The organism is Ruegeria sp. YKSF57 (assembly GCF_059612585.1).
This window is the reverse complement of record NZ_JBXWQW010000008.1, coordinates 57672-112836: the sequence shown is the minus strand read 5'-3', so window position 1 is coordinate 112836 and position 55165 is coordinate 57672. Positions and strand designations below refer to the sequence as shown.

The window sequence follows — 55165 nt, the reverse complement described above, 5'->3', positions numbered from 1 at the left end:
TTTCTCGAACTGGTGGGGGATTGATGGGCTTCTGGGCATGCACCAGACTTGCAACCCTTGGAAACCAGACGCCGATAACAACCTCAAATATCTACTTTTTAGATAACAGATTTCATCCGCTAGCGACGTCACAAAAGGTATGTGACGCGTGTCGAAAACAATCTGGAGTACCGGGCATCTGGCCCTTTGTCAGTCTTTGGTCGAGGCCCGAAAACACGCGGGTCTGGGGCAGAAAGACTTGGCGGACAGGCTCGACTGTCATCAGTCTCTCGTCGCGCGCATTGAAAGTGGCCAGCGACGGATCGACGTTGTCGAGTTCATCGTATTGTCCCGAGCGCTTGGCTTCGACCTATCGGAGGTTCTGGCGATCGTCGAAGCCGCCACGGAGCCCGACCACAAGATTTGAAAGCAATTCAATTTTGGGGCGTTCCGCTTTGGATGTCCCCGCGTGAGATCAGCTACCTCAATGAAGAGCAGTTAGCCAACATCCACCACGTGCGGCCTACGGCGCGAGTGAGCGCCTTATGACACCATGCCGCAAATTCAGCGCCAGAGTGCAGGAAGTCAGTAAACAGTGAACGATGATAAAGGTGAGGGCGTCGCGATCGCCAATCTGATCGGGACCGATGGGTGCAGCGTGGTTGGTTGGGTGTATCGCTGGAGTACAGGCGGGCATGCGGTGATGTGGGACGTCCACGGGCCACAGCCGGTGTCGGAAATCCGGCCGGATCTTACTGCGGAACAAAAGCAGGAAATTGACTTCGACGGATTGACGCGGATCGGGATAGACGAGGGCGGCTGAGGAGGGTGTTCTCGCGGCGTTTGCCGAAGTGCCAATCTGCTCTTCGACGACCAGGCGCGCGAGGTGTCATTTCACATGACGGCGAAACAGGTCTCACGGACCCAGCCAATTGCCGTTGGCTTAGTAGTTTACCTGTTCAAAGCCGTAGTTGCCCTCGTAGTCACGCCAATCGACGAAGACGGATCGATGATAAATACCAGGACAATTCTGGCCCCATCGTTCAAGTCCCACATGGGCTTCGGGCAGGGCGGTAATGGAAGATCTCTGCCAAGCGAAATCGCCTTGGGTTCCGTATGTGCCGAGGACCACGGTGGCGCTACGATTGCAGTCGCCGTCACGTCCGGATTCGTGCTGTCGCGCATACCGGACATCAAAGACGCGGATGGACCGCACGAAGTTGAATTCAGGTCCGCTGATATCTATGTCCGCGCGATCTTGAACGAGCCGGAGGGCCTGATCGGCGGGAACAAGGTAGTCTGGGGCTTCCGGGGTGCGCCAAGCAGCCGCAATTGGGTCAGCGGCGCCGCGCGCTGGAAAGGATTGTCGCGGTCCAGTGCTGTTGTTCTGGAAGAACGCTTCAAAGATGCGGTCTACACTGTTTGCTGCTGGAGCTGTCTCAAAGGACGCGCCCATAGGACAGCGCCAGATTTGAAGCGGGGGTTCCACCGGCCACGGCGTAATGCGTCGGATGAATTCGGCGCGCGCTCGTGCGCAAGGGACGGAAGCAGGCCAGCCGCCAGACAGGCACAGGAGGATCGCGCAATCGATCGGGTATGTCTGCGCGCGGGCGGGCATCGGCAACGAAGAAATAGTCACAGTCAAAGCGACTGCGACTGAGGGGAGGAGCTTCTTGAGTAGATGACGCATGCTGAGGACCCTCTGTGACAGGCTTCAACATACATACGAAAATGTACTATCGCAACATTAAGTATATTTGCGCATAATGAAGTTTATGTTAAGTAATTTGTGGTGCCAGTATCCGCACAAGGTTTGCTGAGCCAGATCTGCTAACCAGAAGAAGCATAGAGCAAATCCATCCGATCTTCCATCGGCGCCAGAAGCGACTGAGTCTCAGAAAGACCTTAGCAAAGACGTTGCGACGATTATGCGACAAGAAAAACCATTCTTCTTTGATGGGGCAGGCGCTGCGTGACCCGCATGCCAACGTCGGCGCCGGGAACAGGCGTAGCGTTTTGTTGGACGTAGGAACACCGCTTCTCGGTCCCGCTGGAATTCCGCTCAAGGCCTTTTCATTTCCGCCATGATCCGGGCCTGCAGTTCGGCCGGCAGGGCGGCTATCACGCGTGCCATGGTCGCGAGATCCTGCCGCGCGGTGTGCAATTGGTCGATGAGCGAGATCACGATGCCCAGGCCGGTCTCATCCAGATCGAGATCTTGGGATAGATCGCACAAAAGCTCCAGCCGCGCGAGATCGATGCGGCGAAAGACATACGCGCCCGCTTCGCGCTCTGGCCTGACGAAATCACATTCGATGAAGGTGACAAGCTGGCTGCGGGTCAGCCGCGTCACGCTGGCAACGACGTCGTCTTCGGAATAGCGGTCTGTCATGTCCCTGCCCCTTTCTTCAGATCGGCGCGCGGGTCGTAGGCATGGGTCTTGCGCCATTCCGCAAGGAACTCGCGCAGTCCAACGTCCACGTCAGGCGGCGCGACGATCTTCAGCTCGACCCGCTGGTCGCCCTTTGTCTGGCGCCCTGCCCGTGCGACCCCGCGCGCCCGCAGACGCAGAACCTGGCCCGAGCTTGTCCCCGGGGGAATGGTGAGACCTACGGGGCCGTCGATGGTCGGTGCCGTGACCTTGCCGCCGAGAACAGCCTCGTCGATGGTGATCGGGAGCGTCAGGAGAATGTCGTCGCCGTCACGACGGAACACCGGGTGGGGCCGCACCAGAACGGTGACGAGCGCATCCCCTGCCGGACCACCACCGAAGCCGGGCGCGCCTTTTCCGCGCAACCGGAGCGTCTGGCCGTCCTCGGTGCCCCTTGGGATCTTGACGGCGAGGCTCTGGCCATCCGGCAGTGTGATACGGGTCTCGGCACCTCGTGCTGCATCCAGAAACGGCACCTCAAGCGTATAGCGCACATCCGGGCCATGGGCTGAAAACCCACGGTCAGAAAAGTCGCCACCGGACGACCGCGAACGATTGCGCAGGATCTCCGCGAAGATGTCAGCCGGATCGGCATTCTGCCCGTACCCGCGCGTTTGCTGGTAGGCGTTATCCGACGCGTCTGCAAAATCACGATAGTACTGCCGCTGTGGGCGCTCTGCGCCGCGCCCGTCGATCTCTCCCGCATCATATCGGGCGCGGGTCTCGGGATCTTTCAGGATCTCATAGGCAGCAGAGATTGCCTTGAACCGCGCCTCGGCCCCGGCATCGTCGGGATGCAAGTCAGGATGGCTTGTCCGCACCAGTTTCCGATACGCCTTCTTGATGTCGTCGGCCAATGCGGCCTTGGTCAGGCCAAGCACCTCATATGGATCGTCGGGCATCGGGGCCTCCCATTGGACAACCGGCTCAAGGCCGGGCGACGCGCGCGCAGGTGGCCTCTTCCCTTTCTAAATGCCATGGCGATGCCGGTGGCGTCCCTGATCCATGTCAGGGCGCGGTCGCGCTGGCCGGATATCTTGTCCCGGCCGCTGTCTGATCGGAGCCATCACTCCGCCCATGCGGAATGACGTTCGGAAAGGATCCAGCTTGGCCTCGGCAAACACCATGGAGACACGGGATAACCCCCGCGCCGCAACGGAAAACGAGGCTGCATCCGCGCCGCGCGTGCCAGCCCTGCGCCCGGTCGCGCCCGCGCCTGTCAAAAGGCGTCGCCGATGGCTTTGGGGGGTTGCGGGCCTGCTGGCCCTTGCGGTTGGCGGCCTGGTCTGGTCGCAGGTCTGGATGGCACGGCCGACCGTTGTCACGGTCGAGATCGCGACCCTCGCCCCGGTCACGCGTGTGCTTGCCGTCAACGGCCGGATCGCGGCGGTTCGGTCCGTCGATGTCAGATCGGTGGTTTCCGGCACCCTCGCGCAGCTTCCGGTGGCAGAGGGTGACATGGTCGAGGCAGAACAGATCCTCGCGCAGCTCGATGCGGGCGCGCAGACCGCCGCCGTCCGGCAGGCCATGGCCGCGCTCGACGCTGCGCTCGTGACGCAGCAACAAGTGTCGGCGGCCTATGATCGCGCTGTCGTGCTGGGCGACAACGTCGCTCGGACCGTGCTTGAGGCAGATGCCTTCGCCCTGCGATCCGCGGCACAGGAGGTGGCGCGCCTGACCGCGCTGCTCGACCAGGCGCAGATCGTGCTTGGCACCTACACGATCCGGGCGCCCGTTGCGGGTACCGTCCTTGAGCTTGACGCCGAGGCGGGGCAGATCGTGGGCCCGTCGGCACGTTTGCTGACCCTGGCCGATCTCACGGAACTGGTCGTCGAAGCGGATGTGGACGAGGCCTATGCGACGCAGATCGAGGTCGATCTGCCCGCCATCGTGCAACTGGCCGGGGAATCCACCACGCGCGAGGGTCACGTCAGCTTCGTGTCGAACCGCGTGGACGAGGCCACCGGGGGCCTTGCCATTAAGATCGCCTTCGACAGCCCGGTTTCGGCCCCCATCGGCCTTACCGTGGCGACGAATATCATCGTCGAGCAGCGCGAGGCCGCGATGACCGTGCCGCGCACCGCCCTGCTGAACGGCGACGGGGTTTTCGTGGTGTCGGACGACGTGGCGGAGTTGCGGCCCGTGACGGTGGTGGACTGGCCAGCCGCGCGCCTGATCGTGACCGGGGGCCTTGAGGCGGGCGAGGCGGTGATCGTGGACGCCACAGGCATCGCGGATGGGCAGACGGTCGCGGTGGATCAACCCTGATGCTCTATGTCCTGAAGATCGCGACCCGGTACCTGACGGCGAGCAAGGCCCAGACGGCCCTGTTGGTCACAGGCGTGGCGGTGGGCGTGTTCATCTTCATCTTCATGTCGGCCCTGATCGGGGGGCTGGCCGAATTCATCTTGTCGCGCACCGTCGGCGACATCAGCCATATCACCATCGAGGCCGAGACCGACGACCCGTCCGTGCTGATCTCGCCCGAGGGCCATGTGCTGGTCGTGGCCGAACGGGGGCGCACGCGTACCGCGACGCTGTCCGAGGCCGCGACCTGGCTGCCCCTGATCGAAGGGGTTCCGGGGGTCAGGGCCGTCTCGCCGCAGATCAGCGGCGCGGGGTTCGTCACGCGCGGGGCGCAGGTCGCACAGGTCAGCGTGACCGGGGTGGAGTCGGGTCGCGAATCCGCCATCCTCGATCTGGCGGGCTACATGGTCGAGGGGGATGTGCGGCTTGGGTCGGGCCTGATCGTGCTGGGTCGCGATCTGGCCGATGATCTGGCGCTGTCGATCGGCCAGACGCTGCGGCTTGAAAGCTCGAACGGTGTCACGGCGGCGCTGACGCTCAGCGGTATCTTCAAGACCGGCAATGGCGGCATGGACAGCGCGCGGGCCTTCGTCAGCCTGGCGACCGCCCGGACGCTCTATGCCATGCCGCAAGGCATCACGCGGATCGAGATCAAGCTGGACGATCTGAACGCGGCCGATGCCACGGCCCTGCGGATCCGCGCCCTGACGGGCCTTGACGCGGTGCCCTGGACGGACGGGGCGGAGCAACTGATGGAGGCGCTGAACGCACAGGCGCAGACCGGGTATTTCCTCAAAACCTTCGCGCTCATCACCATCGTGATCGGCGTCGCCTCGGCGCTCTTGCTGTCGACCTACCGCCGCCGCCCCGAGATCGGGATCATGCGCGCGATGGGAGCCGGGCGCGGGTTCGTCATCTTCGTCTTCGTCACGCAGGGCGCGCTGATCGGGCTGATGGGAGGTATCATGGGCGCGGCGCTGGGATACCTTGCCCTTCTGCCGTTTCCGTCGCGCGACGCGTTTGAGCCGGGAACCCTGCCGATGGACATCACGCAAGGATCCTATGGCCTGGCCATCACGCTGACCGTGATCGGCGCGATCCTCGCCTCGATCCTGCCCGCACGTTCGGCCGCCCGCGTGGATCCCGTCACGGCGATAGGCCAATGAGCGCGCTTCTGGAGGTAACCGACCTGTTCAAGACCTACGGGACGGGAGAGGCCGCGACACGGGTCCTGCGCGGCCTTTCCTTGCGCCTGGACACCGGCGAGATGGCGGCACTGCTGGGGCCGTCGGGGTCGGGCAAGAGCACGCTCTTGACGATACTGGGCACCTTGATGAAGCCGACATCGGGCAGCTATGTCATGCTGGGCGAGGACATGATTTCCGCCGATGACTGGGCCCTGACTGAGTTTCGCAATGCCCACATCGGCTTCGTTTTCCAGTTCCACAACCTTTTGCCGGATTTCACCGCGCTCGAAAACGTGGTCTTCCCCACGGCCGTACGTGAAGGGCGCGAGACGCCTGCCGCCCGTGCGCGTGGCCGCGATCTCTTGTCCCGCATGGGGCTCGCCGACCGCATCGAATTCCCCTCGGCCAACCTTTCGGGCGGGCAAAAGCAACGAGTCGCTGTTGCCCGTGCCTTGATGAACAGCCCGGAACTGGTGCTGGCGGACGAGCCGACCGGGAACCTCGACCGAGACTCGGCAAACCAGGTGATGGACCTGATCGGACAAATCAACCGCGAGGAAGGCACGACCTTCCTTATCTCGACCCATGACGAAAAGATTGCCGGTTTCTGTCGGCGACAGATCGTCGTGGGCGATGGGGTTGTTACCGGTTAGGCCCACGCAGCGGGTGCTTACTGCGCGGTATAGCCCCCGTCGACGAGGTGGTAGCTTCCAGTGATGAAACTGGCCTGATCCGAGAGCAGGAAACAGGTCATCGCCGACACCTCCGCAGCCTCACCGAGCCGCCCGATTGGGTGCAGGGCGGCGATGCCGTCCAGCGCCGCTGCGTCGAGGTTCTTTTCCAGAAGCGGCGTCGCGATGAAGCCCGGACCAACCGCGTTTACCCGAACCCCGGCCTTCGCGCATTCGATGGCCGCGACCTTTGTCAGGCCAACGACCCCATGTTTCGCGGCGACATAGGCACCGGCCGTCGCAAAACCGACCGACCCGAGGATAGACGCCATATTGACGATCGCGCCGCCGCCCGCCTTGACCATTTCGGGAAGGCCAAAGCGCATGCCATGAAACACACCGGTCAGGTTGACGTCGATGACCTGCTGCCATCCATCCAGAGGATATTCCCCAACCGGGTGCGCAGGGCCACCAATACCAGCATTGTTGACAAGCAGGTGCAGTCCACCCGTCTGCGCTACAGCAAAAGCCACAGGAGCCTCCACATCAGCGGCAGCACTTGTGTCGGTCTTGTGGATGAAAGCGGTGCCACCGGATGCCTCGATCTTTTTGACCACGGCGGCCATCCCCGCCTCGTCCATATCCACCAAGATAACCCTAGCCCCAGAGCCTGCCAGATCCTGCGCAATTGCGGCACCAATTCCCGACGCCGCACCAGTCACGATGGCTGTCTCGTCGTTGAAATCAAAGGTCATTATGAGTCTCCTGCAAATGGATAATTCTGGGAGAGGCTGCACAGATTGAATCGTGGCGCGCCAACTTGGGTGAACCGGGCCAATTTCAGTCCCGCCTGCCCTCGCCCAGGGATCGCGCCAGAACAAATGCTGCCGTGAACGCAATCTGAGAGGCTAATCCGGTTTCGCCGGTTGCAGGTGCCGCCGGTTGGGAGACCGGTGGGTCGGTCAGAGCCCTTTTCGCAAATCGACTTCTGGCGAAGACCAGAAGGACCGCAGCCAAAATTGTTAATCCGAGGCCGATCAAGAGGGACGCCGGACCTTGCCCTACCGCGATACTGAGCGTGAGATACGCCCAGGCCGTCAGGAACGCCACTCCTGCGGCTGCGGTCAGTCCCCCGGCCAGAGCAAGCAAGATCGGCAATACCCATCAGCGCCGCGACAGGGCGCCAACCAAAAAACCCGCACCCGCGGCGAGGCCAATTGTCATGAAAGGGTGGGCCGCAACGGACTCCTCCAGTTGCGCCTCTGCAGAGCGGCCCTTGCTTGCTGCATAATGCTTCGCTTCGTCAAAGCCTTCCGCGATGTCCGCGGCCATGCGGCTGCCGCGCCGTCCCGCGATCCCGCTGACAGTCTCGCTGAGTCGCGACAAATCCTCTCGCAGGGCGGCCAATTGACGGCTGACCGCCTCGATATCAGTTGCGGCGGTAGCTTGAGGGTTCGTCTTGCTATCAAGTGACATTTTGATTTCCTTTGTTTGTTGGGGAGTGGGGTATTGTGCCGCCTGACCTTCTGTCCGAGAGCGGCCTGAATGCATCGCGCATCATGTTTGGGCCGATACCCGGACCACCTCTGCCGTCTGCTCGGTGGCTTCTCCCGAGAAAGCCTCGTCGGATGCATCCGCCTCGGCCTTGGTCTTTTGAACCAGTTGGTCCTCGTGATGCGGTGGACCGTAAAGGGTATAAAGCTTGAGCGCCTCATGGCCCGTGCAGATCACGTTGTGATGGGCACCTGCGGGCACAACCACACCATCGCCGGGGCCAACCTTGTGCGGCGTGCCGTCGATCACGACACGTCCCTTGCCGTCTTCGATGCGAAAGAACTGGTCCGTGTCAGCGTGTATCTCGCCACCGATTTCAGTCCCCGGCTCGAGTGACATCAGAACCAGTTGCAGCTTTGTTCCTGAATAAAGAACACGCCGAAAGTCGGTGTTTTCTTCCGTCAGTTCCTCGATATTCGCAACATATCCGATCATGACGCCTCTCCGTTCATTTCATCGTCTGGCTGGACGACACGAACGTGTGTGCCGCAGATAAATCTTCACCGCACTGATCGGCGTTAGCTGCGTGCTACGTTTATCTTCACTGCGGTGCGGTTGGCCATTATCCGCCTTAGGTCGAAAGTCCCCACCACGGGGTTCATGAATCGCGCCGCTTCGTTTCATGGCCCGATGACGCGTCCACTCACTGCGGCCTACCACCGTCAAAAGTGGGCGTGGTATCAGGTTTGGTGAACGTAGGCGCCAGGTGCCGACACGAGTGGGACCAAGCCCTTATCTGGCACACCGACGGAGGGTGCCGGCGTGACACCGCTGCTATTCTCTTCCAGCCAGGTCGTCCACGCGGGCCACCAAGAGCCTGGTTGCGGCGTATTTTGCGCAACCCAAGCTTCGGGACCCACGTAAAGAGACCCGGCAGTACGACGCGAGATCCGATGGTGACCGCGCGCCAGCTTTGGCTCGTTTATGATCCCGCTGTTGTGGCCGCCGCTCGTCAAAACAAAAGTCATATCGCTGTCGGTAAACAGTTGGGTTTTGTAGACGGACTTCCACGGCGCGATGTGGTCGGTTTCTGTGCCCACGGCGAATATCGGAGCCGAGATGTCCTTGAGCGCGATCACTCGTCCGTTGACGGCAAACCGGCCTGCCGTCAGCCGGTTTTCAAGGAACAGGCCGCGCAGATACTCTGAATGCATTCGGGCTGGCATCCGGGTCGTGTCCGAAACCCAGACTCCCATGTCGGTCGGCAGGTCCTCTTTCCCAAGGTAATAGCGCCGCACGGCACGGGAATAGATAAGGTCTTCCGACCTGATAGCAGAAAAGGCGCGCGCCATTTGGGGCCGGTCAAGATAGCCTTTCTCCCACATCATGTCCTCGAGGAATGCGATCTGGCTTTCATCCAGAAACAACAGCAACTCGCCCGCCTCGGCAAAGTCGACCTGTGCTGCCATGAGCGAGATCGACGCAAGCCGTTCGTCGTTTTCACGCGCCATCGTGGCCGCCGCGATCGCGAGGATTGTGCCACCCAAGCAATAGCCGACCGCATGAACCTTGCGCTCCGGCACGATGGCATTCACCGCATCGAGAGCCGCGATCACGCCGCGTTCGCGGTAGTCCTCCAGCGACAGGTCTGCTTGATCAGCGGTCGGGTTGCACCACGAAATCATGAAGACGGTAAATCCCTGATCCACAAGGTGTTTGACCATTGAATTATGCGGCGAGAGATCAAGAATATAGTACTTCATGATCCAGGCCGGAACGATCAGGATCGGCTCGGCCTGCACTTTATCGGTCTGTGGCGCATACTGGATCAACTCGAAAAGATCATTGCGGAACACCACCTCGCCGGGTGTACAGGCCAGATCCTTACCGATCTGAAAGCCCTCTGGTGCGGGTTCATGGACCTGAGCAACGGTGTTTACAAAATCATGCATGAAGTTGCGCGCACCCTCCACCAAATTCTTGCCGCTGCTCTTGCGCGTTTCCTCGATGATCTCGGGATTAAGGGCGGGGAAATTGGACGGAGACAACAGGTCCAACACCTGGCGCGCCATGAAGCGGGTCCTGTCTGCATCCTCAGGACGCAATCCGCGCAGATGGTCGGTTGCATAATCCCACCAGTCCTGCACCGCGAGAAACCCCTGCTGCATGTTTCTGAACGGCGGCTTTTCCCATCCGGGATGCCGGAAACGATGATCGTAGGCCTTTGGCACAAAGGCCGGTTCCGCGTCGCTGTTTGGCAAAAGCGACTGCCCTAACAGCCTTGTCATGTTTTCCTGCGCGCGCTCGGCCAGTTCAAGCTGGCGACCCGGAGCCTTGGCCAGATGCTGTGCCCAATCGCTCCAGGCTTCGATGAACGCATGCGGCGACACGCCGGCCGACATATAGGCGACCGCTGCCCGTGACGCGCGATCAAGGTTTTCATGCGAATGCGCCTCTTTTGACTCGGCTTTCTGCTGTGACGCAGCGGCGATCTTGGCGGGAAGTTGGACCTGCTGTGCGTCTGGCGTAGGTGCTTGGGGCTGCGGCGTGCGCTTGGTCATCTTTGCGGTCCTATGCTTATGCGTTTTGTGTCTGACCGCCTCTTCTGGATTGATCTGTTCGTGCTGACCAAAGCCGGAGCGGCGCATACGCCCTGTGTGGCAAACGACCGTGGTGGACGCATTGATGCAGGTTAGCGCCCACCGACGCTGAAAATTCTATGCTGCTTTCAAGTGTTCCCCGCAGGCTGTTGTTTTCTGACTGGCTGCCCGCGACAGGCAAACTAAGAGGCCCCGTTTGACACCCAAAAGCTCAGATCAGACACCGAACATGGACACTACCCGGGTCGGGAACGGCGCACAGGTGGATGATTGCGGCTTGCCTCTCGACGGTGTTGTGCATGCCGTCAGAGGGGCGGTTGTAGATGTTGTCTTTGCCGGGGCCGAGCTGCCACCGATCAATTCTGCCCTGGTCGTGAAATGGGACCGCCCGACCGTCCTTACTCTCGAAGTCCACAGCCACCTCGATCAAAAGACAATACGCGCGGTGGCGTTCCAATCCACCGCGGGCCTTGCCCGTGGCGTTTTGGTTCATTCCAGCGGCGGGTCGGTTACCGTGCCCGTGGGCGAAGCCGTTCTTGGAAGGCTTCTGGATGTCGTGGGCAACGTGCAGGACGACGGGCCTGCCCTTCCTGACGATACACCGCGACGGTCGATCCACGCCCTGCCACCGCTTCTGAAATCCCAGACTGGCGCCACCGATGTGTTCGAGACGGGGATCAAGGTGATCGACCTGCTGACGCCGATGGCTCAGGGCGGCAAGGCCGCGATGTTCGGCGGCGCAGGCGTGGGCAAGACCGTTTTGGTGATGGAACTGATCAGCGCCATGGTCGAGAAATACGAAGGTATCTCGGTCTTCGCGGGCGTCGGTGAGAGATCACGCGAAGGGCATGAGCTACTGACTGAAATGCAGGACTCGGGCGTGCTGGAGCGCACCGTGCTGGTCTACGGCCAAATGAACGAGCCACCCGGAGCGCGCTGGCGGGCTCCGCTGACAGCCTTGACGATTTCGGAATACTTCCGCGACCAGAAGCACAAGAACGTCCTTCTTCTAATGGATAACGTATTCCGCTTTGTTCAGGCCGGGGCCGAGGTATCGAGCCTTTTGGGCCGCCTTCCCTCGCGCGTGGGCTACCAGCCGACGCTTGCGACCGAAGTGGCGGGCCTGCAAGAGCGTATTGCCTCTGTGGCAGGCTCTGCCGTGACCGCCATTCAGGCGGTCTATGTGCCTGCCGACGATTTCACGGACCCCGCTGTGACCACGATTTCCGGGCACATGGATTGCGTCATCATGTTGTCCCGCGCCCAGGCGTCCGAGGGGTTTTATCCGGCGATTGATCCGCTGGGCTCGTCATCGATGCTGCTCGATCCGCTGGTTGTCGGTGACGAGCATTACCAGACCGCCGAGGCGGTCCGGCAGGCGCTCGCAAGGTTCCGCGAGTTAACTGACATCATTTCACTTCTGGGGGGCGAGGAACTGGGCACCGCCGACCGCTTGATCGTCAAACGCGCACGCCGGTTGCAACGGTTCCTGACCCAGCCCTTCATGGTGACCGAGGCCTTTACCGGCACACCGGGCGCCAGCGTGCCCCTCTCCGAGACCTTGTCGGGGTGCCGCGCCATTCTGGACGGCGAAGCCGACGCGTGGTCCGAAAGCTCGCTCTACATGGTCGGAACGCTGGAGGACGCAAGACAGAAAGAGGCCGCCGCAAATGCCTCGGAAGCCACCGACGCCGAGGCCGCTGCATGAGATTGCGGATCGTGACCCCCCTGTCCGTCGTTGTGGACGAGGATGCCGAAAGCTTGCGGGCTCAGGACGCTAGCGGCAGCTTCGGCATTCGGCCAGGCCACGCCCCATTCCTGACCGCGCTCTCGGTTTCCATCCTCAGTTGGAAGACCGTCGGTCTCGAGCGGTTCTGCGCATTGCGCGGCGGGGTGCTGACTGTGACTGGCGGTAGCAGTGTCGCGATCGCAACCCGCGAGGCCGTAGCGGGCGACGATCTGGCCACGCTGGACGCGGAGGTTCTGACCCGGTTTCAGACCGACGCCGACGAAGAACGGGTCGAACATGTCGAGACGATGCGCCTGCAGATGGACGCCATCCGCCAGATGGTCAGCAGGTTGCGCCAGGGCGCGGATACGGGACGGTTCCGATGACCGAAGACCCATCAAAGCCCCCCGAAACTGATCCTCTGATCGAGGAAATCCGCAAGCATCGCAGCCGTCACGAGAAATGGCTGCGAGAAGGTGACATGTCCGTCGGTCGACGTTTGGCGCAGATCGGCGTGCTGGGCTGGATCTTCGTGGTGCCGACTCTGGCGGGCCTGTTCTTCGGACGCTGGCTCGATACGCAATTTGAGACGGGCATCTTCTGGAGCGCCCCGATGATGCTGCTCGGGCTTTGCATAGGCGGCTGGACCGCTTGGAAATGGATGAACGCACGATGACCGATCCCTCCACTCTCCCGCTAATCGTCCTTCTTCCGGTTTGCTTTCTGGGTGGGTTCTTCATCGGATGGGGCTATTTCCGCGCACTGCGCGAGACTGCCAACCTGATCGTGGGTGGTGGCCAACCGCTCGGGGCGGTCGTCCTGACCCTCGCGCGCATCTCGCTTCTGGCCACCGGGTTCTTCATCGCCGTGCTGGCAGGCGGCCTTGCCCTTTTGGCGACCCTTGCGGGCGTTCTTTGCGCTCGGTGGATCATGCTGCGCAACCTGCGGGGAACCCAACCATGAACTCTCCGCTCGACTCCACCGTCCTGTTCCAGATTGGACCGGTTCCGATCACGCAAGCCATCGTCACGACATGGGCGATCATGGCGATACTGGTGTTCGGGGCTTTTGCCCTGACCCGCCGCTTAGACCTCAGACCAACCCGGCGGCAGGCCGCGCTGGAACTGATGGTCGCCACGCTCGACACCCAGATTAACGAGACAACGGGCGCGGCGCCCGCACCCTACCGAGGGTTTATCGGCACGCTCTTTGTGTTCATCCTCGTGGCGAATTGGTCCTCGCTTGTCCCGGGGGTCGACCCTCCGACCGCACAGCTTGAAACCGACGCAGCCCTCGCCGTTCTGGTGTTCCTGTCCGTGATCTGGTTCGGCATACGCGCGGGCGGCGTTGGCGGCTGGCTGAAAACTTTCGCCGCGCCCAATCCGGTGATGATCCCGCTGAACATCCTGCAAAGCCTGACGCGGGTCTTTTCCATGTTCGTCCGACTGTTCGGCAACGTGATGAGCGGCGTGTTCGTCATTGGCATCGTCGCCTCGCTGGCGGGCCTGCTGGTACCGATCCCATTGATGGCGCTCGATCTGCTGACCGGGCTGGTGCAGGCCTACATCTTTGCGGTGCTGGCGATGGTGTTCATCACCTCCGCAGTCGAGGACGGCGCGCGCACCCCACCGAATACCGACCTTGCCCCTTCCACAACGAAAAAGGATTCATGATGGACTATGCTCCGCTTGCCAGTATCTTCTGCGCCGCCTTTGCGGTGGCCTTCGGCGCTATCGGCCCCGCACTTGCCGAGGGGCGCGCCGTTGCCGCCGCGATGGATGCCATTGCCCGTCAGCCCGATGCCGCAAACACGATTTCGCGCACGCTGTTCGTTGGGCTTGCGATGATCGAGACGACGGCAATCTATTGTCTGGTGATTGCGCTCCTGCTGCTCTTCGCCAACCCGCTACTGGCATGAGCGCATGACCCTCGATTGGTGGGGACTGGGTCTTCAGGCCATCAACGTCCTGATCCTCGTCTGGCTGCTCAGCCGCGTTTTCTGGCGGCCGATAGCCGGGGCGATCACCCGGCGCCAGGAAGCGGCGCAAGCCATGTTGGATGAAGGCAAGACAGCACAAGCGAAAGCCGACGCTGCGCTGGCCGAGGTGGTTGAGACCCGCGCAGGAATCGCGGCGGAACGCGATGCCATACTTGTCGAGGCCAAGGCGGCGGCGGACAAAGTCGCGAAAGCCACGCTGAAGGATGCGCAAACCAATGCAGACTCCCTGATCGCTGCCGCGCGCGCCGCCATTGACCGCGACCGAAACACCGCGCGGAAAGAGAACGCAACGAGGGCCGCCGAATTGTCGGTCGAGATTGCTGCCCGGCTTCTGGGACGGTTCAACACAACCGAGGTTCAGGCGACGTTCCTTGCGCAACTTGTCGAGGCGATCGCGGAAATGTCCGATTCCGACCGAACGGCGCTTTTAGCCTCGGCAGGCGATATCGAGATCATCACCGCGACAGCCCCGGAGGGTGCGGAAAGGGCCAAGATCGAACAAGCGGTAAAGGATGCGTTGGACGGCACGCCCAGCGTTCGTCTTGTCACCGATCCCGATCTGATCGCCGGACTGGAACTCCGCAGCGGGCATTTCGTGCTTCACAACAGCTGGCGGGCCGATCTGGAGAATATCCTGAAGGAGGTCGAGGATGCCGGTTGATACACCGGATTGGTTCGCATCGGCGCAAGGCGCAGTGCGTCGCGCGGCACTGGGTCCGCGACCCGAACACAGAGGCCGTGTCGAAGAGATCGGGGACGGTGTGGCGATGATCTCGGGATTGCGCGACGTTCGGCTTGACGAAGTCCTGCGGTTCGAGGGCGGCCAGTTCGGGTTCGCCCGGGTTCTGGACCCCGATCTGATTGGCTGCGTGTTCGTTGATGCCGCGACCAAGGTCGAGGCGGGCGATGCCGTTTTCGGCACCGGCGAAGTGGTAAGCGTGCCTGTCGGAGAGGCGCTGCTCGGGCGCATCGTCGACCCGCTCGGCCGCCCGCTGGACGGAAAGGGGGCAATTGAGGCCGAAGAGCGGTGGCCGATCGAGCGCCCAGCGCCGTCGATCATCGAACGAGATCTCGTGACCCAGCCGGTGCAAACCGGGATACTCGTGATGGACACACTGTTCGCGCTTGGCCGGGGCCAGCGCGAGTTGATCGTCGGCGACCATTCCACCGGAAAGACGACACTGGCCACCGACACGATGATCGCCCAAGCGCACAGCGACATGATCTGCGTCTATGTCGCGGTGGGGCAAAAGACATCCAGCGTGCGGCGCGCCATCGACGCGCTGCAGGCGCATGGGAATTTCGCGCGCTGCATCGTGATTGTCGCGGGCTCCGCCTCGGCGCCGGGGCTGCAATGGATAGCACCCTATGCGGGCGTCACGATGGCGGAGTATTTCCGCGACCAGGGCGGTCATGCCCTCGTGGTGATCGACGATCTGTCCAAACACGCCGCCACCCACCGCGAGATCGCCCTTCTGACCCGGCAATCTCCGGGGCGCGAGGCCTATCCGGGGGACGTGTTCTACATCCATGCCCGCCTGCTGGAACGGGCGGCTAAACTGTCTCAGGCGCGTGGCGGCGGGTCTTTGACCGCCTTGCCGATCGCCGAAACTGATGCCGGGAACCTGTCGGCCTATATCCCGACCAACCTGATCTCGATCACCGACGGGCAGATCGTGCTGGATTCGAGCCTGTTTCATCAGGGGCAGAAACCGGCGGTGGATGTGGGGCTGAGCGTCAGCCGTGTCGGCGGCAAGACCCAAGCGCCCGTGCTGCGCAAGGCGGCCGGCACGCTGCGGCTCGACTATGCGCAGTTTCTGGAGCTCGAGGTCTTCACCCGGTTCGGAGGCATGCCCGAAGGTCGCGTGCGCGACCAACTCAGACGCGGGAAAAGGATCCGCGCAATCCTGCGTCAGCCGCAGAACGCACCGCTTCGCCTGGCAGATGAGGTGGCGCTCCTGCTCGCTGTGCAGTCGGGACTGCTTGACCCCCTGTCACTCGATGCTGTTGCCACCTTTCGGGATGAACTGCCGGATATCCTTGACCGGGACGCCGCCGATGTCTTGCGCGTCCTTTCCGAGACCGGGGAACTGAATGAGACGGCGCGGGCCGCCTTGATGGCCGCGATGACCCGCCTTGCGACGCAGCTTGAAGATACGGAACCAGCGACATGACCGAACGACTGGCCGATGTCAGCGCCCGGATCGACGGCATTCGCCAGTTGGGAGCCGTGGTAAACGCGATGAAGGGCATCGCCGCCGCGCGCGCCAGCACCGCCCGCGCCGAGATCAAGGCCGTCGACAGCTATGCCGCAACAATTGCCGCCGCCATATCCAACACGCTTGGACCCGCAGGTCCTATGTCACCGGCCGAGACCTCTCGCGGCCGAACCGACGGTCGCATCGGTCTTTTGGTGTTCTGCGCCGAACAGGGCTTCGCCGGTGCCTTCAGCGAACGCGTTCTTGACAGCATCCAAGACGACCTGCCGGCCACCAGCCTGTTTCTGATCGGCACCCGTGGTCTGTCGATCGCTGCCGCGCGCGGTCTCCATCCGGTCTGGTCCGCGCCGATGTCCTCGCGCACGCCTGGCATCCCGAGACTGGCCGATCAGATTGCCAAGGCGATCTACCGCGCCCTGGGCGAGGGTCGTTTTGAGCGTATGGATATGATCCATGCCGGATGGGCGTCCGGGCGACCTCAAGTCCTCCGGCAGGTTCTGTTGCCGGTCGATCTGTCGGCCCTGCCGCCGCCTGGAACGACACGTCCGCTGACCCAGCTACCCACCGACGCCCTGATCAATAGTCTCAGCGGTGACTATCTCCATGCCCTGGTGTGCAAGGCGGCGCTTCATGCTTTTGCCGCAGAGAACGAGGCAAGAATGGAGGCCATGTCCGCCGCGGGCAGCCAGATTACGCGCGAGTTGGGCGAATTCGAGGCGACGCTGCGCCAGGTACGACAGGAAGCGATCACAGCCGAAATCATCGAACTGGGGACCGGCACGGCGTCGGCACGCGACGCAAGGTGAGCGCTACGGGGCTATCGTAGCCTTCTATTGATCTGCGTCAACACAAGGTGGCGCGGTTTGGGTCATGTTGGTCGTGACCAAAGGTGTGGCACCCGCCCGTTTTGGTTCGACCGGCACCATGACATCGGCCAGTTCGGCTCATGCAAACGGCGCCAGCAAGGATCCCGCAATGGCATACGCCCCGACGCAACTTGGACAAGACCCGCAATTTGAACCGTTTCTGTACGCGCCCTTGGGTGAAGATCGACGCGGAAGCAGCGTCACCGTTCTATCGATGCTCGCCCGGCTCGGCGTTGATCCCTGGAGCGAAGCCTCGGAGCTTTCCAGGTTGCCCGCAGCGGCAGCACGGCAAAGGTTGGAGGCGCTGATGACACGTTTCCATGATGTACCGACCCCTGTTCCGGATCGGAGCAGGATTGTCTCGGGACTTCTTGCCCTGCTGCCGAGGCGGGCGACGACCGCAATTTCACCCCAGGACGGCACTTCGGCCAAGCTTGCACTGCCACCGCAGGGATCCCCATTCTACTGGATCATTGCTGCAGCCCTGTTCGTTGGCTGGGTCGCCATGCTTGCACAAGGCCAGTGAGATGAACCCCTGCGCGAAACAGCCATCACCCAGCACAACCGCCAATCTTGAAAGGAGCCTTGAATGACTGCAGATGACACCCTCTGGGATCTGGAAGAACGCTTCTGGACACAAGGCGCTGACAGTGCGCGTCACGCGACGGCAAAGGGCGCTGTCTTCGTCTTGCCGTACCCTGCAGGCATTCTTCAGGGCGACGCGCTCTGGAGAGAAAAGGACGTCGCCCAACGGTGGCGTTCGGTCGTGATGAGCGAGCGTTACCTGTCACGGCAAAACAACATTGCCGTGTTGGCCTATCGCGTCTCCGCCGAACGGAGCGACGAGCCGATCTATGAGGCGCTCTGCACCTCGACCTACCTGAACGACGATGGCAAGTGGCTGCGCCTTGCGCACCAGCAGACGCCGGTTGAGGGTGCAAGTGACGGGTGAACTTGGGGGAGGGATTGTCCGCTTCGAGCCCTTTGCCGTCATCCGATTTCGGACACACAGAGGGCCGCGCCCGACCGCGGGTGGGCGTCACCACCAGATCAGGCGGGCACTTTATGGTGCCAAATTTCCGGTGTGCAATCAATGCAGTGCCACCCTCACCAAAGCGCCCGCCCATGGGGCGGTCGGGCGCTGCCCGGCGGCGCAAGCGCCTTGATTCCGGGCATTGTGGTTGTCGTCAAAGGTCCGCTTTGTCCGCACTGCGGACTCCTCAGCCTTAAACATCCCCACTAACCTCCGTCAGTCCGCCATCTGCCATCCTCGTCTAGCCTTGCTGCAACAGTCGCGCACCAAATCGCGGCCCTTGCTGGCAAAGGACACCCAATGGCAACCCCCACAGCGCCCAAACCCGAAACCGCCACCCGTTTTCACTTCCCCTCGGCCTATACCATTCTTTTCGCGCTGATCGTCATCATCGCAGGGCTGACATGGGTGATCCCGGCCGGCCAGTACGAGCGCGTGACGTCCGAGGCGCTTGGCAAGGAAGTTCCGGTGGCGGGAACCTACGCGCCCACCGACGCCAATCCGCAAGGCTTCTTCGACGTCATCCTCGCTCCCATCGCAGGCTTCTACGATCCGGGCAGCTACTCTGCAAATGCCATCGACGTCGCGTTGTTCGTCCTGATGATCGGCGGTTTCATCGGTGTGGTGACGGCCACTGGAGCCATTGATGCGGGCATCAAGCGGGCGATGGCACGGCTCGAAGGGCGGGAAAAGTGGATGATCCCGATCCTCATGGCACTCTTTGCGGCGGGCGGCTCGACCTATGGCATGGCCGAGGAAACGCTGGCCTTTTACGTCATCCTGACGCCGGTGATGATCGCGGCTGGCTATGACGCGCTGACCGCCGTGGCGGTGATCCTGCTGGGCGCCGGGGTGGGCGTGCTCGGCTCGACCGTGAACGCCTTTTCGACAGTGATCGCGTCGGACGCCGCCGGCGTACCGTTCACGGAGGGGCTAATGCTGCGGCTGGTTCTGTTGGCGCTCACCTTCGCCGCAGCCGTCGCTTACGTCATGCGCTACGCCGCCCGGGTCAAGGCCGATCCGTCGCGGTCGCTGGTCTTTGACAGAAAGGCCGAGAACGAAACGCATTTCCTGAGCGCGACCGAGGCCGCGGCGAGCGACTTTACGGGTTTGCACAAGATCGTCCTGCTTCTCTTCGGCGCGACCTTTGCAGTGATGATCTGGGGCGTGTCCTTGGGCGGCTGGTGGATGGCCGAAATGAGCGGGCTGTTCCTCTTCGCCGGTATCGCCATCGGGTTAATAGGACGGCTGGGAGAAAAGGGACTGGTCGACGCCTTCGTCGGCGGTGCGCGCGACCTGCTGGGCGTGGCGCTGATCATCGGGCTGGCGCGTGGCATCGTCGTGATCATGGACGCGGGCCACATCACCGACACGATCCTGCACTGGGCCGAAGGCACCGTCGCGGGCCTCAATGAGGTCGTCTTCATCAACGTGATGTACTGGATTCAGGTCGTCCTGTCCTTCTTCGTGCCCTCGACCTCGGGCCTTGCCGTCCTGTCGATGCCGATCCTTGCCCCCGTGGGCGATTTCGCCGGAGTATCTCGCAGCCTCGTGGTGACCGCGTTCCAGTCGGCAGAAGGCGTGGTCAATCTGGTCACACCCACCTCTGCGGTTGTCATGGGTGGCCTCGCCATCGGGCGGGTGCCCTATGAACGCTGGCTACGCTTCGTCTGGCCGGTGCTCTTGGGCCTCACGATCATTGTCATGGCCGCCCTCAGCCTTGGCGTACTTTTGCAAGGATCCCCCACATGACCATTTCCTACGGCGTCCATTCCGAAGCGGGCAAGCTGCGCCGCGTCCTCGTTCACAAGCCAGGGGCCGCCATGGCGCGACTGACGCCCGCCAACTGCGCCGAGCTGCTGTTCGATGACGTGATGTGGGTCAAACAGGCGCGGATTGACCACATGACGTTTACCGATGCCATGCGCAATCGCGGGGTCGAGGTGGTGTTCCTGCGCCAGTTGCTGATGGAAACGCTCAGAGACATGGAGGCCCGCCGCTGGCTGCTGGAGGCGCGGATCAGTGACAATACCGTGGGCGTGGGTCTGGCCGATGACCTCATGGCCCACCTGATGGAAGTCGACGCCGATCTGCTGTCGACCATCCTGATCGGCGGGATGAGCAGGGCCGAACTTCCGATCCCGGACAAGGGTGTGCTGGCCCCCATGCTGGAGCCTGCCGACTTCATCCTGCCGCCACTGCCCAACCACATCTTCACCCGCGATACGACGGCTTGGATCTATGGCGGCGTCACTCTCAACCCGATGCACTGGCCCGCGCGGCGGCTGGAGACGCTGAACCTCGCCGCAATCTATCGCTTTCACCCCGACTTCAAGGACGCGGGTTTTCCCGTCTGGTGGGGAGATCCAATGCAGGATCATGGCCCGGCAACGGTTGAGGGTGGTGATGTCATGCCGATCGGCGGCGGCACTGTGCTGATCGGCATGGGCGAACGCACGACACCCCAGGCCGTCAGCCAGATTGCTCGGGGGCTGTTCACCGGTGGCGGTGCGACACGTGTCATTGCCTGCCAGTTTCCCCGTGCGCGCGGCTCCATGCACCTCGATACGGTCTTCACCTTTTGCGACCGCGATCTGGTCACGGTCTTTGCCGAAGTCACCGAAGCCATCCGTTGTTATAGCCTGCGCCCCGGCAAGGGTGAGGACGTCGTCGTGGAGGCCGAGACGAAACCGTTTCTGGAGGTGGTAGCCGCCGCACTTGGCCTCAAGAAACTGCGCACCGTGCCCACGGGCGGCGATGCCTACGAATCCGCCCGGGAACAATGGGACGATGCCAACAACCTGCTTTGTCTCGAGCCCGGCGTTGTCGTCGGATACGAACGCAACGTCTACTCCAACACCCTTCTGCGCAAGGCGGGTGTTGAGGTCATCACCATCCCCGGATCGGAACTTGGACGCGGGCGCGGTGGATCACACTGCATGACCTGCCCCCTGATTCGCGACCCCATTTAAGGAACATCCAATGCCACAGAACCTGCGCGGACGTAGTTTTATCAAACTGCTCGATTTCACACCGGACGAGATCCGGCACCTGTTGCAACTCGCCGCCAGCCTCAAGATGGCGAAAGCAGGCGGTTATGAACAGCAAATGCTTCAAGGCAAGAACATCGCCCTGATCTTCGAGAAGGACAGCACCCGCACCCGCAGCGGGTTCGAGGTCGCAGCTTACGATCAGGGTGCACACGTCACATATTTGGGGCCATCGGGCAGCCATATCGGCCACAAGGAAACCATGAAAGATACGGCGCGGGTTCTGGGCCGATTTTATGATGGGATTGAGTATCGAGGCTTTGGTCAGAAGGATGCCGAGGTGCTGGCGGAGTTTTCCGGCGTGCCCGTGTTCAACGGGCTGACGGATGATTTCCACCCGACACAGATCCTCGCCGACCTGATGACCATGCGCGAGTTCACCCACAAACACCTGTCTGATATCGCTTTTTGCTTCATGGGGGATGCAGGCAACAACATGGGCTCAAGCCTGATGGTTGGTGCTGCCCTGATCGGCATGGACATCCGCCTGTGTGGCCCACAGAGTTGCTGGCCTGACGCGGGCCTCGTCACGCAGTGCCGAGACCTAGCGGAATCTACAGGAGCCCGGATAACCCTGACCGAGAAGCACGCCGAAGGGCTTGAAGGAGCCGATTTCGTCTATACGGATGTCTGGGTCTCGATGGGCGAACCAGACGAGGTCTGGGAAGAGCGGATCGCCCTCCTGTCGCCCTATCAGGTCAACACAAAGGTCATGGAGATGACCGGCAACGCTTACGCCAAGTTCCTCCACTGCCTTCCTGCCTTTCACAACCGTGACACCGAAGTGGGCGACGCGACGTTCCAGAAATTCGGCATCGACTGCATGGAAGTGACCGAAGAGGTGTTCGAAAGCGCAGCCTCGGTCGTTTTTGATCAGGCGGAAAACCGAATGCACACGATCAAGGCCGTTCTTGTCGCCACGATGGGGTCCTGAGATGCGGGTGGTGGTGGCCCTTGGCGGCAACGCGCTTTTGCAACGAGGCGAGCCTATGACGGCCGCAGCGCAACACACGAACGTCCGGATCGCGGCAACCGCGCTGGCGGACCTGGCCCGCGATCATCAGATCATCGTGGCGCACGGCAACGGGCCGCAGGTCGGTTTGCTGGCGCTGCAAGGGGCGGCCTATGATCCGGCAAAGCCCTGGCCGCTGGATGTGCTGGGCGCCGAGACCGAGGGCATGATCGGATATCTGATCGAGCAGGAGCTAATGAACGCCCTGCCTGAGGGCTCGCAATGCGCCACCCTCCTGACCCGGGTCGAGGTCGATCCGAAAGACCCGGCGTTTGAGACCCCAAGCAAGCCCATTGGACCCGTTTACACAGAGGCCGAAGCAAAGCAGGCGGCGCAAGATCATGGCTGGGCCATGGTGACTGAGGCATCCGGTGGCCAGCGTCGCGTCGTTCCCTCGCCGTTGCCGCTCAGGATCGTGGGGCTGGACGCAATCAAGGTGCTGCTGGCCGGCGGGCACACCGTGATCTGCGCCGGGGGGGGCGGCATTCCCGTCGTGCGGAACGCGGATGGAGAGATGACAGGCGTGGAAGCGGTAATCGACAAGGATCGGACGTCGGCCTTGCTGGCTTTGGGGCTGGGCGCGGACGCGCTCTTGCTGCTGACCGATGTGCCGGCGGTCTTCCGCAACTATGGCAAGGCGGATCAAAGCGCGATTGGCGCAGCGACACCCGAGGCGATGGGCGACCTCGAGCTCTCACCGGGGTCGATGGGTCCGAAGGTCGGTGCCGCAGTCGCCTTTGTCCAGGCCAGCGGCAAGCTTGCCGGCATTGGCCAATTGACAGACGCTCGCGCGATCTTGGAAGGCAAAGCCGGAACCCGCATCCTGCCGGATAAGGTCAAAACCAGTAGAAACGCCAAATTCGGCCTAAAAACCTCCGGATTCACGGGCCAAGACCAACCTGTATCAGTGTGGCTCGACGACGGCGGTGCGATCGTCTGAGTGTTAGCCGAATATCGGTGGACATGTACCAGTACGAGTGAGCCAGAGACACGCTAGGCAAGTTGTCCCCTCGTTCCCCTGCCTTGCGTGTTTCTCGTTTCCGGACCGTCCGAGAAAGAACAATGCAATGACACCCGAAACAAACAAATAGACCAACGCTGCCGCTTGGCGATCGCGCACGAGCCAAATTCCGTCCGGAGTATCGAACAGATTTCCGCCCCAACAGACCAAAGGATTATCAGATGTACTTCAAAGCCATTCTTCTCCTGCCGGTCTTGTTTGGCCTCGGTGGATGTCTCGGAAGCGATACAGAACGCGGTGTTGCCGGTGCTGCAGGCGGCGCGGTGATTTCCGGAGCAACTGGCGGAAGCCCTGTTACCGGCGCTGTTATCGGCGGCGCTGCGGGTTACTTTTGCAGAGACCTGAACGTGCCCGGATGCCGCAACGAATAGTGGGTCAAAAGCCATCGGAGTGAGCTCTTGATGCACTTCACCTCGGACACGCCTAACACCGGAAAGCTGAAAGGAAGACGGCAATGAGTCGCAACTTCTTGTTCGTCTTGATTGGAGTGCTTGCCGTCTGCGCCGTCGGGGCAGGCTACCTCTACTATCAGGAACGCCAAAGCGGCATCGACCTCAAGATCGATGAGCACGGCTTGACCATCGAGGGGAACTGAAATGGTCGACCACGCCCCAAAATTTTGAAATCCGGGACCGTCGCATGACGAGCCGCGCCCCATCAAAGGAGAAATCACTATGTCACTCGGTACGATACTCGTTGTTCTACTTATCATCTTCCTTCTGGGCGGATTCAGCGGGCGCTTCGGGGGTTATGGCTATGGCTTCGGACATGCCGGGACCGGTGTGCTTGGCACGGTTCTGATCATCGTCGTCATTCTGATGCTGCTTGGCCGCATCTGACGGCAGGCTAACGCGCAGCGACGTCAACGGAGAAGCGGCCCTTTTGATCCATGTAAGACGGATCGAACTGGGCGTACTTGGCCAGTTGGTCGTAGTCGTCGAACGCAACAAACCCGTCCCGAAACGTAACCATTCCTGCTTCGCGCAACTGCCTCAGCACCCGGTTGACGTGGACGGCGCTCAGCCCGAGCGCGTCGGCCAGAAGGTATTGAGACAGCGGACAGGCATAACCGTCCTTGCTCCCCAATCCGATCAGGGCAAGCCTGGCGCCCAGCTCCAGCAGAAAATGCGCCATGCGTTCGGCCGCATCGCGGCGTCCAATGCCCACCAGATGCTCGACCACCATCGCCTCGTCCCGGGACGCGGCCCACAGAACCGCAGTGGCCAGCCGGGGCGTTTGCGCAAATGCGTCCAGAAGGTCGGCAACATGAATTTCCGTCACCTCGATGTCCGTCACTGGCTCGATGCTGTGATCCGAGACATGCAACAGGACGCTGCGCAGCCCCAGGAAATCGCCGGGGATCTGGAAATCCACGATCTGCCGCTGCCCGTCCTCAAGAAGCTTGTAGGAACAGGCCCAACCAGAGGCGAGGATATAGGCAGCCTGATCCGATTGGCCCTGATGGACAAGATCGCGCCCCGCCACGAAGGTGCGGCGGCGTTTGTGCAAGGATGCAAGCACGGAAAGTTCGGGATCCGACAGGGCGACGAATGCGCCAAGCTTGCGGACAAGTGGGGTGTTTTCGATCATTTGTCCCTCTTCGACACACATTGAATTTCTAACAAAAGAAATCGCACCTGTGACTGATGTCTATCAGCACAGTATAGCAGAATCCTTGCCAGTCTGCTCCGTAAGCAGCAGGCGCATCCCCCGCGTCGCACTTGTCGGAAAGGTCAATACCCTATGACGGACGACCAAATGCATTCAGGAATGGCTGCACTTACCATCTGCGAAGCCCTGCTTCTCGCTCTGAATGACGCGCAAATTTTGCCCGAGAAAGAAATCATGGGCGTTCTGACAGACGCCGCGGCAACCCATGAGAACGCGGTGGGGTCCGAGGCCGATGCCGCAAAACACCGCGCCGCTGCAGCACTGATCCGTCGGATCATCGCCGGAGGAAACTCGGTCCGCAGACCGTGACTTTGCACTGCCGCGCTCGGGCTGGCACGGAGACTGCCCCGCCATGAACCGCCCGAACTAAAGCCGCGACAGCTTCTTGCGGAACACGACGGACCCGTCCGCCGACGCCGCTTGCAACTGGAACACGTTCTTTGCCAGATCGACACCGATGATGCTAACTTCTCCCATGGATGACCGTTCAGTCTGACCGCCCGACCGACGGTGTGCCTGGGAGATAGTGTCCATCGGTGGATGCAGCATCCATTATCGAAGACGCAAATCATACCGGCACGACAGGGCCGTCGTCAGTCCAGGGCATCATGACCCATCGGCTTGCAGTCGGACAGGTCCGAGCCACCGACGGCCGCCACACCCTCCGCAAGATCGCGCAGGGCACGGCGCAGACCCTCCTCCAGCACCGGATGGTAGAACGGCATGGCCAGCATGTCCGCCACGGTCATCTGCCGTTCGACCGCGAGGGCCAGCAGGTGCGCCAAGTGTTCGGCGGCTGGCACGCACATCTCGGCGGCCAGGAGCCGCCCGGTCTCGCGCTCGGCGTGAACGCGCAGCAAGCCCGCAGCGGTCTGGGTCATGCGGGCGCGCGGCTGATCCGAGAAATCCGCCCTCCCCGTAGCGATGGTGTCTTCATTCAAAACCGACAGAGGTGGCCCGATCCGCGCCACCTGCGGCGATGAAAACACGATCGACAGGGCCGTGCGCCGGCACAATCCGTGATCCGAAGCATCCGGTGCAGCCATGCGCCCGGCGATATGCCCCTCGTCGGCGGCCTCGTGCAGCAGCGGGCGATAGCCGTTCGCATCGCCGACAAGAAACATCTGCAAATCGTCGATACGCAGCGTGGCGGGATCGATCCGGGGCATCCCCTTGTCGTCAAGCGGAACACCCAACGTGTCCAGACCCAGCCCATCGATGTTGGGGCGACGCCCTATCGCGACCAGCACGGCATCAGCCTCGAAGACCCCACCCGCGCCGCTCACCCGGATCGCGCCGCCCGCGTCCTCGAGTTCGGCGGACGCGCCCATATGCAAGCCCATCTCGGCCTCGATCAAGGGACGGAAAGCCTCCAGCACCTGACGGTCGTCAATGCCGCCCAGCGTTTCGGCCGCGTCGAACCCGGACACATCCAGCCCCAACCGGGCCAGGGCTTGGGCCATCTCGACCCCGATGGCGCCCATACCGACCACCGCAACGCGACGGGGCAGGTCGTCCTGCTCGAACAGGCTGTCCGTGGTCAGGATTCGGTCTCCGAAGTTCCGCCAGAGTCCGGGCACCACAGGGCTGCTGCCCGGCGCGAGGATGATCGCGCGCGCCTCGATCTCGTCGCCATTCACCTCCAGCCGGCCGGGCCCCAGAAGTCGCGCGCGGCCCGAAACGGCGCGGTCGCCCAGCTTGTCTGGCACGCTCTCTGGCCCCTTGACGAACCCGTCACGCATCCTGCGCACTCGGGCGAGCACGGCCGGGATGTCGGCGCGCAACCCCTCAACGCCCTGAATGCCGAATTCCTCGAAGGTCAGGCGTCGGTGAAACGCGTGCGCCGCCTCGATCAGCGCCTTCGACGGCATGCAGCCCACGGCGGCGCAGGTGGTCCCCCAATGGCCGTCGTTCACCACAAGAAAATCGTCGGTATAGCGGCGCACCTCACGCAGGGCGGACAGCCCGGCGCTCCCCGCGCCCACGATGACGGTGTCGACCTTCATGGGCTTATTCGTCTGCATCAGCCTCAGCCTTGGTGGCGTGCTCAGTGCCCGGCTCATGCTCAGGCGGGCTGTAGGTAGTGAACAATTTCAGCATCCCGGACCCGGTATTACGGAAGTTGTGGAAGACGCCCGAGGGCACGATGCCGACATCGCCATCGGCGATGTCCGTTTCCACATCGCCAATCCTGGCCACACCTGTGCCCGCGACGAAGTAGAGCAGCTGGTCGTGTCCCTGATGCACCTCGCCGCCGATCTCGCCGCCCACGGGGATGGCCATCAGCACCAGCTGTGTCTTTTCGCCGGTCCACAGGACCTTGCGGAACTCGTTATTTTCGCGGGCGAGTTCGACGACAGGCAGCGTCATTTTTTCCGTATCGGGCATCTATTCGTTCTCCATCACTCAAAGCCACAGGATGGACGTCAGAGATGTGCGCCGTCACTAACCCAAGTCAGTCGGGCAAACCCAACTGTGAGCTACGCTTCAACTTCTCAGGTTTTTCAGGTCAAAATTAGAAGGAGATCATGAATGTCCGAACGCGAACAGTATATCGAGAAGGCCAAGGCGCGCATCAACCAGTGGAACGCCGAGATCGACAAGATGAAGGCCAAGGTCGACGAGGCCGAGGCCGACGCCAAGATCAACTATCAAAAGCAGCTCAAAGAAATGCGGACGCAACGCGACGAGGCCGAGGCCAAGCTGAAGGAATTGCGCGAAGCCAGTGACGACGCCTGGCACGACATGAAGTCAGGCTTCGACAAAGCGTGGGACAGCCTCTCCAGCTCTTTCAGCAGTGCCATGTCGCGGTTTAAGGGCTGAGGTCTCCGATGTCTTTGTCTTCCCCGAAGATCCTTCAGCGCCGTCGACCCGGTGGCGTCGGTGAAGGCTATCGAAAACGCTGAACTGACGGCCGTCGCGGGCGAGCTCCGCGACCTTCTGGCGACGGCCGTCGAGGCAATTTGAGACGAACCTCCGCGCCGTCATCCTTGCTGCGATTGCAGTCTTGGGGTTCGCCGCATTCGGGGTCGGGTGGTTTGAACTGTCGGTCTTGGCCGACACCCGGAGCCTGATGCAGCGCGAGACTCTGAAGGTGCTGATGGCGCGGGCAGCTTAATGAAACAGAACCGGACCGGAGATTGATTGTGGTTGAACTGCTCGAAATCACGGCGGACGAGACAAAACGGGTGGTCGAACTGACTGGCGGACCGGTTGGAATCGAACGCCACCGGAACGACATGCAACTCATTACCGGGTATCTGCAACCGATGGTTCCGATAGACGGCGTTACACCTGTCGGGGAGCTTGAGGTTCTGGACTGCCTGGGAGATGACGACCATGTCGTGGTAGACATGCGAGATCCCGATTGGCGGCTGAAGGGAACGATTCCGGGAAGCATGTCAATTCCGTTTGGAGAAGTTGCCGACCGTCTGGACGTGCTGGGATGTGTACGTTCATCGTCAGGTTGGAATTGTGACGCCGCCAAGAAAGTCGTGGCGTTTTGCAATGGCCCGGCCTGCCCTCAGAGTTCGATCGCGATGCACGCAATGGTCGACAACGGCTTTCCGCCGGAAAAAATATATTACTACCGCGGCGGAATGCAGGACTGGCTGGTGCTGGGCCTGACGACACAGGCTCCGGCCGCGTGACCGTGCCCTGCGGTCATGTGGGGATTGCCGCCGACCTCTCGGAGCGAAGGTTCCGGCAGGGCCGATCACTGGAGGCGTAAAACTGCAACAGAACCAGAAAGGCTGGCACCCCATGGATCACGATCATCCTCACGCCGCGCCCGACATTCCGGCGGGAGCCGAGACGGCAAAGGACCCGGTCTGCGGGATGACGGTCGCGGTCAAACCCGACGGGCGGCACGCCGAGTTTCAGGGCGAGACCTTCCATTTCTGCTCGGAGAAATGTCAGACCACCTTCAAGGCTGATCCGTCATCATATGCCTCTGGTGACCCTGAGCGGCAAGACAAGGCCACCCCGGCCAACGGTCAGTATACCTGCCCGATGCACCCCGAGATCATCCGAGATGCGCCGGGCGCCTGCCCGATCTGCGGCATGGCGCTTGAACCGATGGAGCCGACGGACGAGCCGAATCAAGCGTTGATCGACTTCACCCGCCGCATGTGGATCTCGGTGGCTGCGGCTGCCCCGCTGATCGTGCTGACGATGGGGCCGATGGTGGGTTTGCCCGTGCGCGACTGGCTTGGGGCTAAGACCGCGGGCTATCTTGAGTTTGCGCTGGCGACGCCCGTCGTCCTTTGGGCCGCGTTGCCGTTCTTCAAACGGGGATGGGCTTCGGTCGTCAACAGGTCGTCGAACATGTGGACGCTGATCTCGCTTGGCGTCGCGGCAGCCTATATTTACTCGCTATTCGCGGTGTTCCTGCCAGACTTGTTCCCCGCGCAGTATCGTACGGGCGATGGCGTCGGCACCTATTTCGAAGCATCGGTGGTGATCGTGGCGCTGGTCTTTTTTGGCCAGGTACTGGAACTGCGCGCGCGCGAACGCACGGGCGATGCGATCCGAGCGCTTCTTGATCTCGCGCCAAAGACCGCGCGGCGCATCGAGGCAGATGGCTCCGAAAGCGACGTTCCGTTGGACTCCATCATAGAGGGCGATCGCCTGCGTGTGCGACCCGGCGATGCGGTCCCGGTCGATGGCGTGGTGATCGAGGGGCGATCCTCCTTGGATGAAAGTATGCTGACCGGCGAGTCGATGCCGGTGGAAAAAAGTCTGGGCGATGCTGTAACGGGTGCCACGATCAACAAGAACGGCAGCCTTGTGATCGAAGCGAGCAAGGTCGGTGCCGATACCGTGCTGGCGCAGATTGTTGAAATGGTGTCGAATGCGAAGCGGTCGCGTGCGCCGATCCAGGGTCTGGCCGACAGGGTCTCGGCAATCTTCGTGCCAACCGTGGTCGGGGTGTCGATCTCTGCCTTTACCCTATGGATGATCTTCGGCCCCGAACCCGCGCTGGTCTTTGCCATGGCCGCAGCCGTGTCGGTGCTGATCGTCGCCTGCCCCTGCGCGCTTGGGCTGGCGACACCGAGCTCGATCACAACGGCGGCGGGGCGGGGCGCGCAGGCTGGCGTTCTGATCAAGGATGCCGAGGCGCTGGAACGCATGGCGGGCGTCGACACGCTGATCGTCGATAAGACCGGCACGCTGACCATGGGCAAGCCGAAGCTGACCGATATAGTGGTGCTGGGGGATGTGGCCGAGGCCGAGCTGCTGTCACTGGCCGCGGCACTGGAACGCGGCTCGGAACACCCGCTGGCCGAAGCGATCGTGGAGGGGGCCGAAGCGGTAGACGCCGCCCGGCAAGAAGCATCAGATTTCGAGGCGCTCACCGGCAAGGGTGTTCAGGGTACAATCGACGGACGCTCAGTCGCCCTCGGCAACGCGGCGATGATGAAGGAGATGGGACTGGACACGGGCGCGGCCGAGGAAAAGGCCGACGCCCTTCGCGCCGAGGGAAAGACGGCTATGTTCATCGCGGCAGATGGAACCCTCGTGGGTATCGTGGCCGTGGCCGACCCGATCAAGGACAGCACCGCGCAGGCCATCAAGGAACTTCATGCTCTGGGCCTGCGGGTCATCATGGCAACCGGCGACAATGAACGCACGGCGCAGGCTGTGGCAGGCGAGCTGGGCATCGACGAGGTGCGTGCGGGTGTCCTGCCGGAAGCCAAGAAGGTGCTGATCGACGAGTTGCGCAAGGCTGGCCACAAGATCGCGATGGCGGGCGACGGGGTGAACGACGCCCCTGCCCTAGCCGCGGCAGACGTCGGTATTGCCATGGGCACCGGAGCCGACGTCGCGATGGAGAGCGCAGGCATCACTCTGCTCGGTGGCGATCTGATGGGCATCGTGCGGGCGCGGAAACTGGCCCGCGCCACCTTGCGCAACATCAAGCAAAACCTGTTCTTCGCCTTCGCCTATAACGCGCTTGGCGTGCCGATTGCTGCAGGTTTGTTGTACCCCGTCACCGGCCTGTTGCTATCACCGATGATTGCGGCGGCGGCGATGAGTCTGTCCTCCGTCTCGGTCATCACCAACGCGCTTAGGTTGCGGCGCGTCGATCTCTAGCGGCTACGGGACCAGACGGCAGAACAGTCGATCAAGCTGGTTCCGCTTTCACCGCCGCCGGTTCGCTCGCGCTCAAGACCATGCGCCAGAACGGCTTCAGCGCCTCCAGCGCCAGCAAAACCCCGATCCCGGCCAAGGGCGGCACGGCCAGCCAGACGCCACTTAGTACGCCAAAGCCGAACAGATCACGCGCCGGTGCCCAAAAGAGCGTCACTGCCAGCAGTGACGCGATGATCGGGAGCACAACCGCCAGCGCCTTGTTGGGTCGCAAGAGCGCCGACAGGATTGAGTTGGAGTTGGACCGATCAATCAGGATCAGCGCCACGACGCCCAGAACCAGCGTGGCGAACGCCAGTCCGCGCACCTGATCGGGGTCAAGGCCATAGCCCGGCGCAAACCACGCGGCAGACCCCGCAACACCCAGCACCATCACGCCCTGAAGTAGGCTCCAGACCACTGTGGGCCAGGAAAACAGTGGCTCATCCGCCGGACGCGGCGGGCGCTGCATCACGCCGTCCTCTTCGCGCTCGGCCTCGAAGACTAGCGCACAGACAGGGTCGATCACCATCTCCAGAAAGGCGATATGAACCGGGCCAAACAAAAGCGGCATCCCGAACAGCAGCGGCATCAGCGCAAGGCCCGCAATCGGCACATGGACGGCGAGGATAAAGCTCATCGCCTTGCGCAGGTTGTCATAGATGCGCCGCCCCAGCCGTACCGTTGTGACGATCGAGCCGAAATCATCGTCCAACAAGACAATCGACGCTGCCTCGCGCGCAACATCCGTGCCACGTTCGCCCATCGCCACGCCGATATCGGCGGCCTTGAGGCTGGGTGCGTCGTTCACACCGTCGCCAGTCATCGCCACGACGGCACCTTCGGCCTTCAGGGCATTGACGATCCTCAGCTTTTGTTCGGGCAGGATACGGGCAAAGATCGTCACACTCGTGACCGCCTTGGCAAGGTCATCATCGGCCATCGCGGAAAGATCATCGCCCGTCAGCACAACATCGCCGCGCAACCCCGCCTCAGCGGCAATCGCGCGCGATGTTACCGGATGGTCGCCGGTGATCATGATGATCCGAATCCCTGCGGCCTGACATTCAGCCACCGCGGCGGGCACCGAGCCGCGCAACGGATCAGCCAGACCCACGAGGCCCAGAAGCCGAAAGGTAAACCCGGTCTGCGTCTCGGGCAGGTCTTGCCCCATTGGCCATGATGCCTCGGCCACAGCCAGAACGCGCAGACCCTTGGCGGCCATCGCGTCCAGTTGCGCCTTGATAACCGCGCGCTGATCTGGTTCCAGTTTGCACAGATCGGCAATCGCCTCGGGCGCGCCCTTGGCACCTATGGCAAAGCCATCACCGGCCTGCCAGACCTGCGACATTGCCAAAAGATCGGGGGATAGCGGATAGCTGCGGATCAGGGTCCGCCCTGCCCCCGGCAAGGTTTCACCTTCCCGCAGGTCGTCAGCCGCCAGTGCGTGAAACGCCACTTCCATCGGATCGAACGGCTCGAGTGCCGAGGCCATGACACCCGCCGCGGCCAGCTCGCGAAAGGCGGGGGGCAAGGGCACTTTCCCTGCAATCTGGTGGGCTGAGCCATCGACCAGTTGCAAGGTGACAATTGTCATGCGGTTCTCGGTAAGAGTCCCGGTCTTGTCAGTGCACAGCACGCTTGCCGACCCCAAAGCTTCAATGGCGGAGGCGCGGCGCGTCAGCACTCGGGCCTTGGAAATGCGCCAGGCCCCCATTGCCATGAAAACCGCAAGGACCATCGGAAACTCTTCGGGCAGCATCGCCATGCCGACCGCGATCCCGGCCAGCAGGGCATCCAGCCAGCCGCCGCGCAAGAAACCGTAGAGCGCTACCACAACTGCGCTTATGCCTATGCCTATTCCAGCCATGGCAATCACAAGGTGCCGCATCTGGCTTTGCAAATGCGGCGTCTCGGGCTCGATCTGGCTCAGGCTTTTGCCAATCTTGCCAATCTCGCTTTCGGCACCAATAGCTGTGACCTCGGCCAGCGCCGATCCCCGCACGATCAGCGTGCCGGAAAAAACCTGCGGCAGGTCGTGGCCGCCGGGGCGCACATCGACTTCTCCCGTTCCCACCTTCTTACGGACCGCCTCGGCCTCACCTGTCAAAAGCGACTCATCCGCTGACAGGTCTGTGGACTCGATCAACAAAGCGTCGGCAGGCACCCGGTCGCCCTCGGACAGAACGATGAGATCGCCTCGCACCACTTCGCGTCCGGCGATACGCAGGCGGGCGCCATCCCGGACCACCAGCGCACGCGGGCTGGACAGATCGCGCAGCGCCTCAAGCACCCGACCGGTCCGCGCCTCCTGCACCGCCGTGATGCCGATGGACATGCAGGCGAAGGCCAGAAGGATCAGCGCTTCGGCCCTGCTTCCCAGTAAAAGATAAACCACGCCTCCAACCAAAAGCAGTACCAGCATCGGCTCTTTCAGAACATCCAGCACGATGCGAAACGGGGACCTTCGCTGTGTCGTCGCCAATTCATTGGGCCCGTCTGCGGTCAGGCGCGCCTTCGCCTCGGCTGCAGTTAGCCCAGATTGGGCCAGTTCCGGAGCGAGCGTCGTTGCGTTCATACCTGTGATCCATCATGCGTCGATTCTGGTGTTGCCGCGATGGTGGCGCAAACGCCCCGCGGAAACCCTGATCTCGGTCAGCACCGTGTTTCGGTGCGACGAGAGTCAAAATCGCAAGGTGAACCGCGGCTGTGATAGGGAACGTCGTATCGCCGCTTTCAAAATCGCGAGCTACCCGATGACGGGCTTTAGAGCAAAAAATGAATTCATAGGTTCAAACAGACTTCAAATAGACCAGATCGACGCAACCGCCAATCGCTGAGCGAAGCGCGCCATAGCGCGACTTCAAGTTGCATATACAGCGCTCACGACATCCATTAAGCTTCTGTATTTAAATACAAAACTGTCGAATCCATCATAGCAGCTGCATCATCGTGTGCTGCAAGTCGCACCTCAACTCCGACCGCAAGATCAGAAAGGGCACCCCTCCCTCCTGAAAAACTGCCCGAGACCGGCACGATTTGGTGAATGCCGCGCCCGACTGCGACTGGAATCAGGTTCTGAGACCCGACGCTCCGGTTCGTTGGATCGAAGGCAATCCATCCAGCACCGGGGACAAATATCTCGACCCAAGCATGGGTAGACCCTGAACCCAGCGACCCAACGAGGCTCATTTCGGGATCGGACAGATAGCCCGAGACGATGCGGGCGCCAAAGCCAAGTCGGCGGGCTGACTCGGCAAGCAGGACCGCGAAATCTCGACAAGAGCCCCATCGCCGGTCAAGGGTCTCGATCGGCGACTGGGTGCCTTCGTCATCGCGGCTCTGGTAAAGAATTTGCGTGGAAACGCCGTTGCTGATGTCCTTCAGCAAAGACAGCGTGTCGGTCGGGCGTGCCATGACAAATCCCTCGACCCATCGGGCAAGGCGGCCGTCTGGATCGCAGTATTGCGGTACCGTCAATGCACCCAGATCCGTCCATTCGTCGGCGGCGTAGACAAAGGGGTACTGGGCAGCCGAGGCAGCGATGGCAAAGACCGGCCAGGCTGGCGCGGTGAGTTCCACGGAAGCGCGGCTCTCGATCACCAGATGATCTGTCAGGCCGTCAAAGACGGCGGTGGCGATGGCGTTGCCGGCCACGTCATGCGCCCAGGTTACCGTCGCCGTTGGAGAAATGGAGAGGGCATGCGCAAGTAGTCGCAATTCCCTTGTTTCGCGGGGACGCAGCATCAACCTGTGCGGCCCGAGAGACACCTCGTGACGGTATCGGTAGGTTGTGGTGTGAACGATGTCGAGGCAGGCCAAAATGATGTTCCAGTTAGGTTTGAGGAAGACGGCGCGCGGCTGTGGGGATCAGCGGCGGCGAGATGCGCCCGGGCTTACGGGCACGGCGTTTCTCCAGGCGTTCAGACCCTTGCAGCGCCTGCAAATGCGCTCGCCGAAGCCTTCGCTCCAGAACGAAGTTTCACATCGCAGGCATTTGCGGTCTTGCGGAACGTCACCCACGGCCCATGGGGTCGCGATGTCCGGTATGTCACCTTCGGCGATGGCCTCGTCCGCCATCACGTTTCCCCCGCAGCCAGACGGGTGCGCAAGGACGGCGCCGGGTCCGGTCGCGATGGCATACCTTCGTTTTCGGCGGTCCGGATCGCACCTTCTTCCTGCGTCCTTTGGGTGGTCTTCTTCGGCACCGGCACATTCAAGCTCTGATCAGGTGTTCCGAGCCTGGAGTAGAGATGTCTCAGATGCGCGGCGGAGACGCCATCTGCCTCCATCACGAGACGCACCATCGGATCAGCCAGCATTTCCTCGAGGAAGACGTCGGACAACTCCCTGCCCGTCAGCTTGTCCCTGGCTCTCGCGTGGTCGAGGTCAGCGAGAGAAACGGTCAGGGTCCTCGCAAGTCCAGGATGCGATGCCCGGGGATGAAGTTTCACCATGACGGAGGCCTTCCAGGCTGCAGGATCCTGTTGATCCGGGGGAGAAACCAATTCCGTTTCGATCTCGTACTCTCCCGCCGGAAGCATCTCGTTGAAGCCCGGAACGGTGAAAGGGCGGGAAAAAACCGCAATGGTCTTGCTCGTCAATTCTTCCATTAGTATGGACCTTTCCCTTGTTGCTGTGGGTGGTCCGCGCGCCCGTTGAGAATTGGGCGCGTGGCCGGTGCAAATCTCAAGATGTCTTGGACTTCGCGGGTGGTTTCTTGCCAGCGGCCTTGGGCTCGGTCTCCTTGGCAGGGGTCGTTGCTGTTTTCGCAGGCTTGGGCTTTAACGCAGCCGCAGCCCTGGCGGTCAGGTCCTTGAAGGACATGTCATCAATCCTTTGATTGGCCGGCGCCAACTCCTCATCCATGACGGACCGGGATGTTTGACATCGGTACTTCATATATGGGGATTGGCGACGTGATTTACGATGGTGTATCGAAAAGGAGGCCAAGATCATTCAGGCCAGTTCATCCGTCCAGACCTTGAATTCCGTTAACGTATTTTCACCGAATGTCTGGGTCAGCGGTACATCGGCGGCATCGCGCCCGCGTGCAATCAGAATTCTCGCGAACCTCGGCTTGTTGTTCCGCGGGTCGAACATGTGCCATTCGCCAGAGAGAAAGATCTCCATCCACGCGGCGAAGTCCCCCGGCGGATGAGGGAGAGGTTCACCGATGTCGCTCAGATATCCTGTGCAGTAGCGTGCAGGAATGTTCATGCAGCGACACAAAGCGATGGCAAGATGGGCAAAGTCGCGGCAGACGCCCTGTTGCTCGGCCATTGCCTGCGATGCGGTGCGCGTCGCTTTCGCCTGCATGTAGTCGAAGCGGACATGTCCGTGCACGAAATCGCAGATCGCTTGAACGCGGGACCAACCGGGTTGCGTGGTCTCGAAAAGACGCCACGCCTCCTCCGAAAGAAGATCGGTATCGCAATACCGGCTGCCCCGAAGAAACACGAGGGTCTCGAAAGGCAGATCCTGGACCGCGTGCTGCTGCGCGCCAGGGGACGCGGGATCGGGTCGACCATAGTCGCGGAAGATGCCATCCGTTGACAGCGCGAAGTCACCCGCCGGAGCCAGGAGGCGCGTACACCAGTTGCCGAAGCCGTCGCGGTAGCTTTCGAGCGGCACGCTTGGCGACGTCACGAGGTAATCGGCACGCTCCAGATCGCCAAAGCGCGAGTAGTGGACGTTCAGCATCGCAATCAGCGGCGTCGGCTGCGGGAAGCTGTATCGCAGACGGCACCCGATGCGGACGCGCATGCCGGACCTGCCACGACGAGAAACATCCGCATCACCGTCCAAGGATGCACATCCCGTCCGAGAGCCGGAAGCCTCGATTGCAGCTCCACCGGTTGCCGGATCGGTCGAGATAGGCGTTCTCTGGCAGATCGATGGCGACGCAGGCGCCATTCAGCGGCTCGTATCCGCGCTCGCAGCTCCAGCCCGGTCCATAGGATGCCTCGTCCAGATAGGCATGCGATGGCACGACAACGGCGTCGCATCGGTCGTCGATCTTGACGAAGCCTCGCTCGCAATCCCAGGCGTCTCCATAGTTTGCGTTGGTCAGATACGCGTTCGCTGGCATAGCAATCGGCAAACATGTCCCTGCAACAGCCTCATAGCCACGATCACAGGTCCATCCCGTCCCCGAGTTATCTTCTGTCAGGTAGGCACGCTCGGGAAGAACGATGGGCACGCATGCCTCGTCCTCCTGCCGGAACCCGCGTTCGCATTGCCAATCGTAGCCGGAAGACCGGAGGAAGGCATTGGCGGGGACCGGGATGGGATTGCACGACGTCCCGTCCACCTCCTCGTACCCTCGGTCGCACTCCCACCCCGTCCCGTAGGAGCGCCCGGTTGGATAGGCATGCTCAGGGATATCGAGAGGCAGGCATTCGGCGCCCTCCACACGGAAACCTAGATCGCAGACCCATCCGCCGCCATAGCTGCGCGGCTGGGCGTTCTCCGGCATTGGGCCGGTTCCATCCTGCGCAAGCACGGGAAAGGCGAAAGAGGCGATCACACCGGCTATGGCTGCCGTCCTCGCGATCAGCCTCGTCAAGGGATGTTTCATCGCAACTTGTTCCTTGGCGGACCAGAGTCCGCGGGTTGCCGCGCGGGTCTTCGATAGCCCTAGCGTCAGCGTTCCGGTCAACCGTCGAGCGGGCATTGGCGGGGAGCCCCTGGAGTTCGATCTCGATGGCATGCCTTCGTTCTCGGCCACCTGGATCGAGAAGTCCTGTGGGACTGTCGGATGAGTACTAACGGTCATCGGGGCGACAATTTGTGCAAGGCCGCAGCCGCAAGGGCATGCTCCTTCTCGTGGTAGTCGCCGCGGAACTTACCATCTACCTTAACCTCCCAGATGCCGTTTCTTTCGTTTACCTGAACCCAATCGCGCTGCGTTGGCCGGTCCATGAAAGACCCCTTTTCTCCTCTGCTTTTCGGTTGCTCAGGTTGCTTTTCGGTCATCTCCGGCTCCTTCGCGTTGGGCGCGCGCACTTCTCCGAGGAGCATCACGGCGCGAATGAACTCTTCCGCGTAGTCGTCGGTTTCGCGGTGGTCATGTTCGTGCCGGGTCAATCTCATCGGTTCCACGAACCGTTCTCTCAAATGATCGATGAACCGCGGCTCCGTACGGGCCATGTAGGCGATCAGAGCTTGCAGGATCCGTTCATGGGCCAGTACACGACGTTCAAGATCGGTTGTCTCTGCGGCCGTCTTGGTAAGATCTTTCACTGATGTCATGGCGTATCATCCTTCACGCTGCATGCTGTGACGCTGGATCTCGTGTGCTCGAGCGTGTGCAGGCAGGCCCTCGCCTCATCGCGATCCAGCTCTTGCCATCTACCTAACAGCCAAGCGTAAATCGTGCGCTGACCCAGGTTAGGGGCACGGAATTTAAGTGGGTGTGTCTTGCTCAGAAGCGGACAGAAACCGACCTCGGTGGTCCAGATGTCATTGACGTGCTTCCCAATTGATACCCTCAATTCATGCTTGAAACCTTCCAACATGAACCTACCGGCCTGCTTCGACCTCCGTCTGTGTCAAGATTGGCGTCGCGGGGTCTTGCGCTGGTCGGGCCCTGCCGGTTGACGCCACGCCACCGTCGCCCGGGTCACTGCCGGGATCGAGGAAGGGGTTTGCCTCGCCCTGCATGCCGCGCAGGAACTGGAACAGATCGCTGTCCGTCGTCAGGACAAGCGTTGTGTCGTCCGAGATCATGTCGCCGTAGGCCTGCATGGTTCGGGTGAAATCGTAGAATTCGACCGAAACGGCATCGACATTGTAAGCGCCCGCATAGATTGCCGCTGCTGCGGCATCGGCGGCACCGCGGATTTCCTCGACGGCGCGATAGGCTTCGGACTGGATCTTGTTCAGATCCCGCACCCTGTTGCCTTGAATACGGGCCGCTTCGCCGTTGCCTTCAGACAGGAAGCGTTCGGCGATCTGCCGGCGCTCCGAGATCATGCGGTCATAGATCTTGGGTCGCACGCTTTCGTTGTAGTTTATGCGTTTGAAGCGGATATCGAGAAGCTCGATCCCGAAAACGCGCACCTTTTCCGCGGCCGCCTCGAAGATCTGCTGCTCGACCAGCGCCCGCCCCTTGGTGATGGGAACCAGTGCGCCAATGTCCTGCGCCAGCTCCTGATCAGTCAGAAGCGTGTCCCGAAGAGGTGTCCGGCCCCTGGTCGTGCGCACAATCTCGATAAGTTCGTGCTTGGCGACGGCGTTCCGCGTCTCGCTACCGAGGATATCATCGAGGCGCGACTGGGCGCTGCGCTCGTCGCGCAGGCGCAGAAAGTACTGCAGAGGATCGGTGATCTTCCAGCGCGCGAAGAGATCGACTGAGATGTAGAGCTTGTCTTTGGTGGGCATGTCCGACGGCGAGCCGTCCCACTCCAGAACCCGGCTGTCGATCCGGTTGACCTCCTGAACGAAGGGGAGTTTCAACTTGAGACCAGCCTCGGTGATCGGCGCGCCGACCGGCTTGCCGAACTGGGTGATGATGGCCTGTTCGACCTCGCCGACCGTGTAGACGGCGGATGACGCAGCGACGACCCCGGCAACCGCGATCCCCGAGGCAATAAGCGAAAGGGTTTTCATCGTTGCTCTCCTGTCTGTCGGTCAAGGTTCAAAAGCGGCAGGATGCTTGCCGTGGACCCGTCGACAATGATCTTGGAGCCAATTCCCGGCAGAACATCTTGAAGGGTTTCGATGTAGATCCGGCGCCGGGTCACTTCGGGCGCCAGACGGTATTCCGTGAGGAGCGCCATGAATCGGGCCGCATCGCCCTCGGCTTCGTTGATCCGCCTCAGGCGATAACCATCGGCTTCGCGGATGCGCTGGTCCTTTTCGCCTTCGGCCAGAGGTATGACGCGGTTGTATTCGCGGCGGGCCTCGTTGATGATCCGCTCCTTCTCTTGTTGTGCCTGGTTGACCTCGTTGAACGAGGCTTGAACCGGCTGGGGCGGATTGATATTCTTCAGCTGTACCTGATCGATGCTGATGCCCATCGCGTATTTGGTCGCGAGCGCCTGCATCTTCAGCAGGGCTTCGCTTTCGATTTCCTGGCGCCCGACGGTGATCACCTCGTCGACTGTGCGGTCTCCCACGACTTCGCGCATGACGGACTCCGAGACGTAACGCAGGGTCGCGCTCGGCTCACGCACCTCGAACAGAAATTTCCGAGGTTCGGAAATCCGGTACTGCACCACCCACTCCACGAGCGCGGCGTTGAGATCGCCAGTCACCATCTCGGTCTCGCGGCGACCGTCCGTCGGGCTCTGATAGGGATCGGAGGCACCCGGAGTCGTGAACCCGAACTCCTGTTTCAGCTGGCGCTTGACCGGGACCAACGTGGTCACGTCAATCCCGAACGGGATCTTGAAGTGCAGCCCCGGAGGGACCTCGGCCGCGTACTTCCCGAACCGTTGGACAATTGCGACGGAGTCGCTCGGCACCGTGTAATATGAGGTCCACGCCCCAAACGCCGCAAGCGCAATGGCGGCCCCGATTGCAAGACGCTTCACCGGTGGCAGACCGTCCGGCAGGATGCCGTGCAGCCGATCCCGGCCCCGCCTGAGAATTGCATCAACCTCAGGGGGAACGCGGGTCTGCTTGTTTTTCCAAGGTCCGCGATCTTCCGGTCCATTATCATCAGAAGGCATCGCAAGCTCCTATCTCGGTTTTGGCACTCGGGGCGATGCCTGGCTCGCGCGTTTGACGGTGCGACCCGGTTTGCGCCATCACATCGTCGGCTCTGAACGGCATGACCTCAGAGGTCCAGTTCCTTCAGGCAGGCTTGCGCAATGTCTCGGTCTGGGGCATCGGTTCCTGGCATCGTCGCCCAGCCGGCTGTCATGAGAGCGTCGCGCTTCTGGTAGGTTGAAGCTGCCCGGATCGTTGCAAGCTTGTCCGCCCGAGCCGGGTCTGACCGCGCCATGTCGAGGCAGACCGGTACCATTGAGGCGACGACATCGTTACGTGACATCGCCACCGCCCTGTCATTCGAGGTGCCGCCGGTCACCCAGCCACCCCATGAAAATCCGACGACGCCGACAAAGACAGCACCGATCACAGCACCATAGATGCCGGGTTTGAGCCATTCGGGAGTATTCATTTCAAGTCCTCCTGCGGAGAAAGCGCCGCTTCGCTGTGGTTGTTCATCTCAGTGGGACCCTGATCCCGGCTCAGCGCCTCATTCAGGTCGCGCTCTGATATCTTGTACAGTTCCATCCAACCCGCCCGATCTCCTCTGCCAGGAACGGTCATATGGATCGCCGTCCTCTGATACGTTTCGAAACCTTGCCCGCGGAGAAGTTGTTCCTGAATCAGGACTTCGTAGTCCCCGGCCGGAAGTTCGTCCGGAAAATCGGCTAGGCTGAACGGGTGCAGGAAAGTCACCCTCAAACTGGATGAACGCACGCTCATCTCTGGCCTCCACGATTTTGGCAGATCCGTCGCTTGCCACTGTTGACGGCCCCTTGGATTCCGGACCTGACCAGTCGAACGATTTAGTGTCTTGTACCTCGGGATCGTCCGACTGGTGCTGACGCATGTTAGTCCCGGGCACCGAACCGGCTGCGACCCCGTCCTTTGGGCAGTCGCCCGCACTGACCTGTGTAAGGGCGGCGAGACCGACCTGCGCGTATCCTTTGGGAAACAGGGGCGATCTGCGTTCCTGCAACCCTTGAAAGGATTGGCGATGGCCGACCTCAATGTTCTCAACCCGCACCCGCCCGAGTTTGATCGGTTTCTCCATGCTACCGTCGGCGAGGACCGGAACGGCTATGCCGTGACTGTGCTCTCCACGCTCGCGCGGCTCGGTCTCGATCCATGGAACGAAACCGCTGAACTGGTCACGCTAGGACACGACGGCGCGCGCGCGCGGTTGGGAACGCTGCTTGCCCGGTTTCAGGATGTTCCCACCCTCGCAAGCGATCATGGCAGGGTCGCACGAGACTTGAGCCAGCTGCTTCCTGAAGGCCGGACGTCAGGTGCCCTGCAGCGCACTGCGTCGACGGTGGCCGATGGCCGCCCAGGAACAAGCGGAGCGATCTGGGCGGTGCTCGCGATCATCTTTGTGCTGTTTCAGATGTTCATGGTTGGCGGGTCGGGGTCAGGCGAATGACCGTTTCAACCGCGACCGCGAGGAGACCGGACCATGCAGCGCACAAGTCCGGTACGCTTTCTCCACACGAACAGGGCAAACTCTGGGACATGGAGGAACAGTTCTGGACCAGCGGCGCCGACAGTGCGCAGGCGACCACAGCAACCAACGCCGTTATGGTCTTCCCCTATCCGCCCGGCATCCTCCAGGGCGACCAGATCTGGCCCCATCTTCGCGAAAGGACCGGCTGGCGTTCCGTCGTCATGGCCGAACGGCGCGTGACGCGATGCGGTGACATCGCGATCCTCACTTACCGGGTCTCGGCTGAAAAAACCGACGTGCCGATCTACAAAGCGCTTTGCGCCTCAACGTACCTCAATGATGAGGACACCTGGCTGAGGATTTCCCACCAGCAAACTGTGGTGATTTAAGAACCGCAGAGGCAATCGACCTGCCGCGGGCGCCGGGACTAACCTGCGTCAGTGCGGCGAGGCTCTGGCACGGTTAGAAGAGACGTGCCCGCCGAATATTTGGTGGTGCATTTTTCCGAGTACCCGAGAAGCGTGTGGGCGTGTCGATGCCCTACAGTGTCGGCATGTCGGCACGCTTCTTATTCTCGGAACGTCCAGGAAAGGAAAATTCCAATGACTTCCGAACAGAACAAGACTGCCGAGAAGATGACCTCCGTGAAAGCCGCGTGTGACCAGGCGCCCGCCGGCCCGAAGAAGGATGCGGCGCTGAGGCACTACCAGGCAGCCGAGAAGGCGAACACGGCGAAGAACGACGCCGAGGCCAACAAGGAACTTGATGCGGCGAGCGAGAAGCTCTCATGACATCCGACACCTGATGCAAACCTTGGCCGCCCCTCGCTTAGCGGAGGGCGGCCCTCTCATTTCAGGAGCGGGCCGCTCTGATCCAGATACGCCGGATCGAACTCGGCAAGTTCCACCAGCCCCTCATAGTCGTGAAACGTCACGCGGCCGTCCCGAAAGGTCACCAGTCCGTTCTCGCGAAGCTGCCGCAGGACGCGGTTCACGTGAATCGCACTAAGCCCCAAGGCATCTGCCAGGTGATACTGGGTCAGCGGGCAATCATACCCATCCTCAGTCCCCATTCCCACCAGCACAAGCCGCGATCCCAGTTCCAGCAGGAAGTGCGCCATGCGGGCGTCAGCATCGCGTCTGCCGATCCCGACGAGATGTTCCACCACCATCGCCTCATCCCTTGACGCCGCCCAGAGTATGGCGGTCGCCAAGCGAGGGGTCTGCGCGAACGCATTAAGAAGGTCGCTCTTCAACACTTCAGCGGCCTCAATTTCCACGATAGGTTCGAAACTGTGATCCGAGGTGCGCAACAGCAAGCTGCGCAGTCCCAGAAAATCCCCCGGCACCTGGAAATCCACGATCTGGCGTGTCCCGCCAGGCTGGAGCTTGTAGGAACAGACCCAACCTGCGGATAGAATATAGGCGGCCTGAGTCGACTGGCCCTGATGCACCATATCACGCCCCGCAACGAAAGAGCGGCGACGTTGGTGCAGGCGCTTGAGCACATCCAACTCCGCCTTTGACAAAGCGACAAAGGCCGAAAGTTTGCGGGTCAGGGGGCTGGTCACGAATGGTGTCATAGCTTCTCCCTGACAGTTCCGTCAGCCGCGTGGAAATCGTTTCTTCAACTGCTCTCGATCAGTCCAGCATAGCTCATTTCGTGCGAGAAGTACGGATAGGTCCGGCGCGAATTCAGCCTAGATCGCGAAACAAGAAGGGAATTCCGAAGATGTCTACGGCGAACGAGCATTCAGGACAGGCCGCCCTTTCAATCTGCGAAGCACTTCTGCTTGCCATGAACGATGGCGGACTGCTGCCGGAGCATGAGATCGTAGGTGTTCTTCGCGACGCCGCAGCAACCCATGAGAACGCAAAGGGATCGGAGGCCGAAACGGAAATGCACCGATCTGTTGCGGCACTCATCAACCAGATCATCGCTGGTGGCAACTCCGTTCGGAGGCCGCAAGTGTAAACGCTCAATCAAACAGGATTTCTATTGCCGATGAAGCTTTCGTCCCATTCAACCAACAGTCGTCGCCAAGGGCGAGATCGAGAAGAGATACCGGATCAGACCACCAACCGAGTCCGCAAAGCTCAGCCTCTGAGCGCGCCGCAGCCCCCAGTACAAGCGCGGGCCTCGTCCATTACGGATAAGGAGCCGGGCACGCGAAATGCTGCCGGTCAGACTGATCTGATGCGGGAAGAGCCCAATTTGGCTCCGTCAGACTGGTCGCGGGCGATGGCGAAATACCGACAGCCAATCCATTCGCGAAGTATCTTCGAGCTGACCGTGACAGTGGCACCGTTCGTGGCAATATGGGCGGTCGCCTGGTGGATGCTCTCGATCAGTACGGCGCTGGCAATGGCCCTGGCACTGGTGAATGCGGCGTTCCTCGTCCGACTGTTCATGATCCAGCACGATTGCGGTCACGGGTCCCTGTTTCGCAGTCGGCGCCTGTGCGACTGGATCGGTCGCGTTATCGGCGTGATCACGCTGACGCCCTATGACGTCTGGCGCAAAACGCACGCAATCCATCATGCCACGACCAGAAACCTCGACCGGCGGGGTGTCGGAGATATGCCGACCCTCACAGTCACGGAGTACCGAGAAAAGGGGTGGCTCGGCCGGGCGCTCTATCGGCTTATCCGCAATCCAGTTTTCCTGTTCGGAGTGGTGCCGTTCTATACGTTCTTTTTGCAGAACCGACTGCCCGTTCACTTAATGCGGTCGGGCTGGCGATACTGGCTGAGCGCGATGGGAACAAATGCCGCCATTGGTTCGGCGCTGACCTTGATTATTTGGCAGGGTGGATGGGACGTTGTTCTTTTCGTCTTCCTGCCGACCATGTTCTTGAGTGCAGTCGCCGGCATGTGGTTCTTCTATGTCCAGTATCAGTTCGAAGAAACCAGTTGGCAGCACGAAGAAAATTGGAACATCCACGAAGCAGCGCTTTACGGAAGCTCACATTACGAGCTTCCGAGCGTTCTACGCTGGATCACTGGCAATATCGGTGTCCACCATGTTCATCATTTGGCCAGTCGAATTCCGTTTTATCGCCTTCCAGAGGTGATCGAGGATAACGAGGTTCTGGCACAGACCAAACGCATCACGCTTCGGCAAAGTCTCCGCTGCGCGCACCTCCACCTCTGGGATGAGAGTCGCCGCAGACTTTTGTCGTTCGCCGAGGCACGCGCTCTGTTCGCCTGAACCTTCCATGATATGATGTCTGGGCAAAGAGACGCGCGAGGGTGCCTACAGGGCTGCGATGAGAGAGCGGTGCATCGTCATTGGAAAAGGCATGTTCATCCCATGATCGACGATCCCCAGACTTTGCCCCATGAGGCCGCCGACAGAATAACAAAGCCATTTGTGCGCTTTCTGAAAATCGAAGCGGCGGCAGGAGGGCTCCTGCTTCTGGCGGTTCTACTGGCCTTGGCGCTGGCAAATTCACCTTGGAAAGAGGCCTTTCTGGGCTTTTGGGAGACGCCAATCGGCCTGACACTCGGCTCGTTGGATTTCACCCGCTCGCTGCGACACTGGATCAACGACGGTTTGATGACGCTCTTCTTCTTTGTGCTTTCGTTGGAGCTCAAGCGGGAGATCGTGCTGGGCGAATTGCGAAACCCTCGTCAGGCCGCCCTGCCGTTTGCAGGCGCAGTGGGTGGCATGGTTGTACCGGTCTCCCTGTTTCTTGCGATGATGTACGGGCAACCCGGGATGCACGGCTGGGGAACCGTGATGGCGACAGATACGGCGTTCGTGATCGGATGCCTGGCCCTTTTCGGAAACCGGATCCCTCCAACCTTGCGTCTGTTCCTGCTTTCCCTCGCTATCTTTGATGATGTCGGCGCGATACTCGTGGTCGCCCTTGGATACGGGGAAGCGTTGACTTGGTCAGCCCTCGGGTTGGGCCTGCTGGGAATTGTAATTGTAGCAACCGCCTCGCGCCTCGGGATCAGAAGCATCCCGGTCTATTTCTTCATGGGAGCGGCAGTCTGGCTGTGCTTCGATGCCTCTGGCGTTCACGCGACCATCGCCGGTGTCATTCTGGGCCTCATGACCCCTACCCGAATTTGGGTGAGCGATATTCGCCTGCGTGTGATCCTCGGGCGCGTACTCGCCGCTCCGAACGGCGACCATCGGCAAGGGGATGTTGCAGGCCATCATGACCTTCGTCAGGCGGGCCGAGCGCTCACCGAATCGCTCTCGCCGGTCGAACGTCTTGAGATAATGCTGCACCCTTGGGTCGGCTTTGCAATCATGCCGATCTTCGCGCTGGCAAATGCTGGCATCACGATTGGCGGTGGCGATTTCGGACAACCGGTTTCCGTGGCGATCATTGTCGGCCTGGCGCTGGGAAAACCGATTGGCGTCCTCGGGTTCAGCTGGCTTGCGGTCCGCTCAGGCTTGGCTGTGCTCGCGCCAGGGCTGTCGTGGCCATTCATCATCGCCGGCTCGTTTCTCACGGGAATCGGTTTCACGATGTCGCTGTTCATTGCGGGCCTCGCATTCGACTGGTCTGTCCTGAATGCGGCGAAGCTGGGCATTCTCAGCGGATCAGCTCTCTCCGCGATGCTCGGAGTCGCACTGCTGATCTGGCTGACAATGCGAAGGACGTGACAACAACTCATCGCTGGTACGATGCTCGACCTCGTTCATGTACCGCCGATGTCTCTGGTCGATATCGATGCTGCGCGCTGGATCTGCATTGCCACAACGTGCCGCACTTCGCAACTGGCATGAGTATCGAGTTCGAGGGCACAGCATCGGTCTGATCTGAGGCGCTCAGTCCCCTGCTCCCGATCGGTGTCAGTGCAAGGAACAGCACAATCCCGTCCTGACCAAGAGGTACATTCAGCCGACATGTGTGGCTGTCGCATGAAGCACTGCACGCTCGATCGCAGCAGGCGTGCTCGCGGCGGCTAGCACGAAGATGAAAACGACCGCCACCGAAACGGGAAAACGCCGACCTTCAACTCACCAACTTTTTGATGGGCACGACAAGGGACAAATGACTAAGTGCCGTTGCAGACTTGGTGAGATCTCTAGGCCGTTCCAAGTCCAACTCGCTTCAATTTAGCCAAATCCACACAATCGCCAAACGCCCGACAGAGTGCGCCAGAACGCGATTTCTTGCTGCACATACAGTGCACACGGAATCAATTAAGATACTGAACTTACTGACTAACCCGTCCAGTCCATCACGGGTCAACTTACACTCCAACAGCTTTCCACATCCTGTAGCGCCCCTGCCCTGTCACTTCGCGGATCAAACCGTTTGCCTCCATCCACGCCAAATTGCGCTGAACGGCGGCGCGACTGGCGCCGGTCATAGCCTCAGCCATCGCGGCGGAGACCAAGGGCCATTCCGCGAAAACCTTCCGCAAGGCGACCGGCGTGCGGCCAGACAAATGCGCCATGACGTTCTCTGCCCGCCCGGACCACGCTTCAATATCATCAAGTGTTCGCATCGCCGTTAAGATTGCGCTGTTCAATTCATCCAGCCAGCGGGCCAAGCGTTCGGGTGGCAAGCCCGAAACACGTAGCCACCCTGCCCCGCCCATAGCGAGCGGTGCGAAGACGGCGCCGCTTCCGTCGCTGGCCGCGATCCTGGACGCGGTGACAGCGGCTTCGATCTGGTCGCCGTGCTGTCCGAGGCCGGCCAGGCTCCAGATATGAAAGCCCATGCAAGCCCGCGTGATTGGGTGGAGATCAGCTGCGGCGGTCATCACGTCCAGCCATCCGCCCACGCGATCTTCGAAACGCTCGGCACTGTCTTCGATGTTCTCGGGATCGCGGCGATCCAGGAAGGCGGCCAAGTCAGCCTCCGGTCCGGGACCGCCTGTCAGGCGCCGAACAGCCCATCCAATCCGAGCCAAAGCATTTGGGTCATCCTGCACGCCCGAGAGCCGCATCGATACCCAGAGCGCCAGACGATCAGAACTCACCCGATCCCCTGCGAACCAACTGAGGTCCGCCGCCTCGATAAGAGCGAGCCGATGCCGCCAGCCTTCCGGGCCGCGCAGCAGCCTGTCATCCAGAGCTCCAAAGCGTCCAGCCACTCTTGCAAGACGAGCCGCGTGAACCGCTTCTGCTTCTGCCCAGTCATTGATGACAGCAGTGTCAGGCGGTTCTGCCCGTGGTCCCGGAGGCAAATCATCCGGTTCATCCTCGAGTGGACCAGGCAGGAACCAGAGATCGTCTTCGTGCGACTCTTCCTCCCCCTCGGTGGTGACGGGGGTATTGTCGTAGTCATCAGTGAAAGTAGATGCTTGCGGCTTCATATGTGCAAAATAATGTTCTTTTGCACATTACCCAAGTGATTTTGTGGTGGTTGCCTTTTCTCTTTATATAGTACGCGCGCGCGTCTGTCGGCGGAACCTCTCAGATCGCGCTCAGCGCAAGGAAACCAAGGCATTGTACGCCAGCACGACGAGAGAACACTCACTTGCATTCGTTTACAAACGGTCGTTTAGTAACGGTATATGAAATTGCAAACGGCCCCGTTTTCATGCCCCTGATAGGCTATGCCCGCGTATCGACAGAGGATCAGACCCCCCTGCCCCAGTCTGAGGCCCTGCAAACTGCGGGATGCGTCGAGATCTTCGAAGAGCACGCTTCGGGCGGCAATCGCGCGCGTCCTGTGCTCGCGCGGGTGCTCGAACGCGTCCAGAGCGGCGATACGCTGGTCGTCGTGCGGATCGACCGGCTTGCGCGGTCTCTGTCGCACTTACTGGAGGTGATCGAACGTCTGGAGGCCAAGGGAGCTTTCTTCCGCTCGCTGCAGGATCCAATCGACACCGCCTCCCCTCAAGGAAAATTCACATTGCAGGTTCTGGGCGCCGCGGCTGAGTTCGAGCGCGCGCTAATACGTGAGCGCACAAAGGCCGGGCTTGCCTCTGCGCGCGCCAAAGGGCGCGTTGGTGGCAATCCTGGGCTTCGCACCAAAGACCCCGCCGCGCTGCGCAAGGTGCGGCTGGCACGACAGGACGGCTACATGGAGCGCCTGAACGAAACCGCGCAGGATTGGGTGCCCCACGTGCGACGCCTACGGCCGGATATGGCCTGGGAAGATGTCTTGCGAATCATTAATGGCCCCCTGCCCCACGACCGGCACTGGACCCAAAGCCGCCTACTCCGTGCTGTGAAAGCCTATGTCCGCGACGGGTTTCTGCTAGATGAAGTGCTTGGCCGCGCCGGACGCCGCGAAACCGATGACCGCCTGCCAGCTATCGTGGCTGCCATCAAAGGCTCGGACCCGGAAATCACACTGCAGGCGATCTGCGACCGGCTGGAATCGATGCGTGAGCGCACCCCTCGAGGCCGCACTAGCTGGCAGCCGTCTTCGGTCAAAATGCTGCTTGAGCGTGCGGAAAAGTTGGGGCTCCTCTGAACACGACACTTGTGTTGGCCTGACGGATTGCCACTAAATCTAGAAAGTGCTTGCACGAATCTGGGTGGTCGGGCAATAGTCTCGAAAAATAACGCGCGGTCACATAAAAAACGCGCCCACGGATCGGGGCAGACATGAGCGAAGCAGAACAGGATCTAGATATCGCCATCGGGCACTACGCGGAACTTCTCGCGTCGAACCTGCATGCTCAGCGCGCTGCACACTTCCCACCGGATGCAAAGAAGGTGATGCGCACTTTGACCAGCGGCGAAGCTGCTGAACTCCTTGGTGTCGACCATACCTATCTTCGGAAGCTTCATCGAGAAGGAAAGATCGTTGACGTCGAGACGACGGCTGGAAGTCATCGTCGCTATACGCTCGACGATATCTGGGAAATCCGTCAGACGCTTGAAGGAAATGCAAAGAAGTCTGGAACTTACGTGCCTGGACGTCGCGACGGTGACGAGCTTCAAGTCGTTTCAGTGGTGAACTTCAAGGGCGGATCGGGCAAAACGACGACGTCTGCTCACCTCGCTCAGCGCTTGGCGCTCAAGGGGTACAGGGTTCTTGCGATCGATCTCGATCCCCAAGCATCTCTTTCGGCTCTTCACGGAATCCAGCCAGAACTCGACCTCATGGAGGGCGGAACCCTCTATGATGCCGTTCGCTATGACGATCCGGTTCCGATCGCCGAAGTGATCCGCAAAACCTACATCCGCGGCCTTGATCTTATCCCGGGCAACCTTGAACTCATGGAGTTCGAGCACGAGACGCCTGCTGCGATCCAGCGAGGCGGAGCGAAGGCGTTCTTCGCGAGAGTTCATGACGCACTCGATAGTGTTGAAGCGAACTACGACGTTGTTGTGATCGACTGTCCGCCACAACTTGGTTTCTTGACGATGTCAGCACTTTCCGCGTCCTCGGGTGTGCTCGTGACGGTTCACCCCCAGATGCTTGACCTTATGTCGATGTCCCAATTCCTGCGAATGACTGCGGATCTCCTTGGAGTAATCAGGGATGCAGGCGCAAATCTGCGCTTCGATTGGCTTCGCTTCTTGCCAACGCGATACAAAGTCGGCGACGCGCCACAGACCGAAGTCATCGCCTTCATTCGCGGGCTCTTTGGGAGGTCGGTCCTGACCAATCACATGGTTGAGTCGACCGCAATTTCTGATGCCGGCTTGACCAAGCAAACGCTCTACGAAGCTGACAAGAAGGACTTCACGCGTCAGACGTTTGATCGTGCGATCGAATCTATGAACGCAGTGAACGATGAGATCGCTGAAATCATCCAGAACACATGGGGGCGGAATGGCAAGAAAGCCTAAACTTGGCCTGCCGCTGCAGACCCTTCGCAACGCTCCTGACGCTCTTGAAGGGCGCCGACTGCGTGGCGGTGTTTTTGAGATCGATCCGGCGCAGATTATTACCGAAGGACGGTTGGATGACAGGCTTCAGATTGACGTTGAGGGCCTGAAGAACTCTATTTCCAAGAACGGTCAGCGTGTGCCTGTCTTGGTCCGCCCACTGGAAGGCGATCGCTACAACCTGATCTATGGCCGCAGACGCTTGGAAGCATGTCGCGAACTCGGTATCAAAGTTCGAGCCATCGTCACAGAGGTTGAAGGTGATCAAGCGCTTCGAGATCAGCTTCTCGAGAACCAAGAGCGTCGTGATCTTAGCTTTATTGAGCGTGCGCTCGTTGCGACGGCACTTCTGGACGGTGATCATTTGGAAGGGGCTGAGCGCACCAATCGAGGTGTCGCCGAAGTCCTTAACCTCCACGAAGCTGGGGTTTCACAACTCTTGAGTGTCGTTCGGACGGTCGGCGAGGAACTCATCCAGGCAATTGGTGCGGCTCCCGGGATTGGTCGCCCGAGATGGGAAGAGCTCAAAAAGGCTTTGGGTGCCTACGACGGTGATCGAGACCAACTGCAAGCCGTAGCTCATGCAGCCAAGTCCGAAAGTTCCGGCTCGGTCGATGAGGTTTCTGAGCGTGCGTTTCTCGCAGTTCTGGCAGCTGCGAAGAGAGCAGAGAAGAAAGCAAGCCCGTCTAGAAAGGGTGTGCCTGCTTTGGCGATCCCCGGTGTTGGAGCTGCGACGGTCAAGACCGGCCGCCAAGGCAAGCAGCTCAAACTTGATCTAACTACGGATGAACCTGATTTTATCAGCTGGTTGGAGGGCAACGCCCCAAAGCTGATTACCGAGCTTCATGAGCGCTGGAAGCGTTCAGGAGACTGAGGAAGAGCAACCAACAAGAAGGAGGCACGATACAGGCAAAAAGAAAAAGGCCCCGAGAAGCTAGCTTCACGAGACCTTTGTAAGGTTTCGCACCGGGATCAGCCCGCTACAAAATCTCAGTTTTCGCACTTCTGAATGTAGCGTTCTGGCCCCTACCCCGCAAGCGCAAAGCGATTCGCGGGCCCTAGAATTTTTGTCTTCGTGGACATTTTCATGGAGTACACACCAATCTCGCCGTTTATGCGGCCGATTTCGCACGCCCATTTGCGCGTCATTGAGCGACCCGAGGCATCTGTTCCAGCCAGACCCGTTAACAAGTGGGAACTCCTGCGCGAGCTCTCCAAGGCGCAAGCGGCCTTTGGGGTCTCGGAACGTGATCTGACGGTTTTGCAGGGGCTCCTCAGCTTCTTTCCGGACGATGCGCTTGGCGGGAACGCCAAGATGGTCGTCTTCCCCTCGAACAAGGCGATCTGTGAGCGCCTGAATGGTATGCCCTGCTCCACGATGCGTCGTCACCTCGCGCGTCTTGTCGAGGCTGGCTTGCTCCAGCGGCGCGATAGCCCCAACGGGAAGCGTTACGTCCGCAAGCACGGCGAAGATCGCGTTGCCTTTGGCTTCGATCTTTCCCCGCTCTACTGTCAGTCCGAGGAGATAGCACGGGCCGCAGAGGCCGTACGTGAGGCTGAGGAGCGCGTCAGGCGCCTGAGAGAGGTCGTAAGCCTCATGCGACGCGACCTCGCGGCCCTCGCCGAGTTCGGAGACGAGATACAGCCCGGCCTAGGCTTCTGGGATCAGCTTCGCGACAAGGCTGCACTCACAGCCCGCGCGCTTCGCCGCAAGCTTTCAATTGAGGACCTCGCGGCCTATCGAGCCGACCTTGAAGCTCTCCTTGACCAGGCACGCAACATCATTGATGGCCCTGAAACAGAAGAAATGAACACCAATGATGCCCATTCTGAGCATCACCATCATAATTCAAATAAAGAATCTATAGATCTTGAACCTGCTTTAGAAAAAAGCGGGGCGGCGGCGGGTGTGCCAGATGTGGACACGGATGAGGCTGTGGCTGACGTCGATGAACAGGACACAAGACACCTGCCAAAGATCCCGCTGCACCTAGTGATCGCGGCATGTCCCTCGCTTAAAACCTTCTACCAAGGTGAGATCCGGCATTGGCATCAGCTCTTCGATGCGGCGTGCCATGTGCGGCCAGCCATGGGAATCAGTGCGTCTGCATGGGAAGAAGCACAGCGGTTCATGGGTCCGGAGCAAGCGTCGATCGTCGTTGCTGCCATGCTGGAACGCTTCGCCGACATAAGATCGCCTGGTGGATACTTGCGAGCTCTGACTGCCAAAGCTGCGGCAGGCGAGTTTTCCTGTGGCCCAATGGTCATGGCATTGATTGGCCGGCGGAACGCGGCTTAACAGCTGTTAAACTCCGATCTCGTGCGGCTGGCATGGCATAACTTAACAGCTGTTAAGTAGGCTCTCGGCACACAAACGGTGTTCGAGAGAGAAAAGTTAGGGGGTTGAGGTGTGGCGGTATTTGAGATCGTGAAAGTGGCTTTCGCCTTCGTCCCGGCGAAGCTCTGATGACGAGGGAATCCCGATCATCATGGTAAAACCTCAGCTGGTGACCATCGCTGCTAGTAGCGCAAAGGCGGCTAGCCAAGAACATACAGAGCGTTGCGCTGCAGCCAACCTAGCAGTTGCGCGCCTCCGCGGCCCCTGCCCTTTTCGATGTCTGAGATCTGATGATGAATACCCTCAACAATTGGCTCTACGCTATCCGGCGCCTGCTGACGGCGATTTGGGTCTTGGCCTCGGATATTCGCTTGGCCTTCATCGGTGCTAATGCCTGAGAGGTAGGTTGTGGATGTCTGTTGCATGATATCGTGGCTACGGGCCGTAGCGCACAAGGAGCAGACGATCGATGGTTGCCAAAACCGTTTGACCAAGGGCTCGATCCTCGAATTCCCGCGCGCGGGGAAGGGGGAGCCGGTAACTTCTCAGTCACTTCGATAATGGCGACATGGCCAACGAGGCAATCGGTTCCTCAAGCGCAGCAGCTGGTTGCCAGCGGTCCCGCGTTCCGCTGATTTGGTCGTAGTGGACGACGAGGACATCGCAGAACAGCGGTTGCAACTCAATCTCTTGATTTCATGACACCCGAACTCTTCAAAAGAGTGCATTGATGTTGGCTGCGGAATGATCTGATCCGTCAGATGGAGGAAAATGATTTAATAACAATAGGTTATTGCGTTTTTTGGTATTCGCGATGAGAAATCATGCCCATAACAGCCTTCATCGACATGATTTCCCTTTCCAGGGTGCCGATCCGCTACATCGACGGGAAGCCAAAGCATCAGCACGCTTTACGAAGAAGTTGGCAGTTGCGGGCCGATTGAGCGGTCTGGGCTATCTCGTGAAGAAGGAACCGCCACAGGTCTAGCCGATGGGCCCTGTGGAAGTTCTGATCCCGTCGTACCAGTACAGTTCGGTGGCGGTTGGGTGTTTCATGGGTTTGGTCCACGAAAAGTGAAAGTGTTCTTCGGGTTTTGTGACTGACGGATGAGGGCCTTTGGGGTCCCTCAGATGGGTCCGGGCCGGATTCCGGTCTGTCTTTCCTGATGAAGGGCATTCCGATGCAAACAGGTGTCTTGCGCGTGTTGCGCGCGACCGCTGCCTCCTGGTGGCGGCATAGAGAACTACGCCGAACTGGCCAGACGGGGCTGGCGAAGCGGCTCGAAAGCGAGACCGTCATGCGTGATCTCGGCCATCTGAAGCAGGCGGCGTTATTGCCAAACGCGCATGTGATCTGCGGGGAGGGTGGGACGTTCCTTCATCTCGGCTGGACCACAGTGTCGACTTTCGCGCCGATCGAACGCTTTCCCTTGGCCGCTCTTGCGGTCGCACGAGGGACCCCGTTCATCGATATCCGACCCGTCACCGATGTCATCGCATTC

The 55165-nt window shown here is 60.9% G+C and carries 61 protein-coding genes and 2 pseudogenes (2 of these 63 only partly in view); 39 read left to right on the top strand and 24 right to left on the bottom strand.

Annotation, left to right across the window (positions count from 1 at the left end):
• From AC2FLX_RS05380 to AC2FLX_RS05370, 3 genes are all read left to right on the top strand, one after another.
• Positions 1–24 carry the 3' portion of a hypothetical protein gene (locus AC2FLX_RS05380; RefSeq protein ID WP_035252604.1) on the top strand. 237 nt of this gene lie to the left of the window's left edge, so 24 of the gene's 261 nt are visible here — the last part of the coding sequence; the start codon falls outside the window, past its left edge; it ends in the stop codon at positions 22–24.
• Positions 25–148: 124 nt separating this feature from the next.
• A complete protein-coding gene (locus AC2FLX_RS05375; protein ID WP_093994222.1) occupies positions 149–406 on the top strand; it encodes a helix-turn-helix domain-containing protein in 258 nt (85 codons plus the stop codon).
• A gap of 168 nt (positions 407–574) precedes the next feature.
• A complete protein-coding gene (locus AC2FLX_RS05370) occupies positions 575–802 on the top strand; it encodes a hypothetical protein (protein ID WP_496807578.1) in 228 nt (75 codons plus the stop codon).
• Between the two features lie 120 nt (positions 803–922).
• On the opposite strand, the gene AC2FLX_RS05365 is transcribed toward AC2FLX_RS05370, so the two are convergent.
• The 3 genes from AC2FLX_RS05365 to AC2FLX_RS05355 all read right to left on the bottom strand — a co-directional run bounded on the left by AC2FLX_RS05365 (position 923) and on the right by AC2FLX_RS05355 (position 3312).
• The gene (locus AC2FLX_RS05365; protein WP_496807577.1) at positions 923–1669 is read right to left on the bottom strand and encodes a hypothetical protein; all 747 of its coding nucleotides are present in this window, start codon (positions 1667–1669) and stop codon (positions 923–925) included.
• A 372-nt stretch (positions 1670–2041) separates the two neighbouring features.
• Positions 2042–2371: a chaperone modulator CbpM gene (locus AC2FLX_RS05360; protein ID WP_496807576.1), complete on the bottom strand. Its 330-nt coding sequence runs from the start codon at positions 2369–2371 to the stop codon at positions 2042–2044.
• Entirely contained in the window at positions 2368–3312 is a 945-nt protein-coding gene (locus AC2FLX_RS05355; RefSeq protein ID WP_496807575.1) for a DnaJ C-terminal domain-containing protein, read from the bottom strand. Before AC2FLX_RS05355 ends, AC2FLX_RS05360 begins: the two co-directional genes overlap by 4 nt.
• Positions 3313–3415: 103 nt before the next feature.
• Between AC2FLX_RS05355 and AC2FLX_RS05350 the strand changes: the two genes are divergently transcribed.
• The 3 genes from AC2FLX_RS05350 to AC2FLX_RS05340 are packed head-to-tail and all read left to right on the top strand — an operon-like array spanning position 3416 to position 6557.
• A complete protein-coding gene (locus AC2FLX_RS05350; RefSeq protein ID WP_496809941.1) occupies positions 3416–4678 on the top strand; it encodes an efflux RND transporter periplasmic adaptor subunit in 1263 nt (420 codons plus the stop codon).
• Positions 4678–5883 carry an ABC transporter permease gene (locus AC2FLX_RS05345; protein ID WP_496807573.1) on the top strand — a complete coding sequence of 402 codons (1206 nt, stop codon included), beginning with the start codon at positions 4678–4680 and terminating at the stop codon, positions 5881–5883. The genes AC2FLX_RS05350 and AC2FLX_RS05345 overlap by 1 nt, the downstream gene beginning before the upstream one ends.
• Positions 5880–6557, top strand: a complete 678-nt coding sequence (locus AC2FLX_RS05340) for an ABC transporter ATP-binding protein (protein ID WP_496807572.1) — start codon at positions 5880–5882, stop codon at positions 6555–6557. The genes AC2FLX_RS05345 and AC2FLX_RS05340 overlap by 4 nt, the downstream gene beginning before the upstream one ends.
• A 17-nt stretch (positions 6558–6574) precedes the next feature.
• On the opposite strand, the gene AC2FLX_RS05335 is transcribed toward AC2FLX_RS05340, so the two are convergent.
• The 4 genes from AC2FLX_RS05335 to AC2FLX_RS05320 all read right to left on the bottom strand — a co-directional run bounded on the left by AC2FLX_RS05335 (position 6575) and on the right by AC2FLX_RS05320 (position 10630).
• Entirely contained in the window at positions 6575–7330 is a 756-nt protein-coding gene (locus AC2FLX_RS05335) for an SDR family NAD(P)-dependent oxidoreductase (RefSeq protein WP_496807571.1), read from the bottom strand.
• A gap of 409 nt (positions 7331–7739) precedes the next feature.
• On the bottom strand, positions 7740–8051 hold the full coding sequence (locus AC2FLX_RS05330; RefSeq protein ID WP_496807570.1) for an ElaB/YgaM/YqjD family protein: 312 nt from the start codon (positions 8049–8051) through the stop codon (positions 7740–7742).
• A gap of 81 nt (positions 8052–8132) precedes the next feature.
• Positions 8133–8564 (bottom strand): cupin domain-containing protein, encoded by a 432-nt coding sequence (locus AC2FLX_RS05325; protein ID WP_456039443.1) that lies wholly within the window; start codon positions 8562–8564, stop codon positions 8133–8135.
• Between the two features lie 245 nt (positions 8565–8809).
• Positions 8810–10630, bottom strand: a complete 1821-nt coding sequence (locus tag AC2FLX_RS05320) for a PHA/PHB synthase family protein (RefSeq protein WP_496807569.1) — start codon at positions 10628–10630, stop codon at positions 8810–8812.
• A gap of 268 nt (positions 10631–10898) precedes the next feature.
• On the opposite strand from AC2FLX_RS05320, the gene atpD reads away from it, so the two are divergent.
• The 17 genes from atpD (at position 10899) to AC2FLX_RS05235 (ending at position 24437) form a co-directional block, all read left to right on the top strand.
• Positions 10899–12377: a F0F1 ATP synthase subunit beta gene (atpD, locus tag AC2FLX_RS05315; protein WP_496807568.1), complete on the top strand. Its 1479-nt coding sequence runs from the start codon at positions 10899–10901 to the stop codon at positions 12375–12377.
• Positions 12374–12784, top strand: coding sequence for a F0F1 ATP synthase subunit epsilon (locus tag AC2FLX_RS05310; RefSeq protein WP_496807567.1), 411 nt, complete (start codon positions 12374–12376; stop codon positions 12782–12784). The genes atpD and AC2FLX_RS05310 overlap by 4 nt, the downstream gene beginning before the upstream one ends.
• Entirely contained in the window at positions 12781–13074 is a 294-nt protein-coding gene (locus AC2FLX_RS05305; RefSeq protein WP_496807566.1) for an AtpZ/AtpI family protein, read from the top strand. The genes AC2FLX_RS05310 and AC2FLX_RS05305 overlap by 4 nt, the downstream gene beginning before the upstream one ends.
• Positions 13056–13361 (top strand): N-ATPase subunit AtpR, encoded by a 306-nt coding sequence (locus AC2FLX_RS05300; RefSeq protein ID WP_496809942.1) that lies wholly within the window; start codon positions 13056–13058, stop codon positions 13359–13361. Before AC2FLX_RS05305 ends, AC2FLX_RS05300 begins: the two co-directional genes overlap by 19 nt.
• Positions 13358–14071: a F0F1 ATP synthase subunit A gene (locus AC2FLX_RS05295; protein ID WP_496807564.1), complete on the top strand. Its 714-nt coding sequence runs from the start codon at positions 13358–13360 to the stop codon at positions 14069–14071. Before AC2FLX_RS05300 ends, AC2FLX_RS05295 begins: the two co-directional genes overlap by 4 nt.
• Entirely contained in the window at positions 14071–14316 is a 246-nt protein-coding gene (locus AC2FLX_RS05290; protein ID WP_213633090.1) for a F0F1 ATP synthase subunit C, read from the top strand. The genes AC2FLX_RS05295 and AC2FLX_RS05290 overlap by 1 nt, the downstream gene beginning before the upstream one ends.
• Positions 14317–14320: 4 nt before the next feature.
• Positions 14321–15058, top strand: coding sequence for a F0F1 ATP synthase subunit delta (locus AC2FLX_RS05285; RefSeq protein ID WP_496807563.1), 738 nt, complete (start codon positions 14321–14323; stop codon positions 15056–15058).
• Positions 15048–16571: a F0F1 ATP synthase subunit alpha gene (locus tag AC2FLX_RS05280; RefSeq protein ID WP_496807562.1), complete on the top strand. Its 1524-nt coding sequence runs from the start codon at positions 15048–15050 to the stop codon at positions 16569–16571. Before AC2FLX_RS05285 ends, AC2FLX_RS05280 begins: the two co-directional genes overlap by 11 nt.
• The gene (locus AC2FLX_RS05275; RefSeq protein WP_496807561.1) at positions 16568–17422 is read left to right on the top strand and encodes a F0F1 ATP synthase subunit gamma; all 855 of its coding nucleotides are present in this window, start codon (positions 16568–16570) and stop codon (positions 17420–17422) included. Before AC2FLX_RS05280 ends, AC2FLX_RS05275 begins: the two co-directional genes overlap by 4 nt.
• 64 nt (positions 17423–17486) lie before the next feature.
• Positions 17487–18008: a hypothetical protein gene (locus AC2FLX_RS05270; protein WP_496807560.1), complete on the top strand. Its 522-nt coding sequence runs from the start codon at positions 17487–17489 to the stop codon at positions 18006–18008.
• A gap of 63 nt (positions 18009–18071) precedes the next feature.
• Complete coding sequence (locus AC2FLX_RS05265) at positions 18072–18434, top strand: hypothetical protein (protein WP_496807559.1); 363 nt, start codon at positions 18072–18074, stop codon at positions 18432–18434.
• A 381-nt stretch (positions 18435–18815) separates the two neighbouring features.
• Positions 18816–20267, top strand: coding sequence for a YfcC family protein (locus AC2FLX_RS05260; RefSeq protein WP_496807558.1), 1452 nt, complete (start codon positions 18816–18818; stop codon positions 20265–20267).
• Positions 20264–21487: an arginine deiminase gene (locus tag AC2FLX_RS05255; protein WP_496807557.1), complete on the top strand. Its 1224-nt coding sequence runs from the start codon at positions 20264–20266 to the stop codon at positions 21485–21487. The genes AC2FLX_RS05260 and AC2FLX_RS05255 overlap by 4 nt, the downstream gene beginning before the upstream one ends.
• Before the next feature lie 10 nt (positions 21488–21497).
• Positions 21498–22499, top strand: coding sequence for an ornithine carbamoyltransferase (argF, locus tag AC2FLX_RS05250; protein WP_496807556.1), 1002 nt, complete (start codon positions 21498–21500; stop codon positions 22497–22499).
• A 1-nt stretch (position 22500) separates the two neighbouring features.
• Complete coding sequence (gene arcC, locus AC2FLX_RS05245; RefSeq protein WP_496809943.1) at positions 22501–23517, top strand: carbamate kinase; 1017 nt, start codon at positions 22501–22503, stop codon at positions 23515–23517.
• A 535-nt stretch (positions 23518–24052) separates the two neighbouring features.
• A complete protein-coding gene (locus AC2FLX_RS05240; protein WP_496807554.1) occupies positions 24053–24193 on the top strand; it encodes a hypothetical protein in 141 nt (46 codons plus the stop codon).
• Positions 24194–24272: 79 nt separating this feature from the next.
• Complete coding sequence (locus AC2FLX_RS05235) at positions 24273–24437, top strand: DUF3309 family protein (RefSeq protein ID WP_496807553.1); 165 nt, start codon at positions 24273–24275, stop codon at positions 24435–24437.
• Positions 24438–24444: 7 nt separating this feature from the next.
• Here AC2FLX_RS05235 and AC2FLX_RS05230 read toward each other — a convergent pair whose 3' ends face one another.
• Positions 24445–25188, bottom strand: coding sequence for a Crp/Fnr family transcriptional regulator (locus AC2FLX_RS05230; protein WP_496807552.1), 744 nt, complete (start codon positions 25186–25188; stop codon positions 24445–24447).
• Between the two features lie 168 nt (positions 25189–25356).
• On the opposite strand from AC2FLX_RS05230, the gene AC2FLX_RS05225 reads away from it, so the two are divergent.
• Positions 25357–25578: a hypothetical protein gene (locus tag AC2FLX_RS05225; RefSeq protein ID WP_496807619.1), complete on the top strand. Its 222-nt coding sequence runs from the start codon at positions 25357–25359 to the stop codon at positions 25576–25578.
• A 63-nt stretch (positions 25579–25641) separates the two neighbouring features.
• On the opposite strand, the pseudogene AC2FLX_RS05220 reads toward AC2FLX_RS05225, so the two are convergent.
• From AC2FLX_RS05220 to AC2FLX_RS05210, 3 genes and pseudogenes are all read right to left on the bottom strand, one after another.
• Positions 25642–25746 (bottom strand): annotated as a pseudogene (locus AC2FLX_RS05220) (IS110 family transposase); the annotation flags it as partial.
• 116 nt (positions 25747–25862) lie between these two features.
• Positions 25863–27293 (bottom strand): dihydrolipoyl dehydrogenase, encoded by a 1431-nt coding sequence (locus tag AC2FLX_RS05215; protein WP_496807551.1) that lies wholly within the window; start codon positions 27291–27293, stop codon positions 25863–25865.
• Positions 27280–27657 (bottom strand): cupin domain-containing protein, encoded by a 378-nt coding sequence (locus tag AC2FLX_RS05210; RefSeq protein WP_496807550.1) that lies wholly within the window; start codon positions 27655–27657, stop codon positions 27280–27282. The genes AC2FLX_RS05215 and AC2FLX_RS05210 overlap by 14 nt, the downstream gene beginning before the upstream one ends.
• 144 nt (positions 27658–27801) lie before the next feature.
• Between AC2FLX_RS05210 and AC2FLX_RS05205 the strand changes: the two genes are divergently transcribed.
• The 4 genes and pseudogenes from AC2FLX_RS05205 (at position 27802) to AC2FLX_RS05190 (ending at position 31365) form a co-directional block, all read left to right on the top strand.
• Positions 27802–28092, top strand: coding sequence for a sll1863 family stress response protein (locus tag AC2FLX_RS05205; protein ID WP_496807549.1), 291 nt, complete (start codon positions 27802–27804; stop codon positions 28090–28092).
• 36 nt (positions 28093–28128) lie between these two features.
• Positions 28129–28236 (top strand): annotated as a pseudogene (locus tag AC2FLX_RS05200) (DUF302 domain-containing protein); the annotation flags it as partial.
• Between the two features lie 179 nt (positions 28237–28415).
• Entirely contained in the window at positions 28416–28919 is a 504-nt protein-coding gene (locus AC2FLX_RS05195) for a rhodanese-like domain-containing protein (RefSeq protein ID WP_496807548.1), read from the top strand.
• 112 nt (positions 28920–29031) lie between these two features.
• A complete protein-coding gene (locus tag AC2FLX_RS05190) occupies positions 29032–31365 on the top strand; it encodes a heavy metal translocating P-type ATPase (RefSeq protein WP_496807547.1) in 2334 nt (777 codons plus the stop codon).
• 31 nt (positions 31366–31396) lie between these two features.
• Here AC2FLX_RS05190 and AC2FLX_RS05185 read toward each other — a convergent pair whose 3' ends face one another.
• The 11 genes from AC2FLX_RS05185 to AC2FLX_RS05135 form a co-directional block, all read right to left on the bottom strand.
• A complete protein-coding gene (locus AC2FLX_RS05185) occupies positions 31397–33979 on the bottom strand; it encodes a cation-translocating P-type ATPase (RefSeq protein ID WP_496807546.1) in 2583 nt (860 codons plus the stop codon).
• A gap of 317 nt (positions 33980–34296) precedes the next feature.
• Positions 34297–35223 carry a transglutaminase family protein gene (locus AC2FLX_RS05180; RefSeq protein WP_496807545.1) on the bottom strand — a complete coding sequence of 309 codons (927 nt, stop codon included), beginning with the start codon at positions 35221–35223 and terminating at the stop codon, positions 34297–34299.
• A 48-nt stretch (positions 35224–35271) separates the two neighbouring features.
• Positions 35272–35481: a hypothetical protein gene (locus AC2FLX_RS05175; protein WP_496807544.1), complete on the bottom strand. Its 210-nt coding sequence runs from the start codon at positions 35479–35481 to the stop codon at positions 35272–35274.
• Positions 35481–36014, bottom strand: a complete 534-nt coding sequence (locus AC2FLX_RS05170; protein WP_496807543.1) for a hypothetical protein — start codon at positions 36012–36014, stop codon at positions 35481–35483. Before AC2FLX_RS05170 ends, AC2FLX_RS05175 begins: the two co-directional genes overlap by 1 nt.
• 346 nt (positions 36015–36360) lie before the next feature.
• Entirely contained in the window at positions 36361–37167 is an 807-nt protein-coding gene (locus tag AC2FLX_RS05165) for a transglutaminase-like domain-containing protein (protein ID WP_496807618.1), read from the bottom strand.
• Between the two features lie 31 nt (positions 37168–37198).
• Positions 37199–37981 carry a hypothetical protein gene (locus AC2FLX_RS05160; protein WP_496809944.1) on the bottom strand — a complete coding sequence of 261 codons (783 nt, stop codon included), beginning with the start codon at positions 37979–37981 and terminating at the stop codon, positions 37199–37201.
• 194 nt (positions 37982–38175) lie between these two features.
• A complete protein-coding gene (locus tag AC2FLX_RS05155) occupies positions 38176–38655 on the bottom strand; it encodes a hypothetical protein (RefSeq protein WP_496807541.1) in 480 nt (159 codons plus the stop codon).
• Positions 38656–38925: 270 nt separating this feature from the next.
• On the bottom strand, positions 38926–40014 hold the full coding sequence (hflC, locus tag AC2FLX_RS05150; protein ID WP_264773796.1) for a protease modulator HflC: 1089 nt from the start codon (positions 40012–40014) through the stop codon (positions 38926–38928).
• A complete protein-coding gene (gene hflK / locus AC2FLX_RS05145; RefSeq protein WP_496807540.1) occupies positions 40011–41078 on the bottom strand; it encodes an FtsH protease activity modulator HflK in 1068 nt (355 codons plus the stop codon). Before hflK ends, hflC begins: the two co-directional genes overlap by 4 nt.
• A gap of 107 nt (positions 41079–41185) precedes the next feature.
• Positions 41186–41530, bottom strand: coding sequence for a hypothetical protein (locus tag AC2FLX_RS05140; protein ID WP_298976163.1), 345 nt, complete (start codon positions 41528–41530; stop codon positions 41186–41188).
• The gene (locus AC2FLX_RS05135) at positions 41527–41841 is read right to left on the bottom strand and encodes a hypothetical protein (RefSeq protein WP_496807539.1); all 315 of its coding nucleotides are present in this window, start codon (positions 41839–41841) and stop codon (positions 41527–41529) included. The genes AC2FLX_RS05140 and AC2FLX_RS05135 overlap by 4 nt, the downstream gene beginning before the upstream one ends.
• Positions 41842–42115: 274 nt before the next feature.
• Between AC2FLX_RS05135 and AC2FLX_RS05130 the strand changes: the two genes are divergently transcribed.
• The 3 genes from AC2FLX_RS05130 to AC2FLX_RS05120 all read left to right on the top strand — a co-directional run bounded on the left by AC2FLX_RS05130 (position 42116) and on the right by AC2FLX_RS05120 (position 43353).
• Positions 42116–42541, top strand: a complete 426-nt coding sequence (locus tag AC2FLX_RS05130) for a hypothetical protein (protein WP_496668431.1) — start codon at positions 42116–42118, stop codon at positions 42539–42541.
• On the top strand, positions 42538–42951 hold the full coding sequence (locus AC2FLX_RS05125) for a hypothetical protein (RefSeq protein ID WP_496668433.1): 414 nt from the start codon (positions 42538–42540) through the stop codon (positions 42949–42951). The genes AC2FLX_RS05130 and AC2FLX_RS05125 overlap by 4 nt, the downstream gene beginning before the upstream one ends.
• A gap of 213 nt (positions 42952–43164) precedes the next feature.
• Positions 43165–43353 carry a hypothetical protein gene (locus AC2FLX_RS05120; RefSeq protein WP_496807538.1) on the top strand — a complete coding sequence of 63 codons (189 nt, stop codon included), beginning with the start codon at positions 43165–43167 and terminating at the stop codon, positions 43351–43353.
• 56 nt (positions 43354–43409) lie between these two features.
• Here AC2FLX_RS05120 and AC2FLX_RS05115 read toward each other — a convergent pair whose 3' ends face one another.
• The gene (locus AC2FLX_RS05115; RefSeq protein WP_496807537.1) at positions 43410–44144 is read right to left on the bottom strand and encodes a Crp/Fnr family transcriptional regulator; all 735 of its coding nucleotides are present in this window, start codon (positions 44142–44144) and stop codon (positions 43410–43412) included.
• A 149-nt stretch (positions 44145–44293) separates the two neighbouring features.
• Here AC2FLX_RS05115 and AC2FLX_RS05110 point away from each other — a divergent pair, with 149 nt between their 5' ends.
• The 3 genes from AC2FLX_RS05110 (at position 44294) to nhaA (ending at position 47185) form a co-directional block, all read left to right on the top strand.
• Positions 44294–44536 (top strand): hypothetical protein, encoded by a 243-nt coding sequence (locus AC2FLX_RS05110; RefSeq protein ID WP_274838673.1) that lies wholly within the window; start codon positions 44294–44296, stop codon positions 44534–44536.
• Between the two features lie 222 nt (positions 44537–44758).
• Positions 44759–45772 (top strand): fatty acid desaturase, encoded by a 1014-nt coding sequence (locus tag AC2FLX_RS05105; RefSeq protein ID WP_496875388.1) that lies wholly within the window; start codon positions 44759–44761, stop codon positions 45770–45772.
• Between the two features lie 102 nt (positions 45773–45874).
• On the top strand, positions 45875–47185 hold the full coding sequence (gene nhaA / locus AC2FLX_RS05100) for a Na+/H+ antiporter NhaA (protein ID WP_496807877.1): 1311 nt from the start codon (positions 45875–45877) through the stop codon (positions 47183–47185).
• A gap of 593 nt (positions 47186–47778) precedes the next feature.
• Here nhaA and AC2FLX_RS05095 read toward each other — a convergent pair.
• Positions 47779–48849, bottom strand: coding sequence for a hypothetical protein (locus tag AC2FLX_RS05095; RefSeq protein ID WP_496807876.1), 1071 nt, complete (start codon positions 48847–48849; stop codon positions 47779–47781).
• A gap of 227 nt (positions 48850–49076) precedes the next feature.
• Between AC2FLX_RS05095 and AC2FLX_RS05090 the strand changes: the two genes are divergently transcribed.
• From AC2FLX_RS05090 to AC2FLX_RS05070, 5 genes are all read left to right on the top strand, one after another.
• Entirely contained in the window at positions 49077–49958 is an 882-nt protein-coding gene (locus tag AC2FLX_RS05090) for a recombinase family protein (RefSeq protein WP_009807472.1), read from the top strand.
• Positions 49959–50092: 134 nt separating this feature from the next.
• The gene (gene repA / locus AC2FLX_RS05085; protein ID WP_040884156.1) at positions 50093–51286 is read left to right on the top strand and encodes a plasmid partitioning protein RepA; all 1194 of its coding nucleotides are present in this window, start codon (positions 50093–50095) and stop codon (positions 51284–51286) included.
• Positions 51270–52199, top strand: coding sequence for a plasmid partitioning protein RepB (gene repB / locus AC2FLX_RS05080; RefSeq protein WP_105236534.1), 930 nt, complete (start codon positions 51270–51272; stop codon positions 52197–52199). The genes repA and repB overlap by 17 nt, the downstream gene beginning before the upstream one ends.
• A 213-nt stretch (positions 52200–52412) precedes the next feature.
• The gene (gene repC, locus AC2FLX_RS05075; protein WP_496807617.1) at positions 52413–53624 is read left to right on the top strand and encodes a plasmid replication protein RepC; all 1212 of its coding nucleotides are present in this window, start codon (positions 52413–52415) and stop codon (positions 53622–53624) included.
• Positions 53625–54829: 1205 nt separating this feature from the next.
• A protein-coding gene (locus tag AC2FLX_RS05070; protein WP_040610017.1) for a hypothetical protein crosses the window boundary here: on the top strand, positions 54830–55165 show its 5' portion. It continues 150 nt past the right edge of the window; only the first 336 of its 486 coding nucleotides appear in the window; it begins with the start codon at positions 54830–54832; the stop codon falls past the right edge of the window.

Bases quoted from the DNA above. Each gene is read 5' to 3' on its own strand.
- AC2FLX_RS05365 (WP_496807577.1), bottom strand. From the start codon at position 1,669: ATGCGTCATCTACTCAAGAAGCTCCTCCCCTCAGTCGCAGTCGCTTTG.
- AC2FLX_RS05360 (WP_496807576.1), bottom strand. From the start codon at position 2,371: ATGACAGACCGCTATTCCGAAGACGACGTCGTTGCCAGCGTGACGCGG.
- AC2FLX_RS05355 (WP_496807575.1), bottom strand. From the start codon at position 3,312: ATGCCCGACGATCCATATGAGGTGCTTGGCCTGACCAAGGCCGCATTG.
- AC2FLX_RS05350 (WP_496809941.1), top strand. From the start codon at position 3,416: ATGTCAGGGCGCGGTCGCGCTGGCCGGATATCTTGTCCCGGCCGCTGT.
- AC2FLX_RS05345 (WP_496807573.1), top strand. From the start codon at position 4,678: ATGCTCTATGTCCTGAAGATCGCGACCCGGTACCTGACGGCGAGCAAG.
- AC2FLX_RS05340 (WP_496807572.1), top strand. From the start codon at position 5,880: ATGAGCGCGCTTCTGGAGGTAACCGACCTGTTCAAGACCTACGGGACG.
- AC2FLX_RS05335 (WP_496807571.1), bottom strand. From the start codon at position 7,330: ATGACCTTTGATTTCAACGACGAGACAGCCATCGTGACTGGTGCGGCG.
- AC2FLX_RS05330 (WP_496807570.1), bottom strand. From the start codon at position 8,051: ATGTCACTTGATAGCAAGACGAACCCTCAAGCTACCGCCGCAACTGAT.
- AC2FLX_RS05325 (WP_456039443.1), bottom strand. From the start codon at position 8,564: ATGATCGGATATGTTGCGAATATCGAGGAACTGACGGAAGAAAACACC.
- AC2FLX_RS05320 (WP_496807569.1), bottom strand. From the start codon at position 10,630: ATGACCAAGCGCACGCCGCAGCCCCAAGCACCTACGCCAGACGCACAG.
- atpD (WP_496807568.1), top strand. From the start codon at position 10,899: ATGGACACTACCCGGGTCGGGAACGGCGCACAGGTGGATGATTGCGGC.
- AC2FLX_RS05310 (WP_496807567.1), top strand. From the start codon at position 12,374: ATGAGATTGCGGATCGTGACCCCCCTGTCCGTCGTTGTGGACGAGGAT.
- AC2FLX_RS05305 (WP_496807566.1), top strand. From the start codon at position 12,781: ATGACCGAAGACCCATCAAAGCCCCCCGAAACTGATCCTCTGATCGAG.
- AC2FLX_RS05300 (WP_496809942.1), top strand. From the start codon at position 13,056: ATGGATGAACGCACGATGACCGATCCCTCCACTCTCCCGCTAATCGTC.
- AC2FLX_RS05295 (WP_496807564.1), top strand. From the start codon at position 13,358: ATGAACTCTCCGCTCGACTCCACCGTCCTGTTCCAGATTGGACCGGTT.
- AC2FLX_RS05290 (WP_213633090.1), top strand. From the start codon at position 14,071: ATGGACTATGCTCCGCTTGCCAGTATCTTCTGCGCCGCCTTTGCGGTG.
- AC2FLX_RS05285 (WP_496807563.1), top strand. From the start codon at position 14,321: ATGACCCTCGATTGGTGGGGACTGGGTCTTCAGGCCATCAACGTCCTG.
- AC2FLX_RS05280 (WP_496807562.1), top strand. From the start codon at position 15,048: ATGCCGGTTGATACACCGGATTGGTTCGCATCGGCGCAAGGCGCAGTG.
- AC2FLX_RS05275 (WP_496807561.1), top strand. From the start codon at position 16,568: ATGACCGAACGACTGGCCGATGTCAGCGCCCGGATCGACGGCATTCGC.
- AC2FLX_RS05270 (WP_496807560.1), top strand. From the start codon at position 17,487: ATGTTGGTCGTGACCAAAGGTGTGGCACCCGCCCGTTTTGGTTCGACC.
- AC2FLX_RS05265 (WP_496807559.1), top strand. From the start codon at position 18,072: ATGACTGCAGATGACACCCTCTGGGATCTGGAAGAACGCTTCTGGACA.
- AC2FLX_RS05260 (WP_496807558.1), top strand. From the start codon at position 18,816: ATGGCAACCCCCACAGCGCCCAAACCCGAAACCGCCACCCGTTTTCAC.
- AC2FLX_RS05255 (WP_496807557.1), top strand. From the start codon at position 20,264: ATGACCATTTCCTACGGCGTCCATTCCGAAGCGGGCAAGCTGCGCCGC.
- argF (WP_496807556.1), top strand. From the start codon at position 21,498: ATGCCACAGAACCTGCGCGGACGTAGTTTTATCAAACTGCTCGATTTC.
- arcC (WP_496809943.1), top strand. From the start codon at position 22,501: ATGCGGGTGGTGGTGGCCCTTGGCGGCAACGCGCTTTTGCAACGAGGC.
- AC2FLX_RS05240 (WP_496807554.1), top strand. From the start codon at position 24,053: ATGAGTCGCAACTTCTTGTTCGTCTTGATTGGAGTGCTTGCCGTCTGC.
- AC2FLX_RS05235 (WP_496807553.1), top strand. From the start codon at position 24,273: ATGTCACTCGGTACGATACTCGTTGTTCTACTTATCATCTTCCTTCTG.
- AC2FLX_RS05230 (WP_496807552.1), bottom strand. From the start codon at position 25,188: ATGATCGAAAACACCCCACTTGTCCGCAAGCTTGGCGCATTCGTCGCC.
- AC2FLX_RS05225 (WP_496807619.1), top strand. From the start codon at position 25,357: ATGCATTCAGGAATGGCTGCACTTACCATCTGCGAAGCCCTGCTTCTC.
- AC2FLX_RS05215 (WP_496807551.1), bottom strand. From the start codon at position 27,293: ATGCAGACGAATAAGCCCATGAAGGTCGACACCGTCATCGTGGGCGCG.
- AC2FLX_RS05210 (WP_496807550.1), bottom strand. From the start codon at position 27,657: ATGCCCGATACGGAAAAAATGACGCTGCCTGTCGTCGAACTCGCCCGC.
- AC2FLX_RS05205 (WP_496807549.1), top strand. From the start codon at position 27,802: ATGTCCGAACGCGAACAGTATATCGAGAAGGCCAAGGCGCGCATCAAC.
- AC2FLX_RS05190 (WP_496807547.1), top strand. From the start codon at position 29,032: ATGGATCACGATCATCCTCACGCCGCGCCCGACATTCCGGCGGGAGCC.
- AC2FLX_RS05185 (WP_496807546.1), bottom strand. From the start codon at position 33,979: ATGAACGCAACGACGCTCGCTCCGGAACTGGCCCAATCTGGGCTAACT.
- AC2FLX_RS05175 (WP_496807544.1), bottom strand. From the start codon at position 35,481: ATGGCGGACGAGGCCATCGCCGAAGGTGACATACCGGACATCGCGACC.
- AC2FLX_RS05170 (WP_496807543.1), bottom strand. From the start codon at position 36,014: ATGGAAGAATTGACGAGCAAGACCATTGCGGTTTTTTCCCGCCCTTTC.
- AC2FLX_RS05165 (WP_496807618.1), bottom strand. From the start codon at position 37,167: ATGCGCGTCCGCATCGGGTGCCGTCTGCGATACAGCTTCCCGCAGCCG.
- AC2FLX_RS05160 (WP_496809944.1), bottom strand. From the start codon at position 37,981: ATGAAACATCCCTTGACGAGGCTGATCGCGAGGACGGCAGCCATAGCC.
- AC2FLX_RS05155 (WP_496807541.1), bottom strand. From the start codon at position 38,655: ATGACATCAGTGAAAGATCTTACCAAGACGGCCGCAGAGACAACCGAT.
- hflC (WP_264773796.1), bottom strand. From the start codon at position 40,014: ATGAAAACCCTTTCGCTTATTGCCTCGGGGATCGCGGTTGCCGGGGTC.
- hflK (WP_496807540.1), bottom strand. From the start codon at position 41,078: ATGCCTTCTGATGATAATGGACCGGAAGATCGCGGACCTTGGAAAAAC.
- AC2FLX_RS05140 (WP_298976163.1), bottom strand. From the start codon at position 41,530: ATGAATACTCCCGAATGGCTCAAACCCGGCATCTATGGTGCTGTGATC.
- AC2FLX_RS05135 (WP_496807539.1), bottom strand. From the start codon at position 41,841: ATGAGCGTGCGTTCATCCAGTTTGAGGGTGACTTTCCTGCACCCGTTC.
- AC2FLX_RS05130 (WP_496668431.1), top strand. From the start codon at position 42,116: ATGGCCGACCTCAATGTTCTCAACCCGCACCCGCCCGAGTTTGATCGG.
- AC2FLX_RS05125 (WP_496668433.1), top strand. From the start codon at position 42,538: ATGACCGTTTCAACCGCGACCGCGAGGAGACCGGACCATGCAGCGCAC.
- AC2FLX_RS05120 (WP_496807538.1), top strand. From the start codon at position 43,165: ATGACTTCCGAACAGAACAAGACTGCCGAGAAGATGACCTCCGTGAAA.
- AC2FLX_RS05115 (WP_496807537.1), bottom strand. From the start codon at position 44,144: ATGACACCATTCGTGACCAGCCCCCTGACCCGCAAACTTTCGGCCTTT.
- AC2FLX_RS05110 (WP_274838673.1), top strand. From the start codon at position 44,294: ATGTCTACGGCGAACGAGCATTCAGGACAGGCCGCCCTTTCAATCTGC.
- AC2FLX_RS05105 (WP_496875388.1), top strand. From the start codon at position 44,759: ATGCGGGAAGAGCCCAATTTGGCTCCGTCAGACTGGTCGCGGGCGATG.
- nhaA (WP_496807877.1), top strand. From the start codon at position 45,875: ATGATCGACGATCCCCAGACTTTGCCCCATGAGGCCGCCGACAGAATA.
- AC2FLX_RS05095 (WP_496807876.1), bottom strand. From the start codon at position 48,849: ATGAAGCCGCAAGCATCTACTTTCACTGATGACTACGACAATACCCCC.
- AC2FLX_RS05090 (WP_009807472.1), top strand. From the start codon at position 49,077: ATGCCCCTGATAGGCTATGCCCGCGTATCGACAGAGGATCAGACCCCC.
- repA (WP_040884156.1), top strand. From the start codon at position 50,093: ATGAGCGAAGCAGAACAGGATCTAGATATCGCCATCGGGCACTACGCG.
- repB (WP_105236534.1), top strand. From the start codon at position 51,270: ATGGCAAGAAAGCCTAAACTTGGCCTGCCGCTGCAGACCCTTCGCAAC.
- repC (WP_496807617.1), top strand. From the start codon at position 52,413: ATGGAGTACACACCAATCTCGCCGTTTATGCGGCCGATTTCGCACGCC.